This is a genomic window from Streptomyces sp. NBC_01410 (genome assembly GCF_045040195.1).
In the GTDB taxonomy this organism is placed as follows: Bacteria; Actinomycetota; Actinomycetes; order Streptomycetales; family Streptomycetaceae; genus Streptomyces.
The window spans coordinates 512,522-570,192 of the sequence record NZ_CP109530.1 but is presented as its reverse complement, the minus strand read 5'-3'; the positions used below and the strand labels follow the sequence as shown (position 1 = coordinate 570,192).

Genomic DNA, 57,671 nt, shown 5'->3' with positions numbered 1-57,671 from the left:
GTTCGCGCTGGCCGACATCATCTGGAGCAGTTCCCGGAACGGGAAGCCCTGCAGCCGGGCGTTGAACGTCGGAGCCAGGGCCCGCAGGACGTCCTCGCCCCGCTCCGTGATTCCGCCGACCCCGATCGCGTAGAAGCGGAAGTGCCGGGCGTCCTGCTCGGCTCTCAGTACGGGGACCAGCCGCCGCCACGCCTCGGTCTGGTGGCCCGTCGCATCCGTCGGCAGCCCGTCCGTCACCATGCAGATCTGGGGGCGGTAGTACTGCAGGCCGCTCTGCCGCAGCTCGGTCTTGCGCGACGCCACGATCCGCATGGTCAGCTCAAGCGCCTCGGTCATCAGCGTGACCCCGGAGGCCACGAACTGCGGCGAACTGAACATGTGCGCCGGTACGAACGGGCTGGTCGGCGTCCGGGGGTCCAGCAGGTGCGGTCCCTTCCAGGCGCCCACCCCCTGCCCGCCGAAGGTGACCACGGCGACCTCGACGCTGTAGCTGAGGCTGACGTCGTCGTGCAGCTCCTGCGTCCACCCCCGCAGCGCGTCGTTGAGCATCTGTATGGGCGGGCCGGCCATCGAGCTGGAGATGTCGAGACACAGCACCAGGGGAAGGCGCTGCGCGTTGTTCTCGAATTCGATGTCGGCGTACTCCATCGGAAGCGTCTTGGGCGGCTGGTCACTTCGCATGGCTTCTCCTGGTCTCACGGCTTGCGGACGGGAAGGCCAGCAGCACTCCCGACTCCTGCTCGGCCACGTCGACGAGGCAGCCGAGGGCCGACGGCGCCCGGTCGTCGTCGGCCCATGTCGCCCGGTGCAGGCAGTGGTCGAGCTCGACGTACCCCTGGGGATGGAGTTCCGTGCGTACGACGGCCGATCGCAGCGGACCGGCCGGTACGACGACGGGGCGGCGGGCACGCCGCGGGGGATGCGGGAGCGGTGCCGGGGCGGCGGCGCGGCCACCGGTGGCGCGGACGGGCGGGTGAGAGTGGTACGCCGCTGCCTTCGGCCCCTTGGAGCGCCGGACGGCCCAGGCGAAGACGAGTACCAGCGCGGCCAGCGCCGCGGTGAGGGCGACCAGTACCCAGTCCGGACCCGAGCTCGCGGTCTCCGGTGTGATGACGGCGTAGCGGTCGGCGGCCAGCTTCCCCTTGATGAGTTCGCTGCCCCTGACCGGGCCGGAAGCTGCCTTGTTGCACAGGGCGTCGCACGCGTCCGCCTTCTTCAGCGCCGCGACGGTCCCGCTGTCCAGCTGCGTGATGAGGCTGTCCCCGCCCACGATCCGATGGCCGGCCAGCACGAGGAGCACGGTCCCGCCCGCGCCGCTCTCGCTCTTCGGCGGGAGGGTGACGACCAACTCCCCCCTCTTGAAAGCCTTTTTGTGGCTGACCAGTTCCAAGTCCTTTGCCGCGACGTCGAGACGAAGCGGCTGATGCAGCGTCACGACGAGCGTGCGGCCGCCGCCGGCCTTCGCGGCGTCGGACCAGCAGCGCAGCAGGTCCACCCCGAGGCCGGGGCGGCCGGCCTTGCACGGAGCGGTCGAGTCCGCCCAGGAAGAAGCGCCGGGAATCGCTGTCGCGATCAGCAGCGCAAGGAATGCGGTGAACAGCGATGCGCCCACCCTTTTCCGGCCCATCTTGCCCCCTACGGCCCGGGAATTCACCGTGATTCTACGGTGAACCGGCCGCTCTTAAACCGGTATTGGCGTAAATAACTCCCCGCTCTCAGAGCCGGAACACCTGATGGCAGCGGGTGAACATCTGGCGGGCCCGTCCAGCCCAGTCGGCGGCCAGCGTGTTGAAGTCCGACTGCGTCATCCTGCAGGTCAGCGGCAAGGAGCAGACGCCCGCAAGACAGGGCTGCGGCCCTCGGACGTCCCAGACGGACAGCATGGGGAGCAACTGTTCGGTATTCCAGGCGTTCGCCGCGGCGGCGGCCAGCGCCAGCTGTTCGGGCTTGAGGAAACGGCCGTCCGTCATGAAGGCGACGAGCAGTCTGGTCGTCGTCATAAACCTCACGGTCACCACCCGTCCCACCTCTGGAAGATTGAATTCCATGGAGACGGATGTGGTGTCCGCGACGGAACGGATATTGCTCGCGGTCGTCCAGCCGTCGACCAGTCGCCGCCAGTTGGTGGCCAGTTCGAGTCCGCCGCCCGCTGCCGTCTCAGCCTCCCGCACGGCTCACCGCCTCGACCACCAGGCGGTCGGTCAGCCCGGCGTCCAGCAGCGCCTGGGCATGCAGCAGCAGACAGGACGGAATCGAGGTGCCTGCCGAACCGGCCCGCTGTCCTGCCAGTTCGCCCGTACGCACACGAATGGAATCGGCGACGGACGGGGGCGGCCAACTGGACTGCGTGGGACTCGGCAGCAGAAGCTCGTCCAGCAGCGCGGCGAGCGCGGGCCGGGACTCCGGTCTCTTCGCCAGACACCGCCCGATCAGGTCGCGCAGCCCGTCCGGGACCGCGTCCAGCGCGGGCTCCTCGTGGACGACCCGGTACAGCAGCCCCTGACCGCCTCCGAAGAGGCCGTTGCCGGTGGCGGCGAAGGCCAGCACCCCGCCCAGTGAGAACACATCGCTCGCCGGACCGGCCGGCACCCCGGTCATCTGCTCGGGCGACATGAACGCGGGCGTACCGATCAACATTCCGGGACGGGTGATCGCACTGGACCCGGCGAACCGCGATATCCCGAAGTCGATCACGCGCGGCCCGTCCTCGGCCAGCAGCACGTTCGACGGCTTCAGGTCGCGGTGAATCAGCCCGGCGGCATGAATCACCTGGAGCGCCTCCACCAGCCCCGCGCCCAGCCGCCGCACTTGCGACTCGTGGAACGGCCCGTGCCGGGTGACCGCCTCCGCCAGGGAAGGACCGGGCACATACACGGTGGCCAGCCACGGCAGCCGCCCGTCCGTATCGGCGTCGATCACCGCGGCGGTGAACGCGCCGCTCACCGCCCGCGCGGCGGCCACCTCGCGGGCGAAGCGTCTGCGGAACTCCTGATCGTCCGCGAGCTCCGGCCGTACGACCTTGACGGCCACCGCCCGCCCGCTCGGTGAACGCCCCAGATAGACCCAGCCCATCCCGCCTGAACCTAACCTGCCCACGATCCGATAGGGCCCGACGCACTGCGGATCGCTCACCGGTGTGCGCAACTCCGCCACCCCCGCTCCAAGGCTTCGGCGGCCTACGCAAACCGCCGTGGACAGGCAGATTGTTCCGCGAAAACCCCTTCGGCGTTCCCTCCACGCGGATATTCGCGGCAGCGTCAGCGATTCCCGCCCGGCGGCCCGTTGACGGCACGGCCGAACAGGCCGGCCCGGACCTGCTGTTCTGCCGGGTCGTCCGCTCGGGCCGGGACACCGCGGGGATGTCCCGTGGCCACCGTCACCGCGGTGCCGCGCCGTCAGGAGCCGCGCGACGGTCTGAGAGCGCCGGACCGCCGCCCTGGGGCGCAGTGTTGTTGCACGCCACGACGGGCAGAATGAGCGGGCCGCGCTCCGGCGCTCAACAGGCGGCTTTTCTTTGCCATTTCGGGCGCCGGGTTCCCTCCATTCATCTGGTTCAAGCGTCGGGGAAACGTTACTTTTCTCCGCGTCTTTGAGTACTTAGGTATTAGCATATGACCCGCGAATTGGGCTGATCGAGTGTCAGCCAAGCGGGCGATGTTCTCAACGAATGCAACCGGGTGGATAGTGAAATAACTCCACCGGGTTTCGGAGCCCTTGGTGGAAGTGGGAATGGAGGCCGCAGGTGACCATTGAAGACTGGCTCAAAACCAATGTAACCACCGACACGAGGGCGCTCGGCTGGTACAGCGGCCCGGAGTGCGAGGACCGCATCGTCCGGGCATATCGCGAGCTGCTGAGCGGCTACGAGATCGACACCTCAAAAATCCTCAAGACCACCTGCCTGGTGGACGGCGAGCACACCGGCGTGGTGCGTGTCCAGGAGAACAACTTCTTCTCGATCTGCGCCCACCACTTCCTGCCGTTCTTCGGGAAGGTCGACATCTCCTACGTCCCCGGCGACCGCATTCTCGGGCTCGGGAAATTCCCTCGCCTGGTCCAGGCGTTCAGCCGGCGCTTCCAGATCCAGGAGTACCTCGTCAAGGAGATCGCTGAAGAGATCATGGCCTCCGGCGGCGCAAAAGCCGTGCGAGTCACCTCCCGTAGCCGCCACCTCTGCATGTGCAGCCGTGGTCCCTCCGACCAGACCGTGACCACCGACACCTCATATGTGGCGGGCCATCAGGAGTTGCTGGCCAAGTTCGGCCTCGACGACTGATCCGGACTCGCGTGGCGGGAGGCGCGCAAGGCATCGGCCCTCCCGCCACGCGACACCGGTCACCCGGCCCTGGACGACCGCCGTGCGGGACAACACGCAAGCCAGCACAAGGAGAACCCGTGCGTCACAGGACGAGAGGCAGTCACCGCCGCGTGCCGGCGGCACCCTGGAAGTACGTTGTGACGACATGGCTCGCCGGCGTGGTGGCGGCAGTCGGCCTGGGGGCTGTCTCACCGGCGGGATCCGCCCTGCGTTCGTCACTGGGGTTGTCAGCCGGTGAACTCGCCTGGGCCACATCGAGCATTACGGCCGTGAGCGCCGTCCTCGGCATCCCGGCGGGATGGTGGATCCGCCGCTTCGGCGCTCACCGGGCTCTGTCCTGGGGCCTGTTCGTCATGGCGGTTGCAACGGCCACGAGCGCGACCGCCGGATCCTGGGGTCTGCTGCTGGTGTCGCGCGTCGCGGAAGGAGTCGGCTACCTGCTGGTCTTCGTGGCGGGTCCGGTCGTTCTCACCCGCATGACGCAGGGCGGCATCCGATCGGCAGCACTCGCGTTGTGGGGGACATGCGTTCCGATGGGTCTGGCCATCGCCGCGGCCACGGGCGGAGTCCTCGCATCCCAGTGGACGTGGAACCGATGGCTGGCCCTCACAGCGCTCGGTCCGTTGATCATGGCCGGAGTGCTCACCGCCGTCCTGCCTCGGCTGCCGAGGACGCCCGTACAGCACCCTCGTCGCGCAGCCGGCACCTGGAACGGGGCGCTGAGGCTCGGCGCGGCGTACGGAAGCCTGTCCCTGGTCGGCGTCGGTGCGGTGATGGTCCTCCCGCTCTTCCTCACCGAGCGCCGAGACGTATCGCCGACGGTGGCCGGCACCGTGGTGGCACTCGTCTGCCTGGGGAGTGCGGTCGGAGGGCTTGCCGCCAGCTGGCTGCTGCGGCGCGGCTGGGCCCTCTCCTCGCTCGTCCCGCTGGGCGTACTGATGCCGGTGGCCTGCCTCCCCGCCTTCTCGGCCGAGTTCCCACTCGCGGTCAGCGGCGCCGCCGCCACGCTCGTTCTCCTCGTCGACGGACTGCTGATCTCCGCAGTCTTCGCTGCCGTCCCCGCCGCGGTGAGCCGTGCTGAACATCTCGATGTCGCCAATGGCATTCTCAACCAACTCGGCAGTGTGGGAATGCTGTTGGGACCACCGGTCTTCGGCCTGGCCATCGCTGTGGCGGGATGGGGCGCCGTCGCTGCCGCGACCTTCGTCTTCGGCGGACTCGGCACAGTCCTTCTGCTGACGGGCGCCCGCACGTCCGCGACCGGCACGGCAAACGGCCTGCGGAAGGCGCCGGACGTCAGGAAGCCCAACCGCAACAGAATCTGACCGAGCCACGGCTGTGGGGATTCCCGAATGCCGTACGGCTGACGGCGGCCTTCTCCTTGAAAGGGGCGGGGATGAAAATCGACTTCCTCCCGCTGCGGGACGACACCCATGGCGAGTACTGCCTGTACTGCCACGCCGAGACCGTCGAATGGATCGTCGTGGACGGAAGGAAACGGTGCACCTGCGGCTCGTGCGGCCGCGAGGCGGAAAGAGCCGTCGTCGTCGATCCCCGCATCTGCTGGTGGACAGATTCAGACGGCGAGTACTGGCATGAGAGTGCCGGCGTATTCGTAAGGGACCCGCGAGGGAGATTTCTCTTCTTCCAGAGAACTGCCTTTCCCTACCGTCTGACCGTACCCGCAGGCCATGTCGAACGCGGAGAGGACCCCAAGCGCGCGGCAGCGCGGGAGCTCTGGGAGGAAGTAGGAATCCGCGACGCGCACGGTGATCTCCGGCTCGTTGCGGACGAGCATCTCAACGGAGACGTGTGCAGGAGGGGTTCCGACGCCCATCGTTGGCACGCCTATCTGCTGGACGTCGAGAACCGCCGGGCAGCCGGAGCTCAGGGGGAATTGACCGTGAACGAGGAAGGTGAGGCGCCCCTCTGGCTCACGCTTGACCAAGCACTCGCCTCCCGGCCGACGTTCGCCGTGGAACACATCATCGATCGCTATTCCGACAGACTCCTGCACGCCGCCGGGCGCCCTCCCGGGGAGGGGCTGTGAGGCGATGCCGAACTGCGGGAACGGCAGCGGGGGCCGTCCGTGGCTTGGTTGCGGACAGCCCCCGCGTCGTGCCGGAGGTGATCACTCAGTGGCAGCTGGTGGTGCCGCTGTCGCTGTAGGTCTTGCCGGCCTGGGGCACGAACTGCCAGTCGTAACTGTTGGAGTGCAGGGTGAACTTGAGCAGACCGTAGGTGTCGCTGTTGCGGGCTTGGCTGTTGGGCAGGATGGTGCCGAAGCCGTAGTGGCTGGCGCCGCCCATGCCGGCGACGAAGTGCCGGGCGCCGCGGGCGGTGTCGAGCTGACCGCTCGGGTTCATTTGAGCGAAACGCTCGTACTGGTGGTTGTGGCCTGTGACGATCACGTCGGCGTTGTTGTCGTAGAGCGCCTGAACGAGAGGGCCCGTGGAGGTCTCAGGAGCATGGTTGGCGCCCGACGTGAACCGCGGCTTGTGCCAGTAGGCGAGTGTGCACGGCTTGGTGCTGCCGGCCAGGTCCGACCGCAGCCACTGCTCCTGCGCCGAGCCGACGGACATGCTGACCTCAGAGTTCAGTGAGACCACGTGCCAGCTGCCCAGGTCGTAGGAGTAGTAGCCCCGCCCGGAGGGTCCGGCGACGGCGCCGTAGTAGCCGTAGTAGCCGGTGGCGCCTGAGGTGTTGTAGTCGTGGTTGCCCGGCGCCGGCTTGGTGCGCGCCTTGTGACGGCCCCACGTCGGGTCGTAGTACGTGGCGAACTCCGAGGCTGTGCCGCTGTCGTAGACGTTGTCACCGGCGGTGAACACCGTGCCGGGGATGCCGTCCAGCAGATTGGCGGTCGCGGTGTCGCCGGAGCCGGAGTTGGAGATGTCGCCTGCGCCGACCAGCACCGGGTCGCCCGAGGGCGGAGGGGTGGAGGTGGGGCTCGGCGACGGGCCGGTGCCGGTGGTGATCACCAACTGCGGGGCGTCGGCGCCGCTCTCCCGCGAGTCGTAGTAGGCGCCGTCGGAGCTGGACGAGGTCGCGCCGATGCTGAACGTGCCGTTTCCGGTGACCAGCGAGGTCACATCGATCTCGTACCACGTGTCCTTGGTGACCGAGCCGACGCTGCCCAGGGTCGCGCCGTCGATGGCAGGCTTGTTGTTCCAGGTCGTGCCGGTCTCCGACCACGTGGTGTTGGTCATCGCCCGATACGTGCCGCCGGTGTTGCTGCCGCTGTTGCTGCTGACCGTGCGGATCCGCAGCTTGGCATTGGTCACCGCCCCGGTCAGACCGCTGACGGTGAACTTCAGGAACGACTGGCGCACCGGAGAGTTGTCGACCACGAACTGGGTCGACGTGCCGTAGTTGGTGGACGGGGTGCTGCCCTGCACGTAGGTGTCGGCAACGGGGTTGAAGGTGGACGAGGCTGCGGTGGCCACGGGGGCGGTGGTGAGCAAGGCGGCGCTGGCGGCGGTCGTCAGCGCGACTGCTCCGCCTGCCATCGCTGCTCTCCGGAAGTGGCGGTTGCCCATCAGGTGATCCCATCTGAAGTGAGGGCTGTGGAGCGCGTCAGGGAACCTAGGGGCTCTCCGCAGCCATCACCCGCCGATTGGATGAACGTAGTGCGTGCTGTCAGCGAGGTCTTGTCGCGCCCGCTCACATGTTCTGACGGGCTGTGAGTAAGCCACTGCTGTACATGTCCTGCTGTTCATGTCCTGCATGCCTGTTCGCCGACTGCCGTGGGTGGTTCACGCGTTGCGGACACCGGACGATGGGCCGTCGTCATCGCGATCGAGTGCCGCCGCAGACGGACGCTCCGTGGGCGGTCGCCCTCGCCGCGGCGCACCCACCCGCTCGCCCAGTGCATGCCGCAGGAGGTGCGCAACCGCGTGTACCTGTCGACAATCGGCTGGTTCAAGGGGGCCGTCGGCACAGAGGGGTCCGGCCTCCGACGGCCCGCCCTCAGCGCCAACGTCTTCGCTCTCGGAGCGGTCAGCCTGGTCACCGACATCTCCGCCGAGATGGTCACCGCAGTCCTTCCCCTCTACCTGGTACTCGGCCTTCAGCTGAGCCCGATGGCCTACGGAGTCATCGACGGGACCTATACGGGCGCCACGGCGCTGCTGCGGATCGTCGGCGGCTACGTCGCCGACCGGACACGCAGCCGCAAGGCAGTGGCAGGGGTGGGTTACGCGCTCTCGGCCGTGGCCAAGCTCGGCTTGCTCGTGGCAGGCCGGTCGGTCGCCGCGGTCGGCCTGGTGATCGCGGTCGACCGGACCGGAAAGGGACTGCGCACGGCACCTCGGGACGCACTGATCACGCTGTCGACGCCGCCGGACGCCCTGGGCCGGGCCTTCGGTGTGCACCGGGCGATGGACAGCCTCGGTGCCTTCCTCGGCCCGCTGGTGGCCTTGGCGGTCCTCGCCGCCGCCGGCCAGTCCTTCGACGCCGTCTTCGTCACCAGCTTCTGCATTGCTGTCCTCGGGGTCGTGGTGCTGGTGCTGTTCGTCCGCGACCGGCGCGACCTGCAACCCGCGGCCAGGCCCCTCTCACCGCGCGGCGCCGCATCGCTGCTGCGGTCCGCGCCGGTCCGCCGCCTCATCCTCGCCGCCTGCCTGCTCGGACTGGCCACCGTCGGCGACGGCTTCGTGTACCTGCTCCTGCAGCGACGCGAGGAGCTGAGCACAGGCTGGTTTCCGCTGCTCGCAGTCGGCACCAACCTCGCCTATCTGCTGCTCGCCGCTCCCGTCGGCGTCCTGGCCGACCGGGTGGGCCGACTGCCGGTGATGCTGTGCGGCTATACCGCGCTGGTCGCCGTCTATCTGCTGCTCTTCGGACCACTGGACGGATGGCCGCTGATCGTCCTGACGCTCGGCCTCTACGGCGTCTTTTACGCCGCCACTGACGGCGTGCTCATGGCGCTGGCAGGCCCGATCTTGCCCGAGCGGCTGCGCACCACCGGCATCGCCGTCGTCCAGACCGGTCAGGCACTGGCCTACCTCGTCTCCTCGGTCCTGTTCGGGATGGCCTGGCAGGCGTGGGGCCCGGCCACCGCCAGCCGGATGGCCGCCATAGGCGCAGTCGTGGCGATCGCCGCCACCGCGCTGCTGCTTGCTCGCCCACCCACCACCGTCGCTCAGGAGGTATCCAGTTGAGCGCCATGACCCAGCGGACTCGGATCACCATCCTCGTGGCCGCCACGGCGGTGCTCGCCGCCGTCGCCATCGGCTACATCCACCTGGCCGCCCACCGGACCAGCGCCACCGGCAACACCGCTGATCCCCTCACCGCCACCGCGGACCGCGCGACGCTGGCTCCCGGCCCTCGACTGCTGGTGGTCAGCAACCGCCATCTCGCCACCGTCTCCCGGGTGGACCCGGGCGGACCGCGGACGGTCGCTCCGCTGGAGTGCGTCCGCGTCTACGCCGCGGCAGGCACCGGTGTCTGCATCCGTCCCGACTCCCCGTGGTCCTACCACCTGGTCGTCCTCGACCGGGAGCTCCATGAGAAGCGCGCGGTCCCGGTCCCCGGTCTGCCCAACCGGGCCCGGGTCTCGGCCAGCGGCCGCATGGTGGCGTGGACCACGTTCGTCGGCGGCGACTCGTACAGCGGCGGCGGCTTCTCCACCCGTACCGGCATCCTCGACACCCGCACCGGCGCGCTCGTCACCACACTGGAGAAGTTCGCGGTGACCAGAGGATCGCGGCCCTACCAGGCCGCCGACGTCAACTTCTGGGGCGTCACCTTCACCGCCGACGACAACCGGTTCTACGCCACCATGTCCACGGCCGGCCGCCGGTACCTCGTCGAGGGTGACTTCGCCGCCAGAACCGTGCGCACACTCAAGGAGAACGTCGAGTGCCCGTCGTTGTCACCCGACGGCACGCGCATCGCGTTCAAGCAGGCCATCGGCGCCGACCCCACCCGCGGCTGGCGGCTGTCCGTGCTCGAACTGGCCTCGATGCGGGTGACGACGCCGGCCGAGACCCGCAGCATCGACGATCAAACAGCCTGGCTCGACAACGCCACGCTCGCCTACACGGTGCGTAACAGCAGCGGCGATCCCGACGTCTGGTCCGCGCCGGCCGACGGCTCCGGCGCACCTCGCCTACTGGTCCCCGGCGCGGAGTCCCCGGCCGCACTCGGCTGACCGGGCACCACCGGGCAGTGGGTGGGTGTGGTGTATCCGGCAGACAAGCGCAGCCGATGCAGGGTGGTGCGCAGAAACCAGGAGAATACGTATTCACGTTTTTCGTGTCATAGCGTGCTTATCGATGGGATATACGTTTTCCTCCTTACCTATCCCCTTGATTGTGAAAGCACGACGGAAGGCATGGTGGTTGGTCATGGGAAGGATTGCGGTCGCACCACTGGTCCTGGCAGCGATGAGCCTGGGCCTGGCGTGCGAGCTGTCGGAACCCGCAGCGGCAACCCAGATGCCAACGAGCGCCGCGCCGTCATGGGCTGCTGCCGCGCAGATGCCGAACGTGCCCCGGACGGCCGTCCGAGGGGATGTCACGGCCAGGAGGGGCCTCAGCGTCCGTGCCCTGCCCACTGCCAACTCCACCAAACTGGGCGGGTACTCCGCAGGCGCCGAGATCAGCATCTCGTGCGAGGCGCACGGCCAGGACGTAGGCGGAGACACCACCTGGTACAGACTCGCCAACCGCTCCGGCTGGGTCGCCGCCCGCTACGTCCATGCCACACGCCCCGTCCCGCCATGCGACAAGCCGGGGCCCACGGGGCACGGGCCGACCGGACCCACGGGACCCGCCGGGCACGGGCCGACCGGACCCACGGGACCTACCGGACCTACGGGACCCATTGGCCGCACCGGACCTACGGGACCCACCGGCCCCACGGGCCCCTCCAACACCGCCAACATCACGCCGGTATACACAGCCCCCGGCACGCTGGGACCTGGACAGACCACTGCTTTGGTCGCCGTCTGTCCGGCCGGTCAAAGAGCCATCTCCGGTGGCTGGATGGCAGGCGACGAGGTCATCCCCGTGAACAACTACCGCAGCACAAGCTCCAACCCTGACGACAGTTGGACCGTCAACTTCCACAACCTCTCCAGCACGCAGCAATACTCCATCACCGCCATCGCCTACTGCTCGCCGTGACCGCACAGGGGGACGAACCGCAGTGTTCACCTGGCGATCGTGTCGTTCGATCGCAACCGGCAACGGCCAGGCTCGCTGGACCAGCCGCTGGAAGACCGCGCTGAACGCCTTCGACAGCGGTCATGTCGAACGCCTTCAGGGTCCGTTTCCAGCGGCTGGTACGGGTGGGGGGCGGGTCAGATGGCGGGGCCGGCGATGCGGGTATAGGTCAGCCCGTTGCTGACGCCCGCGGCAGTGACGACCGTTACGGTGACGGCTCCTGCGGCGCCAGCAGGGGGGAGTGCAGTGACCTGGGTGGGGGAGAGCACGGTGAACGCTACGGGGGTGCCGTCGAACAGGACGCTGGTGGTCGTGGTGAGGTTGGTTCCGGTCAGTGCGATCACATTGCCGCCACTGGCGGGTCCCTGGCTGGGAGTCAGGCTGGTGAGGGTGGGGGCTGCGAGATACGTGTAAGCGAGGGCGTTGCTGGTGCCGCCGGGGGTGGTGACGGTGACGGCTGCGGTACCGGCCGCGTGGGCGGGGGTGACGGCGGTGATTTGCGTGGGGGAGTTGACGGTGAACGATGTGGCCGCCGTCGCGTCGAAGCGCACCGCTGTCGCGTTGATGAATCCGCTTCCGGTCAGGATCACCGTGGTACCGCCCGCCACCGTTCCGGAGGAGGGTGCGATGTCTGTCGCCGATGGCGGTGTGGCATAGAAGAAGTAGGCGGGGGGACTGTCGGGGTTGCTGGTGCCGCCGGGGGTGGTGACGGTGACGGCTGCGGCGCCGGCTGCGTGGGCGGGGGTGACGGCGGTGATTTGGGTGGGGGAGTTGACGGTGAATGATGTGGCGGCTGTTGCGTCGAAGCGGACCGCTGTTGCGCCGGTGAGGTTGGTGCCGGTGAGGGTGACTGTGGTGCCGCCGGCGGTGGGGCCTTGGGTGGGAGCCAGGCTGGTGATGGAGGGTACTGCCGCGTAGGTGAAGGTTTGGGCGTTGCTGGTGCCGCCGGGGGTGGTGACGGTGACGGTTGCGGCGCCGGCTGCGTGGGCGGGGGTGACGGCGGTGATTTGGGTGGGGGAGTTGACGGTGAATGATGTGGCGGCTGTTGCGTCGAAGCGGACCGCTGTTGCGCCGGTGAGGTTGGTGCCGGTGAGGGTGACTGTGGTGCCGCCGGCGGTGGGGCCTTGGGTGGGGGCCAGGCTTGAGAGCACGGGGGCGGTCACGTAGGTGAAGGTTTGGGCGTTGCTGGTGCCGCCTGGGGTGGTGACGGTGACGGCTGCGGCGCCGGCCGCGTGGGCGGGTGTGACGGCGGTGATTTGGGTGGGGGAGTTGACGGTGAATGATGTGGCCGCTGTCGCGTCGAAGCGCACTGCTGTTGCGCCTGTGAGGTTGGTGCCGGTGAGGGTGACTGTGGTGCCGCCGGCGGTGGGGCCTTGGGTGGGGGCCAGGCTGGTGATGGAGGGTACGGCCGCGTAGGTGTAGGTGACGGTCTGGGCGCTGGTGCCCTGGCTGGTGGTGACGGTGACATTGACTGCGCCGGTCCCGGGGGGAGTCACCGCGATGATCTGTGTGCTGCTGGTGACGGTGAAGGAGGCGGCGGCGGTGGTGCCGAACCGGACGGCTGTCGCGCCGGTGAAACCGGTACCGGTCAGTGTGACTGTGGCCCCCCCGGAAGAGGGTCCCTGGTTGGGACTGACAGAGGACAAGGTGGGGGCAGCCATGGTTGTACTCCTTCACGCATCACTGGGGGCAAAGCCGCACGAGGCATAGGTGTGCTGGGCGAATTGGACGGTGCTGTAGATGAGCTGGAGCTCGCGGCGGGCAAGCCCCCTACGACGCGGTTGGGCATTTCCGGCCGCTGCCATCAAGGGCGGAAGCGGATGGACACATGCCCGGCACGTCGTCCCTGCCGTGGCCGGCGATTGAGTCGGGCTGTCAGCGGAATCTGGGTCAGCGCCGAGCACGACCACCCGCTCAGCGAGCCCACCGCCAGGTAATGACAATTCAGATGCCGGTGAACGAGACTCGGGTGAAGACGGCTGCTGTGTGCCGGAGTTCACCGTGGGCGGGGAGCGCCCGGGCGCGAGTGGATGCCTACGCCCGGGCCTCTTTCACTGTCCGGCCCGGTGGTCAATCGGGTGCCGGAAGACGCCGACTCAGATGCCCGGACCGCCTACGTAGGTGAAGCCGCCGACCTCCGTGGCGCTGCCGCCGGTGGTGGTGACGACGACGTCGACTGCGCCTGCGGTGCCGGGCGGGGTGACTACGGACACGGTGGTGCTGTTGACCACGAAGAACGGCGTAGCTACGCCGTCGAAGGTGATCGACTGGGTGGTGGACAGGTTGGTGCCGGTGATTGTCACTGCGGTGCCGCCGGAGGTCGATCCGGAGTTGGGCGACAGCGTGGTGACCGTGGGCGTGTCCACGTAGGTGTAGGACAGGCCGTTGTTGCTGCCGCCGGCTGTGGTGACGCTCACGCTGACCGCTCCGGCCCCGGACCCGGCCGGGACGGTGACGCTGAGCTGGCTGTCGGAGATCACGGTCGGGGTCGCGGCGTTGGCCCCGAAGTTGACGGCAGACGCGGTGGACAGCCCGGTACCGTTGATGGTGATGGTGTTCCCGCCCCCGGTGGGCCCGGAGGTGATGTTCAGAGCGCTCTTGAACGGGGCGCCGATGTAGAAGAACGACAGCGGGTTGCTGGTGCCGCCCGATGTCGTCACGGTCACGTCGACCACGCCGGCCCCGGACGGGGAGGTGACCGTGACCGACGTGGGGGTGTTGGCAGTGATGGTGGCCAGCTTGCTGCCGAACTTCACGGCAGTGGCGTTGGCGAGGTTGACGCCGGTGATGGTGACGGTGGTGCCGCCACCGGTGGATCCCTGGTTAGGGCTGATGGGCATGGGTGTACCTCCAGAAGATGGCAACGCGTGCGATGGTTGGAGGAGCGTCCTGTCCCAGCGGCCGGGCATCGCCACTCCTCAGCAAGCGATGCACCCGCCCTGGACCTGGCACAGCACGGGGTGGGAAGCACTGTGGGGCGCATACGCCCGGATCCTCCGCAGCCGATCGACCACATCGACTCGGTCAGGACGTGCGCCCGGGCTTGGTCGCCCGCGACTGGGGCGCCCCTGGCTCAGGCCATCGGGATAGGGGTGGGGGGCAGGGAGACCGCTCGAGCGACGGACAACTCCTGACCACGCTCGAGCGCGCCGCACCGGTGGCAGGTCCTGTCCTGTGTGATTGCCGCTGGCTCAATCGCACTACGCAGCTTGGGCGAACGACGGACTGGCCATCGTCTGGCCTCGAAGAGGAAGGATGAACCTGCGGTTCCGGTACGCCCATTACCCCAGGTGAGCGAGCCCGTCCACAACCCCCCTGACGCCGCATCACCCGAAGGGCGGAGTCCCTGCACATTCTTTCTTCCCGCCCAGAGGGTTTCACGGCTGGATGACGCAGTTCTGCGACGAATGGCGGGTCGCCCGCGCCGCTGACCTGCGCCGGGCGCGCGCGGCTGGTACTTCCAGCGCGGCATCGGCGCACTGCCCGCGGCGTTGCGGGACCTCTCGCCGCTGGTTGACACATCGTCGTCCGAGACGAGTCGGCGCAGAGGCCCCCGACAGGCCTCCGAAGAGATCCGTGACGGAGTCCTACGGGGCGTCGGCCTGCTGGTCGGCCGAGCGCAGGCGCTTGGCCCGCTGGCCCGTCACCGTCTTGATTGGGATCAGCACCGCCCACCACAGCTTCGCAGCGGTCGGGGAGACGAAGGCGAGGGGCACGGCGACGGCGAATACCAGCACCGTCGACGCCAGATCGACCACATCGTTGCGTGCGACGGGATCAGGCAGCGCCTTACCCAGCGACGGGCGCTTCCACAGAGCGACCGCAAGCGCGAGTTGTGTGGCGCCCATGGCCGCGACGGCGCCGGAGTAGACGGCCACCGACTGCGGCTCGTCCCCGTACTCGGCCAGCAGGGTGGTGGGGAAGGGCATCAGGGCGATCAGCGCCAGGCTCAGCAACCCGAGCCTGATGACCACCGCATCCACCTTCTGCGTGTACCGGAAGATCTGGTGGTGGCCCCGCCAGAACGCGGCGATGACCAGAAAACTGAGGGCGTACGCCCAGACGTTGGGCATCACATCCCCCAGCGCATCCTCGAAACCGGCGGGGTCCAGCCCGGCGGGCAGCGTGATGTCCAGCGCCAGCAGCGTCATCGCGATGGCGAACACGCCGTCCGACAGCGCGAGGAGTCGGTCCGCGTTCCCCTCGTCGTCCCGCACTCGCTGGTGGCCACTCACAGCCCCTCACCTTAGGGTTGAATGCCCCAGAATGCTCGGATTGATCAACCCGAGGATGGCGCCCCCTTTGACGAAGCCCCGCCGGTGTCGCGCAGGTGGCACCATCCCGCGCCGGTCGCGACCTCGTTCGTACGCACAGCGATAGGCGGCCGCGATGCGCACGGTATCCCTCGCCGCGTGTCACCCTCATGCGCGTTCGGGGTGGCGCAGACACGAGTAGTGGGTTCTTTCTGGTTGCAGTGGTCCGTCCCGGTATCGGGTGTCCCACGGACGCGGAGAGGAAGCGAGCCGGCCGCCCATGGTGAGAAGACATCAGGCGCTGCGTACTCCGCTTGCCGCGGGCCTGGTGGGCATCATCTTCGCTCTGTTGCTCAGCGCCGCCATCATTCTGGTCCGCCTGACGCTGCCCGACCCGGGTGAGGCGAGCGGCGACTGGTTCTCCGATGCCTCGCGGCGGCGCACGGTGCAGACGGCGCTCGGCCTCATCCCGTTCGCGGGCATCTTCTTCCTGTGGTTCATGGGCGCGGTACGCGCGCGAATCGGGGATGCGGAGGACAAGTTCGTCGCCACTGTGTTCCTGGGCAGCGGTCTGCTCTTCGTGGCGACTCTCTTCGGCGCCGCGGCGGCAGCGGGAAGCCTGCTGGCCGCGGCAGGTGCCTCCGGGGCCGGCTCCGGGCAGCAACTGCAGTCGTTCGGCCAGCACTTCACCTACGGCCTTCTGACGACGTATTCGATGCGCATGGCAGCGGTGTTCACGCTGTCGACCTCCTCCATCGGGCACCAGCTCGGAGTCCTTCCCCGATGGCTTTCCATCCTGGGCTATCTCGTCGCCCTGACGCTGCTCTTCGTGACGGACAGCATCGCCTGGTCGGAGCTGGTCTTCCCCCTGTGGGCCCTCGTTGTCAGCCTGCACATCCTCGTGGCCGGACTGCGTCGGCGGTCCGCATCGGCCTCCCCGTCATGACGCGCTGTTCCCGGGCGATGCGGACCCATGACGCTTCTGGCCCGTCTGTGCTCGCGACAACACGACAACACCCGCAAGCTGAGGAACGGAACCACTGGAAGGGCGCACCCTGATGAGGCTTGTCGTCGATCTGAACCGCTGCCAGGGATATGCGCAATGCGCGTTCCTCGCGCCCGATGTCTTCGCCATGCACGGCGACGAGGCACTGCTGTACACCCCGCAGGCCGACGCCGAGCAGCGGGAGCACATGGCGCGTGCCGTTGCCGCGTGCCCCGTCCAGGCCATCCTCGTGGAGGGCCTGGACGAAACGGCCGGTGCTCCCCCCGCGCACGCCGAGGAGGCATCCCGTGGACGGTGACCGCCAGCTGGAATGGCTGAGGCGCGAGGGACGGATCGTGATCGTCGGCGCCTCACTGGCCGGCTTGAGAGCCGCGGAGACGCTGCGGGACGAGGGCTTCGCCGGGTCCCTCACGCTGATCGGGGACGAGCCGTACGAGCCGTACGACCGGCCGCCCCTGTCCAAGCAGGTCCTGCTGGGGAAGGCGGCCGCCGACCGCACCGCGCTTCCCCGGCGACGGGACCCGGACGCGCAGTGGCGCCTCGGGGTCGCGGCCACCGGTCTCGACATGGCGGCGAGGCGTGTGCAACTCGCCGACGGCGACGAGGTCCCGTACGACCGGCTGCTGATCGCGACCGGTGTGCGGTCCCGTCCGTGGCCGAACGAGAGTGAGGCGGAACTCGACGGGGTCTTCGTCCTGCGCACCCGCGACGACGCGGCCCGGCTGCACAGCCGGCTCACGCAGGGTCCAAGCCGGGTGGTCGTGATCGGCGCGGGATTCACCGGCTCGGAGATCGCCTCCGCCTGCCGGGAGCGGGGAGTTGCGGTCACCGTCGCGGAACGCGGCGCCGCGCCCCTGGTCGGTGCCCTCGGCGGCGTGATCGGCGATGTGGCCGCACAGATGCAGCGCGAACACGGCGTGGACCTGCGCTGCGGTGTCATGGTCACCTCGCTGGAGGGTGACTCCGCGGGGCGCGTGCGCTCCGTCCACTTTTCCGATGGCGCCGCGGTCGAGGCGGACATCGTGGTCGTCTCGCTCGGCGCGACCCGCAATACGGAATGGCTGGCCGGATCCGGACTGGGTGCGGGCCCCCGTGGCATCGCGTGCGACGCGGGCTGCCGGGCCTTCGACATCCGGGGCATCGTGACCGACGACGTCTTCGTCGCCGGCGACGTGGCGAGGTCCCCGCACCCGCTGTTCGGGTACCAGTTCCTGTCCCTGGAGCACTGGGGCAACGCCGTCTCGCAGGCCGAGATCGCCGCGCACAACATGGTCAGTGCCGGCGCGGAACGCCGCCCGCACATGTGGGTACCGGCCTTCTGGTCCTCCCAGTTCGGGGTGAACATCAAGTCGGTCGGGGTGCCGTCCATGGGCGAGGAGATCCTTATCAGCCAGGGTGCACTGGCGGAGCGCAAGTTCACGGGAGTGTACGGACACCAGGGACGCGTCATCGGCGCCGTCGCCTTCGACAACTCGCGCTGGCTGCCGTTCTACCAGCGGCTGATCGAGTCGACTGCGCCGTTCCCGCCGCCGTTCCCGACCCTGGACAGGCGTTCCGACGGACAGCGCCCGCTCCCGGCCGACTTCCCCGACCCCTCCGTGCCCACCCACGGTCCGACCGTCACCCTCAGCGGCTACTCGCCCGCCGACCGGCGACTGGTCTTCACCCCCGGCCGATGACGACCGCGAGCCGTCCGGCGACCGCGGGACACCTGACGGCGGCCCCTCCTGTCCGGGTCCGTCCGGGGCCGGACCGCGCCACCACCCGAACCGTCTCCGGCAACGTCTCCACGGCCGACGCCCTCGCCCCCAAGGACCTGTCATGACGTCTCTCCTGCGACAGATCACCGACTATGCCAACCGCGCCAACCCCTACCCCCTCTACGCGGAGCTCCGAAAGACGCCCGTGGCCCACGACGAGGACGGCCCGTACGTCATCAGCACCTACCACGACATCCACAGCCTGCTGCACGATCCGCGGATCAGCTCCGAGGCCCGCAATCTCTCCGCGCCGGTGGCCGACGAGCTTGAGCAGCCGCAGGAGGAGACGAGCCTGCCGCCCGGCTTCCTGCGGCTCGACCCCCCTGAGCACGACCGGCTGCGCCGTATGACCAACCGCCCCTTCGGGCCGCCGCACAGCCCCCGGCGCGTCGAGGGCATGCGCCCGGAACTCGGTGAGATCGTCTCCGGTCTCATCGACGGTCTCGGGAACGGAGGCCGCATCGACCTCGTCGACCAGTTCTCCTACCCCTTCCCCGTGACGGTGATCTGCCGACTGCTCGGGGTGCCCCGTGAGGACGAGCCACGCTTTCACACCTGGGCCGACACCCTCGCCGCCAGCCTGGATCCCGCCCCGAGCGACGACTCCGCCGAGCGGGACCGCATCGCGAAGGAGGCCAGGACGCAACTGGGCATGTACTTGGCCGGGCTGATCGAGGAGCGGCGCAAGGCGCCACGTGACGACATGCTCTCCGCGCTGGTCAACGGCGGTGGTACGGACGGAGCCATGACGACGATGGAGGTGCTCAGCACAGCGGCCCTGCTGCTGATCGCAGGCCATGAGACGACGGTCAACCTGATCACAAACGGGATGCTCACCCTGCTGCGCCACCCCGATGTCCTTCAGCGCCTGCGGGACGAGCCCCGCCTGGCCGTGCCGATCGTGGAGGAGCTGCTGCGTTACGAACCGCCGGTGCAGTTGCTGCCGCAGCGCACACCGATCGCCGACATCGAGGTCCGCGGTGTCACCATCCCCAAGGGATCGTCGTTGTGGCTGGTTCTGGCGTCGGGCAACCGTGACCCGCAACGCTTCGAGGACCCCGATCGCTTCGACCCCGACCGGAAGGACATCCAGCACCTGGGACTCGGCAGCGGTATCCACAGCTGCTTCGGCGCCCCGCTGGCTCGCCTCGAGACCCAGATCGCCCTGTCCGAGCTCGCCCGCAGGCTCGACAGTCCCCGCCTGGTGGAAGATCCTCCGCCCTACCGCCAGAACGCCGTCCTGAGGGGACCCCGCCATCTGACCATCGAGTTCGACGGCCTGCGCGCCTAGTCAACGGGAGTACCGGTCTTGCCGGGGCCGACGGTGAACGGCATCCGCAGCGTGCCCGGGCCCCGGAAGGGCCCGGGCAGGGGTCAGCGGGCGTTGGCCGGCACCTGCGCCTGCTGCGCAGCGGGCGCCTTGCCCGCCTCGACGACCCGGTGGCCCTGCTGTCCGCGCAGGCCGAGCCAGCCGATCAGCGCCACCAGCGCGAAGGCGACGGCCCCGATGCCGAAGGTGAGGGTGAACGCGGATTCGGCGGGCAGCGGCGGCACACCTGCCGGCAGGTGCTCGATGGTCTTGGAGGCCAGGATCGTGGTGACGATGGCGCTGCCGATCGCGCTGCCGGTGGAGCGGGAGATCGAGTTGATGCCGTTGGCGATGCCGCTCTGGTGGTGCGGAACGCTCGCCATGATGACGGCCGGCATGGCGGCGTAGCCGAAGCTGACGGCCGCGCCGACGATGAGGCCGGCGCCGATCACCGAGGCGGTGTGGGCGTGGTCGAGGGCAAGCCAGCCGAAGCCGACGGCTCCGAATGCCGCGGCCATGCCGAGCACGTACCGGGGGCCGCGTTGGCGGACCAGCCGGCCGCCGACGGGCGACGCGAGCAGCGAGACGATCGCGCCGGGCAGCAGGAACTGGACGGACGCGCGCAGGATCGAGGCGTCGAAGCCGAAGCCGGTGAGCGCCTTGGGCAACTGCACGAGGTAGGAGACGCCGAGGAAGTTCGCGAACATGCCGAAGCCGACGAGGATGCCGGCCAGGTTGGCCATGAGGACCGGGCGGTGGACGAACATTCCCATGTCGACGAGCGGCTCGCGCACCTTGCGCTCGACCAGCACCCAGACGGCGGCCATGACGGCCGCGCCGGCGAAGCTGCCCAGCGTACGGCCGGAGGTCCAGCCCCACTCGTGGCCCTGGGAGATCGGCAGCAGGAGCAGCAGCAGGGCGATGCCGAGGGTCAGCGCGCCGAGGAAGTCGGTGCGGCCGCCGGTCTTGTGCCGGGTCGCCGGGACAAGGAAGACGACGGCGAGCAGGGCGAGGACCGCGAAGCCGGTCGCCATCCAGAAGGCGTTGCGGTAGTCGGCGTCGTCGCCGGAGGTGAGCAGACCGGTGGCGACGAGTGCGAGCCCGCTGCCGAACGCCAGCGTGCCGCTGACCAGTGCCATGGCGCCGGGCAGCTTCTGCGGCCGGACCTCTTCGCGCAGGACGGAAAGGGCCAGCGGGAAGATCGCGGTGGCGGCACCCTGGAGCACCCGGCCCAGGATCAGCAGCGGCAGCGAGCTCGCGACCGCGGCGATGACGGAACCCGCGACCATGACGCCCAGGACGGCCACCAGGGTGGGCTTCTTGCCGTGCTGGTCACCGAAGCGGCCGAGCAGCGGGGTGAAGACGGCGGCGGACAGCAGGGTGGCGGTGGTCACCCAGCTGACGCCGGCGGTCGAGGTGCCGAGGTCGTTGCGGATCAGGCCCAGGATCGGGACCGGCAGGGTCTGCATCATCGACACGACCATGGCGGCAAGGCTCAGGGCGAAGACGATGACCGTCTCGTTCCTGGGCCGGGTGTCAGCGACGGGTGTGGGTGCGGCGGTGCTCATGGGGGTCGGGACCTTCTCAATGCTTCAGATCGCAGATGTTTGATGACATCAAGTACTTCGCAAGACGGTAGACCTTGATAGTTAAGGTAGTCAAGTAAATAATTGAGAATATGAAGCATCTTGAGTACGCTTCAACCATGAGCACCACTGCCCCGCAGGCCCCCACCAAGCTCCAGCTCCTGGAGCTGCTCGCCGCCATCGGCACCGCCCAGTGGCGTGATTTCGCGGCCGCCGCCGCCCACCACGGCCTCACCTCCACTCAGGCCAAGGTCCTCGCCCAGCTCCACGGCCCGCTGCCGATGCGCGGCCTCGCCGCCCTGCTCGTGTGCGACGCGTCGAACGTCACGGGGATCGTGGACCGCCTGGAGGCCCGCGAGCTGGTCCGCCGTGAAGCCGACCCCGCGGACCGCCGCGTGAAGAATGTCGTCGCAACCGACGCGGGCCGCGAGATCATCCGCCGCGTACGCGAGGAGATGCAGGAGACGCACGGCGCCCTCGACGCCCTGGACGAAGCCGAGAGCGCGACGCTCTACGCCCTGCTGGAACGCCTGCGACCGCTGATGGAGCAGAACGCCTGACGGCCCGGCCGCCTGGGCGATGTGCTCTTCAACCTGCGACCGCTACCTGGGAGATGTGAGCCAGGGTTCCGAGAGGTCGTAGTAACTGACGTTCTGCATGAGGGACATCATCTGATCGAATTCTTCCCTCATCTCGGCCGGTGGTTCCTTCTGCTCCCCCTCGCGAGCGGCCTTCTCCGAGGTGAAGTAGACCGCCTCGGTGAATCCACCGTCGCCGTGCAGCCCTACGGTGCCGCCGATCAGGTCCGGCCGGAATGCGGCAAGACGTTCGTCGTCGGTCGCGTCGTACATCTCACGGAAGCGGGCGGGATCGGAGACCCGCCCCTGGATGATCTGGACGAAGCCCGCGTCGTCCGAGCCGCCCCGCAGGTACGACAGGACTTCACGGCAGTTGTGGAACGTAACCTCGCCGGTGAAGAGCTTCGAGGTCTCCGACCACCACGCGCTTTGCTCCGGCCGGTCGCTGTTGCGCTGCGCCGCTTCCGCCGACTCGAAGCGGACCACTCCCACGAATGTGCCGTCACCGGTCACACCCCCTGTGGAGCCGAGCCAGCCGGTGGCGCCCGCAGCAATGTCCGCCTGCCACCGGTCGAGCCGGGCCCGTAGTGCCGCGGCGTCGCTGACGTTGCCCTGGATGACCTGGATGAACATGAGCACCCCTCGTACAGATCGCCAAGCCGATGGAGCCACTGGCTCCTGTATACGACGCTAGGGTGATCCGCCCGGTCCGGCGAGCCGTGAGGTGAGCACCGGGCCGATCAGCTGTTGCGTCCGCGGTCGGCCCTCGCTCTGTTCTTCCCGTACTGACTCTCGGGGCCCCGTAGCCCGACCGTGTGACATGCCCCGCCGAAATACGGCCGCGTGGCGCGCCGGTCCCTCCCGCTCACGACGCAGGGTGTTTTCGTCTGTGCGCAGGCCGGCGACTGCTCCTGCGGGCCCCTCCTGGCGGACAGTCCGAGGCCCAACCCCCTCATGCATCGCCCGTCGGCGTTCTTCACGTGGGCGGGCGGGCCGTTCGAAAACGCCTAAGGAGAGCTCGTGGCAACTGGAGTCGACGAGAGCCGCGGAACCACATCCGCGCAGCTGCTCAGGGGCCAGAAGGCGCTGGTGACCGGCGCCAACTCGGGTATCGGCCTGGCGACTGCCGTTGCCCTGGGCCGGGCCGGAGCGGACGTCGTGGTGAACTACGTCGTCGGCGCGGACGAGGCCGAGAAGGTCGTGGCGCAGATCAAGGACTTCGGCGTGCGGGCCTACGCCCATGAGGCCGATGTGTCCGACGAGGGCCAAGTGGTTGACATGGTCGCCCGGATGGTCGAGGAGTTCGGAACCATCGACATCATGGTGGCCAACGCGGGCCTCCAGCGGGACTCGGCCCTGACGGAGATGACACTCGCCCAGTGGCAGAAGGTCATCGATGTCAACCTGACCGGCCAGTTCCTCTGTGCCCGGGAAGCCGCCAAGGAGTTCATGCGGCGCGGCGTGGTGAAGGAGGTGTCCCGGTCGGCCGGGAAGATCATCTGCATGAGCTCGGTCCACCAGATCGTCCCGTGGGCTGGGCATGTGAACTACGCCTCCTCCAAGGGCGGTGTGGGCATGCTGATGCAGACTCTCGCCCAGGAGCTGGCCCCCCACCGGATCAGGGTCAACGCGGTTGCACCTGGCGCGATCCGCACGCCGATCAATCGCGACGCCTGGTCGACCCCCGAGGCTGAGGCAGACCTCCTGCGGCTGATTCCGTACCGCCGCGTCGGTGACCCGGACGACATCGCCAACGCCGTCGTCGCCGTTTCCTCGGACCTGCTCGACTACGTCGTCGGCGCCACGCTCTACGTCGACGGTGGGATGACGCTCTTCCCCGGCTTCGCCACCGGAGGCTGATCCCCTGTGCAAGACCATGTGACGCCCCGCCGGGTGGTGATCCTCGGCGGGGGGTTCGCCGGGTTGTTCGCCGCTCGCGCGCTGCGGCGGTCACCGGTCGCGGTGACCGTGGTCGACCGCCGCGCCCACCACCTCTTCCAGCCGCTGCTGTACCAGTGTGCCGCCGGGATTCTGTCCGAAGGCCAGATCGCTCAACCGCTGCGTGCGGTCCTTCGGCGCCACCACAACGTGAGCTGCCTTCTCGCCGAGGCCACGGATGTGGATGCCAAGGCCCGGCTGGTCCACGCGAGTCGGCCCGACGGCGGGGCCGTTACCCTCCCGTACGACGATCTGATTGTCGCGGTCGGCATGCGCCAGTCCTACTTCGGGCACGACGAGTTCGCCGAGTACGCGCCCGGCATGAAGACCCTGGACGACGCACTGGGCATCCGCCGACGGCTCTATCAGGCGTTCGAGATGGCCGAAACGGCCGCGGACGCCAAGGAGCGGCAGCAGTGGCTCACCTTCGCGCTCGTCGGTGGCGGGCCGACCGGTGTCGAGCTCGCCGGACAGATCCGGGAGATCGCGGGCCATACGCTCGACCGGGAGTTCCATGCGATCGACTCGGCCCAGGCCCGGGTGATGGTCTTCGAGGGGGCCGACGAGGTGCTGGGCGCGTTCGGTCATCCTCTGGCCCGACGTGCCGCCCGAACCCTGCAGGGCCTCGGTGTCGAGCTTCACCTGGGCACGAAGGTGACCGACGTCGACGCGCACGGCCTGACGGTACAAGATCGTGACGGTGCGACGACCCGGTTCGACGCACGCACCGTGCTGTGGACGGCGGGGGTCGAGGCGCCGCCCATCGCCGCCGCGCTGGCCCGGGCAACCGGCGCCCAACAGGACCGGGCTGGACGCATTGCCGTCGAAGCCGACCTCACCATCGCCGGTCATCCGGAGATCCGTGTGACAGGCGACGTGATGAGCCTGAACCGGCTGCCGGGGCTGGCCGAGGTCGCCATGCAGTCGGGCGCATACGCGGGCCGGATGGTGCGTCACGCAGTTGAGGGCAGGACGAAGGAGCCGAAGCCCTTCAAGTACTGGGACTTCGGCAGTGCCGCCTACATCGCCCGTGGCCGGGCCGTCGTCAAGGCGGGGCCCTTGCACCTGTCGGGCTTCACCGGCTGGCTGGTCTGGCTCTTCATCCATCTGGCCTTCCTCACCGGATTCCGCAGCAGGCTGGGAGCGGTGCTCAGCTGGTCCGTCGCCTTCCTCACCAGCTCGCGACGCGAGCGCGCCTTCACCATGCCCGACGCCGATGCGCCGGCCGGCCAGGCGCCCGCGCCGAAGGCGCCTTCGCCGCCGCTCTGACGACGGCCCGGCGCCATTCGCGGCCGCCACCCCTCTGCATCCTGTCCCTCCTCAGCCCCCGCCGTCCGCGGGGCCGACCCTTGAGGCACACATGCTCAGCACAGCGATCGATCTGGCGGCCACGCCGCCCCAACTGCTGCCGGCTCGTGAGCTGATGGCCTTCACTCTGGCTTCGCACATCCTGCTGGTCCCGTTCGGAGTGGCGCTGCCGCTCATCACGCTGCTGATGCATCACCGGGCGCTTCGCCGCAACGATCCCGTCGCCCTCAAGCTCGCCCGGCGCTGGTCGGCGGTGATGGCCGTCCAGTTCGCCATCGGCGTCGTCACCGGCACGGTGCTGTCGTTCGAGCTCGGCCTGTTGTGGCCCGGCATGATGGGGCGCTGGGGCGACGTGTTCGGGCTCGGCTTCGGCATCGAGGCCTGGGCGTTCTTCCTGGAAGCCGTCCTGATCGCGATCTACCTCTACGGCTGGCGCCGGCTGAAGCCCTGGACCCACTTCTGGCTGGGCGTACCGCTGCCGCTGGCCGCCCTGATGGGGGCGTTCGGCATCATCGCCGCCAACGCGTGGATGAACACCCCGCAGGGGTTCAGCCTCGATGCCCAGGGCAAGCCCGTCGATGTCGACGTGCAGCAGGCGATCTTCACACCGATGTTCGGTCCGGAGTACTGGCACTTCGTCGTCGCGATGCTCATGACCGCCGGATATGTGGTCGCCGGGGTGTACGCGGTGGGCTGGCTGCGTGGGCGCCGAGACCGCTACCACCGCCTCGGGTTCACGGTGCCGTTCACGGTGGCCGCGATCCTGACACCGATCCAGTTCATGATCGGCGACTCCGCCGCGCGCGCCGTCTTCCACAAGCAGCCGGTCAAGTTCGCCGCCATGGAGATCGTCTGGAAGACCGACACCCACGTGCCGGAGTACATGTTCGGACGGCTGAACAGCGACGGGACAATCTCCGGAGGGCTCAAGATCCCCCAACTGGACTCGATCCTCGCCGGCTTCAAGCCCAGCACCCAGGTGACCGGGCTGACCTCGGTGCCTGCCGCCGACCGCCCCACCGCGGTCCAGGCCACCATCGCGCACTGGGCCTTCGACATCATGGTCACTGTCGGCAGTCTGCTGATCCTGCTGGCGCTCTGGTACGCCTGGTGCTGGCTGCGGCACCGGGACCTTCCTCGCAGCCGCTGGTTCTTCCGCTGCGCCGCCATCGCGGGAGCCGCGTGCCTGGTCACCGTGGAATGCGGCTGGATCACCACGGAAGTCGGCCGCCAGCCCTGGATCGTGTACAACCAGATGCGGGTCTCAGAGGCAGTGACCGACACCCGCGCCGAATCGCTGTGGGCGATGCTCGGCATCGTCATCGTCGTGTACGGGGTCGTGCTGGGCGCGTTCCTCGCGGTCATCCTGAAGTTGCGCACCCGCTGGCGAATCGCCGACGAGGGCTTGGCAGCCGAGCGCGCCGTCCTGCCTCCGGAGGCCGACACCCCGTACGGGCCCAGAAGCGAGCCGGAGCCCGCAGCTGCCGGGACCGCGCCCCGTGACGGCTCCGACCGAACCCCTGGTGGTGCATCATGATGGCGGATTTCATTGCGTGGGTGATGGTGCTCGCCATCGCCGCGTATGCCTGCGGCGGGGGCACCGACTACGGGGCAGGGTTCTGGGACCTCATGGCCGGGGGCGCGGAGCGCGGCAAGCGGCCCCGCTGGCTTGTCGATCACGCGATGGCGCCGGTCTGGGAGGTCAACAACGTCTGGTTGATCTTCGTCTTCATCGTCATGTGGACCGGCTTCCCGACGATGTTCCAGGCCGTCTTCGAGGCAATGTGGCTGCCGCTCGCGCTCGCGGCGGTGGGCCTGGTGCTCCGCGGCGCCGGGTTCGCCCTGCGCAAGCCGTCCCGCCGACTGGCTCAACGGCGGATCTACGGCGCGGCGTTCGCCATTTCTTCGCTGCTCACGCCCTTCTTCCTGGGGGCGGTGCTCGGCGGCATCGCTGCCGGTCAAGTCGCGGTCGGGACCCCCGCATCCGCGGACGCCTGGAGCAACCCGACCTCGGTCCTCACCGGTCTGCTGACCATCGCCGCCACCGCGTTCCTCGGGGCGGTGTTCCTGTGCGCCGATGCCCGACGGTTCGGTGCGGAAGACCTCGTGGGCTACTTCCGTCTGCGGGCGCTGCTCGCTTTCGCCGTGATCGTGGTCCTGGCGCTCATCGCGCTGCCCGTCACCCATGACGATGCCCGGCACGTCTGGGAGGGTCTCACCGGCGGTCTGGGGCTGCTGATGGTTGTCCTGGCGGCGGTGTGCGGTCTGGCCACGGTGCTGCTTCTGGTACGCGGGTCCTACGGCTGGACGCGCTACACCTCGGTGGCGAGCGTGGCCCTCACTGTCGGCGCTTGGGGCTTCGCGCAGCGGCCCTACCTTCTGCCCACCTCGCTGACGGTGGCGGATGCGGCCGGCGCCCCTCATACCCTGCGTTGGCTGGCGATCGTCACCGGCATCGCGATCGTGCTGGTCGGCCCGGCTCTGGTGCTGCTCTACCGGCTCGACACGCAGGGTGAGTTGGAGCCGCTGACCGACGCCGACACCGCGGCTGCAAGAGCGCCGGGGGACAACCTCTAGCGGAGCTGGGCAGGTTCCCTCAGCGGCGGAGCCGACGGCCGGTGGCGTGTCCACCTGCCGCCGGCTCCGTCGCTGCGTACGACACCCGTCAGCGCAGCCGGGCGGCGATGTGGTCGCCGACTCGCAGGGCGTTGGCGATCGCGGTCAGCGACGGGTTCACCGCGCCGATGCTCGGGAAGAAGCTCGTGTCCACGACGTAGAGGTTGTCGAGGTCGTGGGCCTTGCAGTCGACATCCAGGGCCGAGCTGCGGGGGTCGGTGCCGAACCGGACGGTGCCTGCCTGGTGGGCGGTGGCCCCGATCGGCATGCCCTTGTGGAGGTAGATGCTGTGCGACAGCAGGTGGTGCTCGTGCATGCCCAGGTGCCCGAGCATCCCCTGGAGCTTGTGCTGGAGGCGCTTGAGCCCGGCGACGTTGTTCTTCTCGTCGAGGGCCAGGTGGATGTCGCCGTTCTTGTCGAGGGTGACGCGGCTCTCGGGCAGCGGGAGGTCCTCTCCGCAGAGCCAGAAGTCGACGGCGTGGTGCGCGAGCATCTCGAACGGCATGTCCGGTGAGACCGCGCCGGCCCAGCGCGGCGCCTCGCCGTGGATCTGATCGGCGTCCGACTTGCCCAGCATCTGGATGCCGCCGAGCGGGAAGTCCCAGTCGTCGGCTCCCAGGTACCAGTCGTGCAGTGCCAGTGTCTTCTGGAACTTGGTGGGGTTCGGTTCCTTCGACACCGCCATCAGCGCCAGGTTGTTGTGCCGCATGTAGTGGCGTCCCACCACGTCCGAGCTGTTGGCCAGGCCGTCCGGGTGTTTGTCGTTCGCCGAACGGAGCAACAGAGCAGCGGAGTTGACCGCGCCGCAGGCGACCACGACGATGTCGGCGCTGAATTCCCGCGTCGATTCGTCCTCGAACTCGGCAACGACACCGGTGACGGTCCGTCCGGTCGGGTCGGTCTGAAGCCGCCGGACATGGGCGCCCGTCACCATCGTGACGTTGTCGTGCTTCAGCGCCGGGTCGACGCAGATCACCTGGGCGTCGGACTTGGCGCCCATCAGGCAGGGGAAGCCGTCCACCCGGTCGCAGCGGATGCAGACGCTGCTGTGGGTTGCTCTGCCGTGTTCGTCCTGGGTCAGGTTCACGCCGATGGGCAGATGGAAGGGGTGGAGTCCCTTCTTCTCCATGTCGTCGCTGAGCTGCTGGATACGCGGCTCGTGTTCGACAGGGGGGTGGGGGTACTCGCCGCTGGCCGGGCCCTCCGTCGGATCCTCGCCGTGCCGCCCGTGTACGAGGTAGAGCTGCTCCGCCTGCGTGTAGTACGGCTCCAGGTCCTCGTAGCGAATCGGCCAGGCCGGAGAGATGCCGTCGTGGTGGCGCAGCTCGCCGAAGTCCTCGGGCCGGAGCCGGAAGAGCGCCGCGCCGTAGAACTTGGTGTTGCCCCCGACGTAGTAGTTGACCTCCGGGGGGAACTGGTTGCCGTGCTTGTCGTACCAGAACTCGGGGGCACGGTATTTCCCCTTGACGAACACGGCCGTGGAGTCCCAGTTGTCCCGCTCGCGGGGCAGGTAGTCGCCGCGCTCCAGGATGAGGATCCGCTTGCCAGTGGGGGCCAGCCGGTGGGCGAGTGTGCCGCCGCCCGCTCCCGTACCGATGATGATGACGTCGTAGTGCTGATCGTCGGTCATGTCGGGTCCCGTTCTAGGAGTCGATGGCTGTCCTCGCCGTGGTGCTCGCCCGCAGGGCAGGTGGTGTGCGGGTCAAAATGCACCTGCATACGTGGGACATTCAGTGCCGAATCCGAAGCTATCGGGCGGCCTTGGTGGGGGCGACCGGATGAGTGCTGAAGAGGTGCCTGTTCACCCGATCGCCCGTACCGCGCTCGACGCCTGGTCGACGATGCTCTGCGGGTCGGCTGCCGCGTCGACGGTCACGCCACGCTCGTCGGGCCGCAGCGGTTCGAGTGCGGCGTACTGGGAGTCCACCAGCCGGGCGGGCATGAAATGGCCTCTGCGTCCGGCGACCCGCCGTTCGGCGGAGGCCCGGTCGAGCGCAAGGTGCAGGAACAGGACGCCTGCGCCCGCCCGGCGGAACAGGTCCCGGTATTCGTACCTGAGAGCCGAGCAGGCCATCACCCCGCCCCGGCCGGAGGCGGTCGCCTCCCGGATCCAGTCGGTGAGGGACAGCAGCCACGGCTTGCGGTCCTCGTCGTCGAGCGGTCGGCCGGCGGCCATCTTGGCGCGGTTCGCGGCCGGGTGGAAGTCGTCAGCCTCTACGAAGGGCACCGCGAGCCGGTCCGCGAGCAGCCGGCCCACCGTGGACTTCCCCGAACCCGACACACCCATGACCACCACGACCGGTGGCACCCGAGACGCTGCTCCCACGGAGGTTCTCCCAGCCTCGTCCGTCCGACTCGGGCCGACGGTAGGACAGGGCCCCGCCCGCTGAGCTGCCCGACCGGCCGACAGACTCTACATTCAGCCCATGAGCCCCATGGACCGTCTGACCGGTCGGAGCGACGCGAGGTTTCTGCTCCCGTACCCGCCGTCGCAGATCGGGGGCCTGCCCGAGGGCCTGCGAGATCCTGCGAGTGGCCCGGACCGCCCGAGCTGCCCCGGCGGTCCTGTGCACCCCATCACCGAACTGCCCGAACTGCTGCCCCGCGCCGACGTAGTGATCCTGACCGTCCCGCTCACCCCGCACACCCGCGGCATGGTCGACGCGGACTTCCTCGCACGGATGCCGGACCGGAAGCTGCTGGTGAATGTGTCCCGGGGCCCCGTGGTGGACACCGGCGCGCTGCTCGCCGAGCTCGGCGCCGGACGGCTGGGCGCGGCCCTCGATGTCACCGACCCCGAGCTGCTCCCCGCCGGGCATCCGCCCTGGTACGCCCCAACACCCTGATCACCCCCCACGTCGCTGGCACCACCTCGGCCTTCCTGCCCCGCGCTTTGCGCCTGGTCCGGGCCCAGTTGCTGCGCTACCTGGAGGGCGAGCCGCTGGAGAACATCGTGCTGCCGCCCACCCCCTGACGGAGGACCGGCGCCGAGCTCTGCGGGTCGGCCTGCCCAGTCGGGGACGGGCTCAGAACACTGCGATCGGGTTGACCGGTGAGCCGGTGGCGTCCGGCAGCCTCAGCGGGGCGATGACGCACAGGAACGACCAGCGCCCTTCCGCCTCGCAGACAGCCGCAAGGTCCTCGAACTGCAGGTAGTCCAGCAGGTGGAGGCCCATGGCGTGGACTGCGAGCACATGCACGGGGAAATCGACGCCCTCGGTGGAGCTCGGGGCAGTGTCGTTGTTCCCGTCGCCGCCGAGCACCGCGACCCGCCGGTCCGCCAGAAACTCCAGCGCGGAGGGATGGAGCCCGGCGCGCATGTCTGCCGAGTGCCACGCTCCCAGCTCGTTGCGGCGGCGGCGGTGCCCGACCCGGACGAAGAGGAGATCGCCGTCGGACACCCGGACGTGCTGGGCGCTCTCGGCCGCGGTGAGGTCGTCGAGCATCACGTGATCGCCTGGTTCGAGCCACGGCACACCGCGCAGCCGCGGAATGTCCAGCAGCACGCCGCGTCCGACGATTCCGTCGCGAGCCGCCTCGACGGACAGGGCTGTCGCCCCGGCCGGCGTGACGGTGCTCGCGTCCACGCCACCGTGCAGTGTGCCGTCGTAGATCACGTGACACAGGGCGTCGAGATGGCTGTCGGCGTCCCCGTGAACGTTCATCGTGAAGCGGTCCCTGGCGAACTGGAGCCCGCTCGAGTCAATCCCGCCCCGTACCGCGCCCGTCATGACGTGCCCGGTCGGCTCGGGATTGTCGGGCCCCGGCTCCGTCTCGATCTGCGCCGCCATCGTCACCGTGCGGCCCGACCTCACCTCGGCTGCGGCCACCACCACATGACGCGGCGTGATGTCGTCCAGGGCACCGCGGTGGGAGGCACGGGCCTTGCGGCTGACGCGTGCGTAGAGCTCGGCGAATTCGCCGGCGCTGAGCCGCGGCAATCCCGCCGGGGTGGCCATGACCCGCGCTCACTTGCCTTCCCGGTCGAGCGCTTCGTCCAGGGTGACGGCAGCCATGATCAGCGACAGATGGGTGAACGCCTGGGGGAAGTTGCCCAGTTGCTCCCCGCTCGGACCCACCTCTTCGGCGAAGAGACCGACGTGGTTGGCGTAGGTCTGCATCTTCTCGAAGGTGTACCGGGCCAGGGGCAGCCGTCCGGCTCGGGACAGCGCGTCCACGTAGAGGAACGTGCACAGGCTGAAGGTGCCCTCAGAGCCGCGCAGGCCGTCCGGTGATGCCGACGGGTCGTAGCGGTAGACGAGACTGTCGGAGACGAGCTTGCGGTCCATCGCGTCGAGCGTGGACAGCCAGGCGGGGTCCTTGGGCGCGAGGAACTTGACCCTCGGCATGACCAGGAGGGAGGCGTCGAGGACGTCTCCGTCGTAGTGCTGGACGAAGGCGCGCTCCCGCTCGCTCCATCCGCGTTGCATCACCTGCTCAAAGACGGCGTCCCTCGCCTTGCGCCATTTTTCCAGATCGGCGGGTCTGCGGAAGCGGTCCGCCAGCCGCAGCCCCTGGTCGAAGGCCACCCAGGACATGACCCGGCTGTAGGTGAAGTCCTTCCTGCCCCCGCGGGTCTCCCAGATGCCCTCGTCCGGCCGGTCCCACGCGTCGGCGAACCAGTCCAGCGTCCTGGCCAGCGTCTTCCATCCCTCGTACGTGGCCTGCTGGGCGAGCTCAAGGCCCTGGGACACCGCGTAAAGAGCCTCACCGTAGATGTCGAGCTGGAGCTGGTCCGCGGCACCGTTGCCGATCCGGACCGGGGACGAGCCGCGGTAGCCCTCGAAGTGATCGAGGGTCTCCTCCGGCAGGTCGGGGTTGCCGTCGACCCGGTACATCGTCTGGAGCGGCTCACCGTCCTTGCCCTCGCGTTCACGCAGACGGGCCACCAGCCAGTGGACGAAAGCGGTGGCTTCCTCGGCGAAACCGAGGTCCAGCAGGGTCCGCACGGACAGAGCGCCGTCGCGTACCCAGGTGAACCGGTAGTCCCAGTTGCGCTCCCCGCCGACCTGCTCGGGCAGCCCCGTGGTGGCCGCGGCAACCATGGCGCCGGTGGGGGCGTAGGTGAGAAGTTTCAGGGTGATCACCGAGCGGTGCACCAGCTCGGGCCAGCGGCCCCGGTAGCGGGACTTGCTCAGCCAGGTGTGCCAGAAGTCGACGACCTCCCAGAACTGCTTGGTCACCCGTTCGACCGTCGGGGGTTCCGGTGTGGCGCCCGGGGCGCACACCGTGAAGACAGCGCCGCCGAACTCTCCCGCGCTCAGTCTCAACCTGCCGCGTACGTCTTGGCCGTTCCTCTCCAGCGGGAAGGTGCCCTGAAGGTGTGCCTCTATTCCCGGAGCCCGGAAAACGGCGGCGTTGTTGTCGAGTTCGAGCTCGTGCTCGGCGCGGCCGTAGTCGAAGCGCGGCCGGCAGTCGAGCGCGAAGTCCACGGTCCCCCGCACGACGCGCACCCCCCGGATCAGGGTGTGCCGGTCGCTGGCGATGCCGGTCCGGTCCGGGGGCATGAAGTCGATCACCTCGCCCACACCGTCGGGCGACATGAAGCGGGTCACCAGGACGGCCGTGTCGGGGTAGTAGAGCTGCTTGCAGGTCCCGTCCGGATGCTCGGGGGCCAGCTGGAAGTATCCGCCGCGGTCGTGGTCGAGCAGTGCGGCGAAGATGCTGGGGGAGTCGAACCGGGGAGCGGCGAACCAGTCGACGACGCCCTGCGACGAGACGAGGGCAGCGGTCTGCAGGTCGCCCACCAGGCCGTGCTCGGCGATGGGAGGGTAGCGGTCCATGGCCACTCCGGGGGCTCGGAGATGCTCCTGAGATCCACCATCGCCCACGCCGGTGGTCCTCGCCATGCCGAGGCGGGCCGACCGCTCGCCCTCGCGGGGCGGCACCCTTACGGCGTAGGGCCCTGGCTGAGGGCCATCGACGGTGGTGCCACAGCAGGGCCGTCCGGGCGACCCAAGGGGGACCAAGCCGTTCACCGCTCTCGGTTTGCCGACCGCCCGCCCGGCGGGCATTACTGGCTAGGGCCTGCCCAGGGCACGCGGGGTCCGAACTCGGCGCGCGGGCCGTTGCCCCGGTGCGGCCGAGTGGCCCGGCGATGGAGGTTGTGCATGGAGATGATCCACGTCCGACTGGTGAGCCCTCCTGACCTGACGTCCCGTGCGGTTGGGCTGCTGGCCGACGACCGCTATGTGTTCAACCTGGTCGTACTGCGCGAACTGGCGCGCAACCCCGACGGCGACGCGGTCGAGTGCGACATCCTGGCGGGTGCGGCCAACGACGTGTTGCGCGGTCTGCGCGAACTGGAACTCGACCGCCGCGGATCCATCGTCATCGAGCCGGTCGAGATGGCCTTCTCCGCCACCGCGGCCAAGGCGGAGCAAAAGCAACTGGGGGCGCTCGCGCATGCGCCGGTCTGGGAGGAGGTCGAGGCGCGCATTCGCGCCGAGGGTACGTACCTGCCGAGCTTCTACCTCTATCTGGTCATCGCAGGCGTCATCGGGTCGGTGGGGATCCTCACCAACTCCCAGATCCTTATCGTCGCCGCCATGGTCGTCGGACCGGAGTACGGCGCCATCACCAGCGTCGCGCTGGGCATCGACCGCGGCAACGGCACCAGGATCCGTCAGGGCCTCTTCGCCCTCGCTGTGGGATTCTCACTGGCCATCGTCGTGACATACCTGTTCTCGTGGGTGATCCGGGGTCTCGCACTGCAACCCAGGGCATTCGACCTGGGCATCAGACCGGTCTCGAGCCTGATCGACGCCCCCAACGTCTTCTCCGTCGTCGTCGCGGTGCTGGCCGGAATCGTCGGGATCGTGTCGCTGACCCAGGCCAGAACCAGCGCGCTGCTCGGCGTCTTCATCTCGGTCACCACCATCCCGGCTGCCGCCGACGTCGGCGTCTCCTGCGCGTTCTCCAGCTGGAGCGAGGCGCGCGGGTCCATGCTCCAGCTGCTGCTCAACATCGTGCTCCTGATCGCGGTGGGTGTGCTGACGCTCCGATTCCAGCGGGCTGTCTGGCGGCGCATCGGCCGAGGCAGCGTGCACTCGCGCAGCAGGCGCCCGCGCGGCGGGTGACGCCGCTGTTCCGACCGGGGGACAGCGGAGCGCCCGTGCGTCGACCGGACGAATGCGACGGCCGTCGGTGGCAGCCGCGGGGCCGGCCCACCGTGGCTCCAGTGGGCGAAAGCGCCCAGCGATTCCGCCCGTGGTACGTGTCGCGCTTGACCGGCTCCGCACGCAGCCCCATGCTCCCGACGGAGTCCACTACCGCAGGTCACCCCATCGACCGCGGTCGACAGCGCCCGCCGGGCGGACCAAGGGGGCCACGCGTGCAGGAGAGCCGCACCGGACAGCAACTGACGCTCCGCCACGGCCCCCACACCGCCGTCGTGGTCGAGCTGGGCGCGGCGCTCAGGTCGTACACGGTCGGTGCACGCGCCGTGATCGACGGATTCGCCGCACAGGACCGGATCACCGGCGGCCGTGGCCAGATCCTGGTGCCGTGGCCCAACCGGATCAGGGACGGCCGGTACAGCTGGGACGGGCAGGAGCTTCAACTCCCGCTCACCGAGCCGGCCGGCCGCAACGCCCTCCACGGGCTGCTTCGGTGGGTCTCGTGGCGGGTCGTGGAGTCGAGCAACAGCCGGGCCGCACTGGCCGTGCACCTGTGGCCGCAGCCGGGCTACCCCTTCCACCTCCACGTCCTCGCCGAGTACACCCTCGGAGAGGGAGGACTGGAGGTGGCCGTCACGGCGAGGAACCTCGGCGAGAGCGTCGCACCGTACGGCTTCGGCCAGCATCCCTACGTCATGGCGGGCACCGCGGCCGTCGACGAGGCGGTGCTGACTGTCCCCGCGCGGACGAGGCTGCGCACCGACGAGCGTGGCCTGCCCGTGGCCGCCGAGCCGGTCGCCGGGACGGCGTACGACCTGCGTGCACCGCAGGCCGTAGGAGCACGCCGACTGGACACCCCCTTCGGTGACCTCGACCGGGACGAGGACGGGCGGGCGGTGGTCCGCCTGGCCCACCCGTCGGGAGCCTTCGGCACGGACGTGTGGCTCGGCGAGGGCGCCGACTACGTGCAGCTGTACACGGGCGACACTCTGCCGCCGGGGGAGCGGCGTCGCGCGGTCGCCGTCGAGCCGATGACCTGCCCGCCGGACGCCTTCCGCAGCGGCACCGCGCTCATCGGCCTCGGCCCCGGCGAGCGGCACACGGTCCGGTGGGGGATCACGCCGTGGGGAGAGTGACCTGGCCGGCGCGCGTCCGGGCCTGGTGATCACTGCGGCAGTCGGAACGGCGAGGACATAGCCAAGGTCGAGTTCCTCGATCAGCTGACGGAAGTTCGTCGGTTCGACGGCCGTCTGTCGGGCGCTCCGAGCGCCCCAGGGCCGATGGGCCGGGCCTGGGGCGCACGACCCGGGCTCGGCCGGGTGCTGAGAGGAACTGAAGGTCTCTGCATCCGTTCACTGGCTGCTGTCGCTTTCCACCGCGGCGGCGACATCGTCGAGGTCTTTCGCGATCGCCCTGCTCACTGCCCTGACGCCGAGGCCGCCGAGCAGCTTGGCGAGCAGGCCCCTGAAGCCGCCGGGCGGGACGGCCGAGAATGTCATCCGCACGGTCGTCGCTTCCGGGCCGGCGGTCAGCAGCGCGAACTCCGACACATAGTGGGTGCCTTGGGAGTCGGCCTCCACCACAAAACGCTGAGGGGGCTCGCTTGCGGTCACATACATTTCCTCGGTGGCCTCCTTGCCCAGCATCCGCCGGGTCTCGCGCCACCGTGTGCCCACTGCGAAGCCGCCCTCGGTGAGGACCTCGATCCGCTCCACACCGTTGAGCACACGCACTGTGCCCTGAAGGTCGGTAAGGGCCTCCCACACCCGCTCGGGAGACGCACGGATCACGCGCTCGACGACGACAGTCCGCGTTGCCATAAGGTCAATGGAACCACCGGGCTGCGTCAGCCGCCCCGCTCTGCCGCCCATTTGGCCGCAGCCCGGGAGAGCCGGTCGGATTGAGAGGCCGCCGATCAGCAGCCGGGGGTTCGGGCGCAGGGCGAGCACGGAGCCTTGGCCCGCAAGACCGGGCCATTGCATCTGGTTGGAGTGGAGCCCCGCGAGCCTGGGCCCGCAGACCGTCTGCCGACCTGCCGGTGTGTCCATCGGCCCGACGGGTCCGGGCGGGGTGTTGTGCGGTGGCACGACGCACGCGTCCGCGCGTGGCGCCCGTATGACGCGTACCCGTACGGCGTTGCTGTGCGCCGCCACCCTGATCGCCGCGAAGCTCCACAACACGGCAGTGACCGCCGCCGAACGTGGACCCTAGATCTTTGAGTCGGTGCGAGTGAGCCGAAGCACGATAGGCGCCACATAGGCAGTTGTGTTGTCACCAAAGTCCTGTGCGGGTGGTGGCTGTGCAGGCAGATGGTGTCCTGTCGCACTTGAGTTGGCAGATTCCCAGTCGGTCGTCGAGCTGTGGAATCATCGGCGAAGCCGGACATTTGCGGATCTCTGTGAAGGTGGTGGGCGGACGTGGCGGCCGGCTGGGAGTGGGACGACACGCTGTTCTCGGGTACTGCCACGTACTACCAGCGCGGGAGGCTTCCCTATGCCCCCGGGCTGGTGGACGTGCTCGCCGAGGTTCTCAAGCTCGATGGGCAAGGGCGCCTCATCGACGTGGGATGCGGACCGGGAACCCTCGCCCTGAGTCTGGCCCACTTGTTCGGCGAGATCGTCGGCGTGGACCCGGACAGGGAGATGATCGCCGAAGCCAGGCGTGAGGCCGTCGAGCGAGGAGTGACAGAGAAGGCGCAGTGGTTTCAGGCTCGGGCCGAAGATCTTCCCGCAGGACTTGGAACGTTCACCGTGGCCACCTTCGGCCAGTCCTTCCACTGGATGGACCGCGAGCTGGTGGCGGCAACCACCAGGGACATGCTTCAGCTCAGCGGGCCCTGGTGCACATCTCGGACTTGAAGACGGAGACCCGAACAGTCGACGCTCTGCCGTATCCAGCGGTGCCCTATGCGGCGATCGAGGAGCTGGTCAGGCACTACCTCGGACCGGTCCGACGAGCCGGCCGGGGCGTGCTGCCGCAGGGAACACCCGGCGGTGAGGCCGCGGTGCTCGCCCGGGCTGGATTCTCCGGTCCGGAGTGCCATGTCGTTCCCGGCGGACAGCCGTTGGAACGCACGGTTGACGACATCGTCGCGGGGGTGTTCTCGATGTCGTTCTCGGCTCCGCACCTGTTCGGCCCGCGCCGCGACGAATTCGAGGCAGACCTGCGCCGGCTGCTGCTGGAGGTCTCCGCGTCGGGCCGGTTCTCCGAACTCCAGCCGAGCACCGAGGCCTTCGTCTGGGGGAAGGACTCCGCCCAACCGGTACCTCTGCCGGTCGCGTGACTCTTCCTCTTTTCCGAGTAGGCGTTTGAAATGACACCGGACCGCGCTTTCACACCATCCTGCAGCGTGCAGGTCAGAGCCTTGCCAGCCGCCGCGTGCAATGTGACGGGGCAGTTGGCCTGCTTCTGCCGCTGTGGAGCAGGCGCGGTAGCAAGCGCGAGCGGCCCATGCTCAGTTGACGGCCGACACCGGCCGACCCGACGCCGGGTGCGCGCTGCCGGTGAGGTTCATCTCCCAGGTGGACCGAGGCGGACCGCTCGAGCTGGTGTTCACCCAGATGCTGCTCGGCGTGGAACTGACCCGGCGCGATTCCCGGTTCGTCTCGCTGAACCTCGTGGGGCCCGAGGATGATCCGGTGGCGGTCGCCGACTACCGCCTCCACATGCTGAACTACCTGCGCGGTGTGTATCCCGGCGTTCCCCTCATCCTGCACGCGGGAGAGCCGGTCCCCGGCCTGGTCAAGCCCGGAGGACCTGCGCTTCCACGTCCGCGACGCCGTGCTCACCGCCCGCACCGACCGCATCGGCCACGGCGTCGACATCCGCCACGAGGACGACTACCGGGAACTGCTGCGCCTGATGGCCCGGCGGCATGTGCTGGTGGAAGTCCCGCTCACTAGCAACGCGCAGGTCCTGGGCGTCACTGGCCCGGCTCACCCCCGAGGCGACGGAACGATCACCCTCGACTGATGCCGATCTCGAATTTTGGTTCTGTCCGCCGTTCCGTAAATGCCGAAGTCACCTCGTGGGCTGTCTGGTTCGCTACTGGCGGCTGATTGCACGTGAGATGCCGGCGGCGACGGTCGTGGCCAGGATCCACCCGGCAGCGGTCAGCGCGTAGGCGAGCCATTGCCCAGTGCCTCGTGGTGCGAAGGCAGCTTCCTGTCCGAAGGCGGTAATCGGGACGAGCAGGTCGAGGGTGTAGAAGACGGCGTTGAAGGGCGGTGCCTTCTCCGCTTCGAGGGGTGCGGGGGGATGCGCTCCGAAGAAGAGTGCGCCGCAGGCGAGCAGAGCCATGAGCCAGAGGCCGGCACGGAGTGGCCGGTAGCCGTAGCCGACGGTTGCGTCCTGGATGTAACCCCAGACGCGCGTAGGAAGAGGGAGCATGGCACGGCGATGGCGTTGCTTGGCGAGGAGCACCGTGCGTGCTTCGTCCTCGTGTCCGAGCCGTCGGTAGGCGGCTGCGAGCTGTTCGTACGGCTGCGGGAGGTAGCCGTCGGTGCTGCGCCGGAGCCAGTCGACCCGTTCGGTGGCTGTCAGGGGGGAGGCGAGGGCGTCGTAGGTGGTCTCGGCCAGCCGGAGGTCGCCGGGCCAGGTGTCCGGGGTGTCGTACAGGGTGCCCAGCTGCGCGTTGCTTGCGTCGACGATGCCGTCGATCGGCTGCTGGGTGCGCAGGTCGGTCTCCCGGGCCTGGGTCAGCCGTAGGGACAGGGCGATGCCGCCGGGGTTCCTCAGCGTGGCGTCGCGGAAGCTGAGCTGCGTACCGATGCGGCTGCCGTCGAGCTTGATGCCGCCGTCGACGGTGAGGCCCTTGCCGAGGTCGAAGTTGCGGGCCACGCTGACGTCGACGGCCTCCAGCGCGACGTCGTCGGCGTTGTTCAGCCGGGCGCCGCAGAAGCCGATGGCCGCCGCGACCGTAGCACCGGAGAGGATGATCCGTCCCTCGGCGCTGAAGCCCGGGTGGAAGGTGAAGTCCTCGGTGATCTGGGCGTGGTAGGCGTCCAGGGCGTGGCCACCCGGGTTGCTCAGGGAGGCTCCCTCCAGGTCGAACTCGCCGGAGACGGCGGCGCCGGAGAGGCGGAAGGCTCCCTCGACGGCCATGTTGGTGCACAGCACGTCGCCGCCTGCGATGAGGCGGGCTGCGGATATCGCCTCGGCGCCGGGCGCGGTGATCACGGTGTCGCGGAGGTCCAGGTCGCTGTGGATTTGGGCGCGGGTCAGTACGAGGGGTCCGGTCAGGTGGCAGCGGGTCAGGACGAGCCGGCCGTCGATCTCGGCGGTGTCGGCGGCGAGACCTGGCAGGGCGCAACCGGTGAGGGTCAGCTCGCGGATCCTGGCGCCCTGGAGCGAGGGCACTTCGTCGAAGCGGCACTCGTCCAGGACGATCGGCACGGGAATCTCGGCGAATCGCAGATTCAGCCTGCCCGTGATGCAGGCACCGGTCAGGCGCATTGCCGGGCGGTCACCCGGGGCGGGATCGGTGCTGGCACCCAGCAGCAGCGCCGTAATGACCTCGGCCCGTACTCCGGGTTCCGCCGCTGACGAGCCGTCGCGGACGTCGACGGCGCCGCCCTGGGCGAAGACGTTCCACAACTGACGTTCACCAGCGTTGAGTTCGTCGATACGCATGATCGACGATCTTCCCGGGCGGGCCGACTCAGGACAAGACCCGGTGAAGCCCTGCCCACTCGGACGAGGCAGCCAGGGGCTTGCCGGTGCGAGGCAGGACCCTTCAACCTCAAAGGTGCTCTTGATCCCCAGTTGGTTCACGGAGCGAACCAACTGGGGATGGTCAGTGAGCGTCAGGGGCTGGTCCTGGTGTCATGAGTGCCTGTCCTCGATCCCCGAGGCGGGGGTCATCTGGTCAGGAGTGACTGCTGAAATACATGAAGAACGGCGCCCCGCCGGCATGCCGTTGACTGATCGATGTGAAGTTCGGCAACGGCGTCGTCAGAGGACGTCGTAGGTCAGGTGCGTCGCGGTCGATGTCGAGGTCACGCTCCGCTGCACCAGCGTGCGCGGCGCTCCGCCGGTGAACAGTGGCGTCCCGGCGCCCAGCACGACGGGCGCCAGGTGCAGCGTCAGCGCGTCGACCAGACCGGCGTCGAGCGCCGACCCGATCGTGGCGCCGCCACCCATGAGGACGACGTCGAGGTCCTTGCCACTGTCCGACGACGCCGCCTCGGCGCGCTCGCGCGCGGCGGTGACGGCGTCGGGCAGACCGGTGGTGACGAACGTCCAGTCGAGGTCGGTGAGCCGCAGCGACTCCGGCGGCGAGCTCGTCACGACGACGAACGCGGGCTTGCCGACCTCGCCGGCGCCGTAGCCGGACTCGTCGCCCCAGCCGTTCGGTCCGTCGACCACGTCGAAGAGATGGCGGCCGAGGACCACGGCGCCCGAGCGGGCGGTCGCCTCGCGCAGGACCCTGCGGTCGTCGGGGTCGTCGGAAAACGCCCAGATGTGCAGGGCCTCGCCGCCGGTGCCCAGACCGTTGTCCGGGCCGGGGTCGGGCCCGGTGACGAAGCCGTCGAGGGAGACCGAGATGTCAGCGATGATTCGAGTCATGCTGGAGTCCACTTCTTCTTGACCAGCCCGGATGAACACCATATGTGCCTCCCTTGGTAGGGGAGTGTGCCCGGCGGTCTCGTGTTGCAGGAGGCAGTGGAGGAATCCGTCCCGAAGCCGACAGCTCTGCAGTACGCCACCAATTGGGACGCTGCCCGCAGCAAGGGGGAGTGTTGCGCAACCGCGCCGGTCCGTTGAGGCAGAGCACGTGTAACTCACGACAGAGGTCGAGCCGCTCATATGTAGGCGTTGACGCCACCAACGCGCCGTGCACAGGCGGGGGTTGGGACGCGAGCGCTTGTGATCTAAACGATTGCACGAAGATCGAATGTTTGGTTGGGTCAGGTGTCGGGCGTGACCACGCCCAACGATGAGGGGGAACTCTACGTGCGTATCCGCATAGGTGCGGCTTCCGCTGTCCTGGCCGGCCTGCTGGCCGTTGGCGCAGCTGTCCCGGCACAGGCCGACGACCACAGCACACCGCAGGACCGCAGCACCTACAGTCAGGAATCCGCCCGCGCCGGCTCCGGCATCGGAGCTTTCGAAACCAAGGGCGACAACGTTCACTTTTCGCACACGGTGCGGGGGGCTATCAACGCCCACGGCTGGTGGAAGCGTCTGAGCGGTCCGGCGACCAAGGCCAAGGTCACAATAGAGCTGCAAGTCAAGAGCGGGACAGGTTGGAGGACACTGAATACAGGGTCCAAGACCGTCTACTCCGGTGGCGGAAGCGCCAAGCGGGCGTCGGCTGCCTGGAAGTGCACGAACCTGATCCAGAAGCACACCTTCCGCAGCGTCATCGACGTTGATCTCATCGGTTACCCGGACCAGGCCAACAAGAAGATCACCGCGGCGCAGACGCTGTACTGCGGCACGTGATCAAGAGCTGAACAGCGGCGCTGGAAGGGTACTCTTCCAGCGCCGCCTGCCTCCCTGGAGTGCCTGTGTTTCCCCCCACCGTGATCATTGGTTTGCATGGAATCCTCAAGCGGTACCCGTGGTTTGACCGGGTTGTAGAGCAGGATCCCGATGGCACTGTTGAGGAAGATCTTCTCGGTTTTGCGATCGACCGGGCCGGTTCCTACGGCTGGCAAACCCTGAGCAGCTGGCTGAACGAGGACGGAAAGGACACCGCTCACCATGAGCCCACTTCGTGGGCTCATGAGGAGGTCGGCGGTGACTGGACACAGGACGGAAGGGTTCACCAGCTGGCCTGGCTGCAGGCTGGGGTTCTCACCGACCCCCCGCGTCCCGGTCTTCCCGCCCGGCCGATCGTCCTGGTGTTGTCCGAGACATTGGCCCGCGTGGGTGCGGTGACGTTCACCGGCCTGCACGCCCTGTTGCCGTTGCAGGCGGCCGAGCGCAACACGGCCTTTCACCAGATCGAGTTGGCGCCCTGGTTCGACCTTGCGGATCCGGATGCCCGGTACGAGGTGGTGCTGACTGTCTCCTGCCGTCCTGGGCGGGGCGCAGTGGTCGAGGATGATGCCGTGGCCGTGTCCGAGGCGGTGCGGGAGATGGCGCAGAGTGCCGTGGAGGTCTCCACGTCCGTGGCGGAAAGCGGACTCCCGGGATTGGACCTCGACCTCGGCCGCGTGGTGCATGCCGAGGGGATGCGTGAGGTAATGCGGTTGGGCTGCCGTACGCGGGAGTGGTCGCCGGATATTGCGGTGTGGCTGCTGGAAATGGTCGCAGATGGTTTGCGTGGGGCGGGGCGGTTGGCGCCGGTGGTGGTGACGGCCTCGCTGGCATCCTCGCCGGCGTAGCCTCCGTCGGCACCGGTGGCAGAAGCCGCAGGCGACGACCCTGCTCCCTCGGTATCAGCGACGGGCGTGGGCGGTGAAGACGGGCACCTTGCCCTCGTCCTGGCGCTGGCTCAGTCCTGGTTTTCCGCGCCGGGTGGCCCTGCCACCGACGCGGATGGCTCCGCATGACAGGACGAGCGCACGGCCCGGCACCGCGCCTCCGTGGTGGAAGCGGCGGCCCGGTTCATCGCACCGACCGCCGACACGGCACCAGGCTCCTGGCCATCCGGGGTGGGCGGCCGGCGTGAGCCGCTGCGTGCCCATCTTCTCGCCGCCCACCCGCCGCCGTCCCTCGTCGGGAGACAGCGCCGGGGCGGCGGCGTCATTGCCCGTGCCCCTGGGCCGTCCAGATCAGCGTCCGACGCACCGGTGGCCGCCGCGCCGAGCGACGGCCACCGATCGGCCAAGCGTTACTGAATGCCGGGGATCTCGCGGCCCTTGAACGCACTGCGGACGGTGTCCGCCGCGCTCGAGCCGTACATGCGCTGGGCGGTCGCGATTGTCGTCAGTGCCGCGTCCTTGAAGCTGGTGTCGGGCGCGAAACCGAACTGGGCGTTGATGATGATGCGGTCAGCGGTCCTCGCACCGAGCGCGTTGCGGATGTCGAAGAGCGCGCGGGACCAGATCTCGCCGTCCGCGTGGACCTCCCCCACCCGGTCCCCGTAGACCTTGCTTCCGTCGATGCGGCGCAGGCAGTGCGGGGCGCTGCTGTACGTGATCGAGTCCCAGTCGGCGACCCGACGGTGGTGAGCATCGCACCATTGTTTCAGGGGCGTCATTGTCCTCAGTGCCTTCGGGCCCGCTTCAGCATGACACATTGCGGACCTGCGGCATGAGCCGGATGGCGCCGCCGGCGATCGTTCTCCACCGTCTCCAGGTAGTCGTCGCCTGTCAGGCCAGGCGGCGGCTGCGGGACCTCCGGCAGCGCAAGTACATGTCGCGCACCTGGAAGCGGATTCGCTGCCGCCCGGTTCATGTCAGCCCCTCACCCGGGTGAGCTCCGGCATCTGGACGCGCGACGAAGGACGGCTAGACATCACGGCCCCGAGGAAGGCAGTTTGGGGTCGCGGACGCCCGCCACCATCACGGGTCGAACATCAGCCCACGGCTTCCTCACTTCCATCCGGGGCAATGCCCTGCAGGATCGGGGCACCGGGCCCCTGGCCTGCCACCCGTAGTGGTCACTCGGAGGTTCGGCGAAGTACAAGGGTGATGAAGCCGAAGCTCTCGCGATAGCTGTGCAGCCATTGAGAGCGGTGGGTGGAGGCAACGGCGAGAACCTCGGCGCTGTCGGGGTCCTCGGGGTGGTCCAGCGCCCACGTCGCCAGGGATCCGGTCCAGCACCACTCGAAGTCGTCGAGTTCCTGGCGTGTGCTGATGTGTCCGAAGACAGGGGTCCAGCCGTGGGCGACGACGCGGTCCATGGTGGTCGCCAGGTCCTCGTACTCGCCCAGCATCTCGCGGGCTTCGGTGGTGGGCTCGCACTCCCAATAGGCATCGCCGACCAGGACGCGGCCGCCGGGGACGAGGTATCTGTGGGCAGCGTCGAGGGTGGGCAGGAGACCGCCGAAGGGATGGGTGGCACCGACGCTGAGCACTGCGTCGAAGGTGTGGGGAGACGCGAACTCTGTGGCGTCCTGGTGGTGAAGTACGAGTCGTTGTCGACTCCCAGATCGACCGCTTCCTTCCGGGCCTTGGCCAGGGCCTGAGCTGAGTTGTCGACGCCCTCGGCGGTCACATCCGGATGAGCGGCCAGGGTCCGCAGGAGCCATGCCGCCTCACCGCAGCCGAGGTCGAGGACGCGTTCATCGCCCCGGACCACGGTCCGATGGAGCAGTCGGCGAACTGACGCATCGTCAAGAGGGCTGTTGATGGGGTGTTCAGTGCGTGACAGCCGAGAGATCATTTCGCGGTCCATGGCGCGCAGCCTGGCAGGGTCGGACGCTAGTCGCATCTGCTTTACCCTGCCGGTGCCAACGGCTGACGGCTCCCGGCCCCGTCGTCCGCATCCTGCCCACGCAGCCCAGCCGCCCGCCGGATGACGCTCAGGCGGCGACGCCGAACTCGGTACGGATCCGAACCGGGTCGCCGACCAAGCCGCCAACCGCAAACATCTGGGCAGCTACGGCGTCCGCCAGCCTTCGAGCGCGAGGCATACACGCGACGCAACACCGTCGAACGCTGCATCAACAAGCTCAAACAGTGGGGCGGCCTGGCCACCCGCTACGGCAAGACCGCCACCATCTGCCTCGCCGGAATCCACATCGCAGCCATCTTCATCCGGTCAGCGAGGTGATCCGAAAGCGGCCTAGAGCTTTGCGATGTCCTTGTGGACCAGTTCGGAGCCGTGATACGCAGCCAGGCGCACCTTGAGCTGATGGCCCTTCGGCGCCTTGATGATCCGGTTGGGCGTCTCCAGCAGGTTGCCGCCGTAACAGGGAGGCTCGGAGTTGAGGGCGGTCCAACCGTCCCCCACGTCCTTCGGGTCGTTCCACTCCACCCAGACGCAGTCGCGCTCGCCGGAGAAGGCCTCCACCGAGATGATCTTGACCGAGTTCACCGCGCCGTCGACGTGCTCATAGATCACAGCCGCGGAACTGTGGTGGAGGCCGGCACCGGCCTCCAGGTTGACCGTGCTGGCCATGGTGTCGGCAGCGGCCGGAGCCGCTCCTCCCGCTACCGTCGCGGCCACGACCGCGACGGTGACAGACAGGGCAGGTAAGCGCATGATCCGTCTCCACGAAGCTAGTTGAGGAAGTCTCACCTTGTGAGATTGACTTCTGTGGGAAACGCGAAGCCTTCGGCTCGGCCGTCACACGACGAGAGCCTCGGAATTATCCGCCTCCCAGAACGACCTCACCCTTTCGCAGAGCAACGGCCGAGGGCATCGGTGAAACCACTGAGTTCGACTACGTAAGCGCGCGTTAACCTCGGTGTTTCATGACGGTCCGTCGGGTGTTCGGCGGGCCGTTTCGGCTGTTCAGGCTGAATGTGGGCAGGCTTGGGAGCCGGCTTTGGCCCCGCCCAGGCCGCGCGGCATGCTCATCCGAGGTGCCACGGCCGTCAGGCGGGCATGGCAACGGGGCGGGGAGGATCGCATTGATCGTCTGGGTGAACGGTGCGTTCGGCAGCGGGAAGAGCACGCTGGTGGACGAGTTGGGTCCTCGTTGGCCCGAGGCTCTGGTCTTCGACCCGGAGATCGTCGGCTTTGTGCTGCGGGAGATGGTGATGCTCGCCGACGGTGGCGAAGCCATCGTTCGTAGGCTCGCAGCTGCGCGACGGGGGATGCCGATCTCGTCGACGCGGCGGTGTACGTGACGGAGATACCGGCGAACGTCCATTGCCATGTGGAGACGCCCGAGGGCGAGCTGGGACTGCATAGGCTGCCGGAAACGCGGTGTTCGGTTGTACGTCGGCGACCGTTCGCCTGCAGTCCCGGTCTGGTACACCGAGCCCGACTGGGATACGGAGGCGAGCGGGGCATCTTCCTGATCGCGTTTGTGGCGGACCTGTGGGACGTCACGTCCAGGAACGGCGGCAAGCAGGTGTGGGCGCAGTTCACTGCCGCGAACTCTTGACCCGTCCGGTGATCCCGGGCTTAGGGTGGCCGCCCCGAGCAGGAGCACCCAACCCATGACCAGCCTGTACGTGCGGGAGATCCCGCGCGAGGAACATCTGGCCCACCTGCGGCTGTCTCCCGACACGAGCCATCTCCAGATCCCCGAGTGGGGCGACGTGAAGCCCGACTGGCTGCCGGAGAGCATCGGTTGGTTCGAGGGCGAGGCGATGGTTGCGGCGGCGCTCGTCCTGTACCGGCCGCTGCCCGGGACGCGGCGCTTCCTCGCGTATCTTCCCGACGGGCCGGCGATCGACTGGCGGACCCCTCGTCTGGAGCGGTGGCTGGACCCGCTCGTCGCCCATCTGGAGCGGATCGGGGCGTTCTCGGTGCGGATCGGGCCGCCCCTGGTCGTACGTCACTGGGACGCGGCCACCGTGGCGGAGGGCATCGCCGCCCCCGACGTACGTCATCTGCGCGATCTGCCTGCGGCCGGCATCGACGGATTCGCGCTCGACGCCGCAGAGCGGCTGCGGCGGCTCGGGTGGCAGCCGTGCAAGGAGGACGACGGCAGCGGTTTCGGCCTCGGTCAGCCGCGCTACGGCTGCTGTATCCCGTTGGCGGGGCGCTCGGTGGACGACCTCCGCGGCGCCCTCGCACCGCATTGGGAGCAGTCCTTGCGTACGGCCGAGACGGCAGGCGTCCGTGTCTCGTGGGGCTCGGCCGCCGACCTGCCCGAGTTCTACCGCCTGTACACCGCGACGGCTGCCCGCGACGGCTTCAAGGCCCGCCCGTTGGACTACTTCCGGCGTATGTGGAAGGCCCTGAACGCCGAGGACGAGGACCGGCTCCGTCTCTACCTCGCCCAGTACGACGGTGAGGTGCTCTCCGCGGCCCTCATGATTAACGTCGGCTCCCGAGTCTGGCACTCGTACGCCGCATCCGGCCGCCGAGGACGCCAACTGCGGCCCAGCAGTGCGCTGTTGTGGCGCATGCTGTGTGACGCGCGGGCGGCGGGCGCCGAGACGTACGACCTGCGCTCCATCACCCCCGCCCTCACCGAGGACCGCCTGCTCGGCCGGCTGCTCTTCAAGACGGGTACCGGCGGCCGGGCAGTGGAGTACCTGGGGGAGTGGGAACTGCCGGTGGGCAGCCAGGGCAAGGTGCTGCAGCGGGCGTTGGGGGTCTACCTCGGGCGCAGGTGACCCTGGCCGCAGCGGTCGTCGTCCACACCGATCCCTGTCACGGACTTGGTGATGAGCCCTCCGTATCGAAGGCCGACGCAGAGCGGCCCCCGCTGCTGGCCTGCACGTTGCTCTTGCCGCACTGTCCGGATCTTGAGCTGAGCGACGAGCCTCGGTTCACGGATCAGCAACCAACGTCTCTCTGTCTCTTGGCCCGGGGCCGGTCCAGAATGCTGACGGCCCGGGCGGGCCCCGGCCAGTGGCCCGCGCGGCCCGGCCAGGTGCGGGCCATCCGGGCGAGGCGCCGGGCACGTACGGCATGGTGCCCAGGGCCGCGGCGAGCCGCGGCGGATGCTGATGGCTCCCCGTGCAGGAGAGTCCCGTGAGTGATTCCAGTCCCCGAGTGATCCCGAGGCCGGCATCTGTTGTAGCGGGCGATGACGTTCCCGCTCCCGGGGTCATCGGCATCGGCCTCGCCGCGGTGCTGACGTTCGCCTTCGCCCAAGGCTCGTGGCAGTGGTTCGCCACGTTCATCGGCGTGACGCTCCTTGCGGTGATGGTCGCCTTCCAGCGACGGGCGCAGTGGACGCCGGACATCCGCTCGGCGTACGTGCGCGGCCTGGTCGCGTACGCGCTGGTCGTGGGCCTGTGCGTTGCGATCGCACTTGCGCCCCTGCTACAGCGCCGGGCCTGGTTGTTCCCCATGCCGGGCACGCGCAGCGAGTGCGGGCTGATGGGCAGGTACGAGGCACTCCAGGTGAGGTCCGCGCTGGGGAACCTGGCCGGCAGTGACGGTGCTGCCCTGGCGTTCGCGCAGGAGGTCCAGGCCCGCAAGGCCGTTGCCGAGTGCCTGGCGGCGACGACGACTCTGTGGCTGCCCCTGTACGGGCTGGGGGCGGCGCTGCTGGTGGGGGCGGCTGCGTATTTCCGCGACCGGGCCCGGGCCCAGGCCGGCCCCGTCGGCTACTGAGGTTTTCGGTCTGGGGTGATGTCATGGCGGCATCGCGATAAGTCCGGGGTCCATGTGGTGGACGCTGAGCGCGGCCAGGTCCACGGTGACAACGGCCGCGCTCCGCACCGAGGTCGTGAACATGGAATTCCTCGTGATCCCAGACGAGAGTGCCTGGTCGGCTTGCAGGGTGGCATGCCATGATCACGCCCTGAGGGGGACGAGCCGTGGGTGTCTACAGCGACCTGTTGGTCGGCCTGACTGCGCTGCTGATCGCTCTCTGTGGGGTGGCTGCACTCGGTTGGGGCTGGCTGCCGTCCTGGCGGCGTCGGCGCACCGTCCGCCCGCGCCTGTTCGGCTGGGCGCAGCTGACGAATGCTGCCGCGCTTGTCGTCCACCTGGTCGGTGGCTTGCTGATCCAGGACCCTTACGTTCGCTCCACAGTCAGCATGTCCGGCGCGTGGGTACTGGTGCTCGGCTGTCTGTTGAACGTGCAGGCAGAGCGCCCGGCGCGAAACTGCTAGAGCCACACGACATCCCGGGCAGTCATCCACCTGGGCGCCGCCGCTGCCCTGTTGATATGGCTCCGAACCTGACCTCGGACGGTAGATCGCGGCTGGCGCCTGCGCCGGGTCCCTACCTGCTGTGCACGATCTGGATCAGGTTGCCGCAGGTGTCGTCCAGAACCGCAGTGGTGACCGGGCCCATCTCCAGCGGCTCCTGGGTGAAGTGCACCCCGAGCTCGCGCAGCCGGTTGAACTCCGCCTGTACGTCGTCCACGGCGAAGGAGGTGGCCGGGATGCCGTCCTGGACCAGTGCCGTCTTGTACGGCTGCACCGCGGGATGGCCGGAGGGCTCAAGCAGCAGTTCCGTCCCGTCGGGATCTTCCGGCGAGACCACGGTCAGCCATCGGTCCTCGCCCAGCGGGACGTCGTGCTTCTTCACGAAGCCCAGCACGTCGGTATAGAAGCGCAGGGCTTTGTCCTGGTCATCGACGAAGACGCTGGACAGGTGGATCTTCATGGGGTGCTCTCCGGTGCTTCGGGCCTGAGCCACCGGGTCACGATGCGCTCAAGGGGTTCGGTGTTCAGATCGTGGAACTTGTAGCGGCCCTGGCGCCGGGAAAGGACCAGACCCGCGGATTCCAGTACGGCCAGATGCTGGCTGATCGCCTGGCGGGACAGCCCCAGACCGTGTTTGGTCACCAGCCGTGTGCAAATCTCGAACAGGGTCTGGCCGTCCCGTTCCACCAGCTCATCAAGGATGCGCCGACGGGTGGGGTCGGCCAGTGCCTTGAAGACATCTTCCGCCATGACCAACACCATAGGCAAGTGGTGACTTGCCTATCAAGTGAGGCGCCCTGTCGGCACCTGGTCCAGATGAAACTGCCTGGATGTTGGGCTGGTCCCGCTGGCCATTGCGGGGTGTTGTCACTTCCGGTCAGGTCGGAGTGGGCGGAGCAGTGCACGGGTGGACTATCGGGGTCTGCCCAAAGACGGGTGGTCGGTCTGGTGTGTCAGCCCAGGTTGAGGATCGTGGCTTTGCTGGGTACGCCTTGGGCGTTGAGTGCGAAGAGGAAGTAGGTGCCTGGCAGGGCGATGCCCGGATCGGCCGGCACGGTGACTTCGTACGTCCCGGTGTTTGTCTGGCGGGTGGTGAGCGGGACGCGGCGCTGGTCATTGTCGGTGGAGTGGGTCGCGGCGCCGGAGCGGACCAGGGTGAAGGAGGTGACGGCGGTGTCCGTGGTGATCGTGAGTTTCGTCCCGTTGGCTGCGTGAGCCGGGACGCCGCCGGTTATCTGGGGCCGGGTCCTCTCGGTGCCGTCACTGTTGAGGAGGTAGGGCGGGGTGAAGATCGCCCCGTCGGGGTGGTTGGTGGCGCAGGCTCCGCACAGGCCGCCGCCACCGCTGAATATGCGGCCGTCGGGCAGCAGGTTGGCGACGCTGTGGTAGTTGCGCGGCACGGCCATTGCTGCCATGCGGGTGAACCTGCCGGTCGCCGGGTCCCAGATCTCCGGGGTCATGGCCGAGGTCGCGTCGCTGAAGGGGACCGGGTAGGACTGGCCGCCGAAGACGGCGACCTTGCCGTCCGGCATCACGACGCTGTTGGCGAACGCACGGGCGTGAGCCAGGTCGCCGGTGCGGGCGCTGACCGGCTTACCGCCCCCGTTGAGGTCGACTGTGTAGGCGCGCCGGGTTGCTTTGACGTTCTCGTACGCGGTGGCGCCGCCCAGGGTGAGCAGCTTGCCGATGTCGTACGCGACGGCGTTGCCGTTCATCGCGTCCGGGCTGTCGGCGCGGGTGCCGGCCGCGGTGATGCTGCCGTTGCCGCTGGTGGAGATCCAGTTGATCTGCTTGCTGGGACCGAGCTGCAGCACGCGCCCGTTCGAGGTGGCGTGCAGCCACTGGTGGTTGTCGGCGCGGTAGGGGCCGCGCGGGTCGGCCGTCATGGTCGTGGTGACGGGGACGCCGTCGAGCTTGCGCCACGTGCCGCTGGCGGGGGACCAGACTTCACCGCCCTTGCCGCCGTTGCCGCCGCTCCAGGATCCGCCGAGGACGAAGGCGTCACCGGTGGACAGCAGCGTCATCGCCTGATAGCCGCGTGCGATGTTCATGTCCGCGGCCGAGGTCCACTCGCCGGTCGCCGGGTCGTACACGCTGGCGCGCTGTGCGTTGGAGCCGCCGGTGACCAGGACCCGGCCATCCTTGAGGATTGCTGTGCCGGGGCAGAACATGTCGTGCCCGGTGTTGTCCACCCGGCGCTGCGTGATGCGGCCGGTGGCCAGGTCCATGATCGCGGTTTGCGTATAGCCGTTGCTGCCGCCGAAGCGGTCGGCGCCGTACGCGGACCACGCGAGCATCTTGTTGCCCGGCAGGACCGCGGTGGCGACAGGGACCAGCGGGAAGCCCGTCACCTTGCCCCACAGGCCGTGGGCGGCCGGGTCGGCGGGAGCGCTGAGGCGGATCTCGGCCGCCGAGGACCACGGACCGCGGCTCCCCGCCTCGGTGGTCGCGGTCAGCCGGACGTAGCGGGCGGTGACGGTGCGCGTGAACGTGGCCCCTTTCGGGGTGTCGTCGTCCTTCCAGGTTCCGCTCGCCACCGGGGTGCTGAAGGAGGTGCCATTGGTGCTGGTGGTGACGGTGTAGGCGCCGATCCGGCCGTTGACGCCGGTGCGGCGCGGTTCGTAGGACAGGGCGGAGACGCGGCGGGCAGCTTTCATGTCGATGGTGATGCTGTGCGGCAACGGCGTGGCCGTGGGCGTCCACTTGCTGTGCCACAGGGTGTTGGGGTCGCCGTCCAGGGCGCGGGCGGGGCTGTGGTCGCCCTTCGCCGTCTCATGGTCGCTTGCGGTCGCGGTCCAGCCGTCGCGGGGCAGGTCGACCACGGCTGCGGTGGTGCCCGGATCGCCGAGCAGGTTGATCTCGGCGGCGCTGGTCCATGGGCCGCGGTTGCCGGCCTCGGTGGTCGCGGTCAGCCGGATGTAGCGGGCGCCTTTGGGTGCGAAGCTCAGGGTTTTGACGGTGTTGTCGTCGGCCAGGGTGCCGGTGGCCACCGCCTCCCCCCACGCGGTTCCCTCCGCGCTGAGGTGGATCGCGTACTCGCCGATCCGGCCGTTGATGCCGGTGGCTCGGGGCTGGTAGACGAGCGCGGAGACGACCACCGTCCTGTGCAGGTCGATGGTGATGGTGTGCGGCAACGGCGTGGCCGTGGGCGTCCACTGGCTGTGCCACAGGGTGTTGGGGTCGCCGTCCAGGGCGCGGGCGGGGCTGTGGTCGCCCTTCGCCGTCTCATGGTCGCTTGCGGTCGCCGTCCAGCCGTCGCGGGACAGGGTGGGCGCGGCGGGCTCCATCGCAACGGCGGGAGCAGCGTGGTGATGCGGCGCCGGCGGCGGGACCGTCGGATCAGCCGCCGGCAGCGCCTGCCCCGGCCCGGCGCTCGCACGGCCGCCGAAGACGAGGAGGGGGACGAGAGCCGCGAGGACAGCGGCCAGGGGCAGCAGAATCAGACCCCGGGATCTGAACCGGGACCACCGGCTCAGACACCACAGCGCGAAGCCACGGATCATGTCGTCGTCCCCCCACGGACAGGGCGTCGCCTTCCGCAGCCACGCCACGCGGGACCTGACCATGGCACTGGGCCGCACGCTTGTAAAGACTCCGGACATAGCTGACAGCCACGACGTAGTGGGCGGCAAACGGTGTGCGATGCGGGCAGGTTCAGCCCGTTCCGGGCCGCGATCCGAACCACCACTTTGAGGCGTTGCCGCTGGTGTGGAACGTGGACATGCGGGAGCCAGCCGGAAGCAGGGCCGCAGCTGCTGATGAGTCGGCCGGGCGTTGAGGGCGCCTGACATTGCGATGGAGAGCGCGGCCCACCTTTTCGCCCGGCCTAGACGGATCGGCGACCGTCACCGCCCGGGCGTCCTGCGTATGGGAGAGTGCCGGCTCCCATCCCGCTGCATGCGCAATGGGCCATCGGCCCTGCCGCTCCGTGCGGAGTGCGGCCCGCGGCGCACGCCAACGAATCCAGAGGACGGGGGCTGCGGCTGTGCCCCTCACCTCGTACTGGGCCGACACTTCGCCCTTGCCGTATTCGCGGCGGACCTCCGTCAGGTTCTTGCCTGAGGATTCCGACTCTGACTTCTCCCAGATGCCGGTGCCCGTCTTGACCGAGGCTGCACCGAATAGGCTGCCGGTTCCGGTGACGGAGTCCCGGTAGTTGCCGCAGACGGAGGACGAACGGAACGTTCCGTCCTCGGAGAGCACGAGGCTGTCACCCTGCGCGTCCTGCCAAGTGCCCACTACTTGGCCCTTTCGCGAGCACGAGCGGCGTGCCGTCCGGTATGGGTGGTGGGTTCACGTAGGGCCGAGGACCAGCAACATGAGCAGCGCCACAGGGGCAGCGACGATGAGCAGTACAGCACCCAGGCCAACGAGGATGCCGATGGCGACCGTCCGGCGGCGATTCGGTTTCTGGGACGCGGGGGACCGCGCCTTGTTGGGCGATCCGGTCGGTGTCTCGGTACCTGGCACGCGCTACCCCCGCTGGGTCGATCCGGGCTGCTGTCACCGGACAATGCCATCACGTACCCCTCAGCTTCGGCTGGCGCTGGGTAGCGGCTGCGCTTGACGGCAAGTCTGTCGTGGCGAGGTGTGGGTGGGTTGTTCGGCTCGTTGCTTTCTACGCGTCATGCCGTCGCTTCACTGGGGCCCGCTAGTCAGCCTTCGACTACTGTCATGGGGATACCTCATGCTCCCGGCACTGGCCAGCGCAGCACCAGTCGTCAGCAGGCTCGCAACTCCTGCCAGTCAATGATCTCTCGTGTCGGGGCTCCCGACGCTCGGCGAGCCACCGTCTGCACATCGGCCGGCCCGTATGCGCATGCCGAAGTTGTCTCGGTCGAGAGGGTTTTGAGTCCACAAGTTCACGTGTTGCCGAGCGGTGAGTAGAGTCCGGAATCATCACCCCCGCTTTGAGGAGCCATCGTGCCCGAATCGGACACCACCACCCTGAAGACCCAGTACGCGGCCAGGGTTGCCGCCGACCTGAATCAGAACGCGGACGAACAACAACGCATCCAGGCAGAGATCGAGGCTCTGCAAGCCCAACTGGCCTTGCTTGAGCAGGACCACGAACTCCTGGTCGGCATGCGCTCCGCCTTGGGCGGTGAGACGGCCGAGCCCAAGACGGTCCCTGCAGCTCGTCGGACCGTCAAGAAGCCGGGCTCGGCCACGGCGAACACCACGCGCACACCCTCCGCCAGGAAGGCATCAGTGAGTAAGACGGCCGCCAACAAGACCCCCGCCACGGGCCCGGCACAGAAGGGACCCACCCTCACGGACCTCGTGCATCAGCACCTGAGCGGTCAGACCGAGCCGCGCACCGCTGCCGAGATCGCAAAGGCTCTCGCCGAGGCGCAGCCTGAGCGCAACATCAACGACAACCTCGTGCGCACCACCACCGAAAGGCTCGTCGCCCGCAGTAAGGTCGTCCGGGCCAAGCAGGGCGCCACCGTGTTCTACACGACTGCCAAGAGCGCCGAGGACACCGCAGCACTCAAGCCCGCCGAGGCTACGGCCTGACCCGCACAGCGGTTCGCAACAGGCCCCGCCGCGCAGCTCCCCGCCGCCGACCTCAGATCCTTTGGCGACAGCCTGCCGTCCTACCTCTCCAGCATCAGCCCCGAGCTCCACGGCCTCCTGCACCAGGCCCTCGAGCCGGTGGCTGCCGATGAGGTGCTCGGCCGCGAACAGCCGCCACTGGCCTCCCCCCCCACCGGTCCGTCCAAGAGGTGCGGTTCGTCCTCTTCGACGAGCGGGTGCACACGTTGGGTGGACTCCGCAGAGCCGGGTTATCGGCCCCGTGTCCGCTGCGGAGACTCGGTCCAGGTCGTGGAGCCGTCGGTGAACTCGTAGCGGAGAAGGGGCAGGGCGCGGTCGAGGAGATCGACCATGGCTGGATGGTCAGGCGTGTCGCCGGTGAGGAGGTCCATGAAGACGCTGCCCACACCGCCAGGGAGGTTGTCGCCAGGGCGGAAGTAGGACCGGTAGCCGGTAATGCCCTTCAAGCGCCGGATCTCGTCGCCGCCGGACAGAGCGCGCAGTCGCCCGGAGCGGACCGGGGCCAGACCGTTGAACTGGAAGTACACCCGGCCGGGTGGTGGCGGGACGGGTGACGGGAGAGCGCCGAGGGCCAGAAGCGCGGCCGACCGGACGAGATCCACTCCGCAGGCACGGCGGGACAATTCGTTGAGGTGACCGCCGAGACGACCGTTGACCTCGATGATCCGGGGGCCGCCGGGAGTGAGCTTGACCTCCGTGTGGCAGATGCCAGTGGTCACGCCGAGAGCGGTGACCGCCCGTACCGCCAAGTCCGACACCGTCGCCTGATCCTCGTGGGGCAACGCGGCGGGCCAGAATTGTCCGGTCTCCCGGAAGGGCGGGGTCAGCGGGTGCTTGCCGGTCACCGCGAGCACCTTCGTCCCGTCCGGGCCGGTCGCGGTCTCGACAGACACGTAGTCGCCGAAGGGCCCGCTCGGCCGTCCCTGAAGGAGTTCCTCCACCACCCACGGGCCACCGTGGTCATCGAAGAGCCGTGACCGCACGCTTTCCGTCTCCGCCTGGTCGCGGACGGGGAAGGTCCCCCGGCTGCCCTGGCCGCGTGCCGGTTTCACCACCGCGGGCAGCCCGACGGTCTCCAGCGCCCGCTCCCAGGCAGCGGCGTCCGGTACCGGGTGGCACCGCACCGCGTCGACTCCGGCGGTGCGCAGCCGCTCCCGCTGCTGATATTTGTCCGTGAGGATCTCGGCCGCCTCGGGCGTGTGACAGGGCAGGCCGAGGGCGTGGGCGAGACCGGCCGTGACGCGCAGCAGGTTCTCGGAGAAAGTGAGCACCCCTGCCGGGGCGATCCGCCGTACGAGTACGGCATCACGTGCCGGGCTTCCCGTCAGCTGGACCACCCGGCCCAGCCGGGACAGGACCGGCCGCAGCTTGCGCACATGCGGTGAGTCGGGCAGCAGGAAAGCCACCGGGGCCAGTCCCCCCACGCCCACCGCGATCTCGGCCGGGGACACGGAGCCCACGTCGTACGCCACCGCGAGCGGTGCCGGTTCACCCATCGCTGGGCTCCGACCCGGCTGTGTGCACGTCCCGGGCCGCGGCGTGCAGGCCTTTGACGGCCAGAGCAACGTATGCCTCCACCTGCTCCTGGGTAACCAGGTCCGGGTCGAAGGAGATGAGCAGCCCGCTGCCGAAGCCGGGATAGTCCAGGGTGAAGTCGCAGGACAGCGGGTGGCTTGCCTTGTCTCGGTCCCACCACCCGTCGGCGGAGAGCGCCCCGAGCGCGGACAGTCGGCGGTAGACGTGGAAGTTGGTGAAGTTGAAGGCCGCGTCGAACGAGCGCCGCCCCAGGTTCTCCTCGATCAGCGCCAGCGGATGACGGTGGTGTGGTGCGGCGGCCGACTCCGCCTCCCACAGGGTCCGGGCCAGAACGGCCCAGGTTCCGGAGGCTGACGGCAGGCGCAGCGGAACGGTGTTGAGGAACAGTCCGACGACCCGGTCGGCGTCCGGTATCTCGGGGCGTCCGTTGACCACCACCCCGGTGACCACATCGGTAGTGCGTCCCCCCATCTGGCCCAGAGCCCAGCAGTGCACCGCCAGCAGCAGGCTCTTCAGCGGGACCCGGGCCTCGGCTGCTCGTGAGCGCAGCTCCGCGAACAGGCCGGGAGGCAGCACCGCGGCGCGCCGCCTGGATGCGTCGACCGGCCGGCCGTACCGCTCCCGGTCCAGCAGCGGCGGTACATCGCACTGGGCGCGCCAGAACGCGGCGGCCTCGGAGGAGTCGACGGCGGCCCGCTCCAGCCGGACGAACTCGGCGGCCGCGGCCGCGGGCGGCTCCGGCAGCCCGTGGCCGGTGCCCGTCAGCAGGGCGTCGTACAGCGTGAGCAGGTCTACGAGGACGGTAGCGAAGCTCCAGCCGTCCATGATCGCGTGATGGATCGCGACAGTCAGCCGGAACGTGTCGCCCGGCCCTGCGGCCACATGGCAGCGAAACAGTGGCGGGTGCTCCCAGTCCAGGGCGGTGGAGAGCTGCTTGTCCCGCCAGGCGGACACGGCCGCGTCGGCCGCCGCGACCGTATCCACCCGCTCGGT

Annotated in this window: 48 protein-coding genes and 5 pseudogenes (2 of these 53 running past the window's edge); 28 read left to right on the top strand and 25 right to left on the bottom strand. The window is 68.9% G+C overall.

Annotation, left to right across the window (positions count from 1 at the left end; genetic code table 11):
- From OG741_RS02640 to OG741_RS02625, 4 genes are all read right to left on the bottom strand, one after another.
- Positions 1-681, bottom strand: the 5' portion of a protein-coding gene (locus tag OG741_RS02640) for a hypothetical protein (RefSeq protein WP_266485792.1). Its footprint begins 84 nt before the window's first position; only the first 681 of its 765 coding nucleotides appear in the window; it begins with the start codon at positions 679-681; the stop codon falls past the left edge of the window.
- Positions 671-1,627 carry a hypothetical protein gene (locus tag OG741_RS02635; protein WP_405594679.1) on the bottom strand — a complete coding sequence of 319 codons (957 nt, stop codon included), beginning with the start codon at positions 1,625-1,627 and terminating at the stop codon, positions 671-673. Before OG741_RS02635 ends, OG741_RS02640 begins: the two co-directional genes overlap by 11 nt.
- 88 nt (positions 1,628-1,715) lie before the next feature.
- Positions 1,716-2,171 (bottom strand): hypothetical protein, encoded by a 456-nt coding sequence (locus tag OG741_RS02630; RefSeq protein ID WP_405594677.1) that lies wholly within the window; start codon positions 2,169-2,171, stop codon positions 1,716-1,718.
- A complete protein-coding gene (locus OG741_RS02625; protein ID WP_405594675.1) occupies positions 2,158-3,096 on the bottom strand; it encodes a serine/threonine-protein kinase in 939 nt (312 codons plus the stop codon). Before OG741_RS02625 ends, OG741_RS02630 begins: the two co-directional genes overlap by 14 nt.
- Before the next feature lie 646 nt (positions 3,097-3,742).
- Between OG741_RS02625 and folE the strand changes: the two genes are divergently transcribed.
- The 3 genes from folE (at position 3,743) to OG741_RS02610 (ending at position 6,368) form a co-directional block, all read left to right on the top strand.
- Positions 3,743-4,276 (top strand): GTP cyclohydrolase I, encoded by a 534-nt coding sequence (gene folE / locus OG741_RS02620; RefSeq protein WP_405594673.1) that lies wholly within the window; start codon positions 3,743-3,745, stop codon positions 4,274-4,276.
- A 119-nt stretch (positions 4,277-4,395) separates the two neighbouring features.
- Complete coding sequence (locus OG741_RS02615) at positions 4,396-5,643, top strand: CynX/NimT family MFS transporter (protein ID WP_405594671.1); 1,248 nt, start codon at positions 4,396-4,398, stop codon at positions 5,641-5,643.
- A 71-nt stretch (positions 5,644-5,714) separates the two neighbouring features.
- Positions 5,715-6,368 carry an NUDIX hydrolase gene (locus OG741_RS02610; protein ID WP_405594669.1) on the top strand — a complete coding sequence of 218 codons (654 nt, stop codon included), beginning with the start codon at positions 5,715-5,717 and terminating at the stop codon, positions 6,366-6,368.
- An 85-nt stretch (positions 6,369-6,453) separates the two neighbouring features.
- Here OG741_RS02610 and OG741_RS02605 read toward each other — a convergent pair whose 3' ends face one another.
- Complete coding sequence (locus OG741_RS02605; protein ID WP_405594667.1) at positions 6,454-7,824, bottom strand: DNRLRE domain-containing protein; 1,371 nt, start codon at positions 7,822-7,824, stop codon at positions 6,454-6,456.
- A gap of 387 nt (positions 7,825-8,211) precedes the next feature.
- On the opposite strand from OG741_RS02605, the gene OG741_RS02600 reads away from it, so the two are divergent.
- The 3 genes from OG741_RS02600 to OG741_RS02590 all read left to right on the top strand — a co-directional run bounded on the left by OG741_RS02600 (position 8,212) and on the right by OG741_RS02590 (position 11,448).
- Positions 8,212-9,477, top strand: a complete 1,266-nt coding sequence (locus OG741_RS02600) for an MFS transporter (protein ID WP_405594665.1) — start codon at positions 8,212-8,214, stop codon at positions 9,475-9,477.
- Between the two features lie 5 nt (positions 9,478-9,482).
- Complete coding sequence (locus OG741_RS02595) at positions 9,483-10,472, top strand: hypothetical protein (protein WP_405594663.1); 990 nt, start codon at positions 9,483-9,485, stop codon at positions 10,470-10,472.
- A gap of 196 nt (positions 10,473-10,668) precedes the next feature.
- The gene (locus OG741_RS02590; protein WP_405594661.1) at positions 10,669-11,448 is read left to right on the top strand and encodes a hypothetical protein; all 780 of its coding nucleotides are present in this window, start codon (positions 10,669-10,671) and stop codon (positions 11,446-11,448) included.
- A 176-nt stretch (positions 11,449-11,624) separates the two neighbouring features.
- Here OG741_RS02590 and OG741_RS02585 read toward each other — a convergent pair whose 3' ends face one another.
- From OG741_RS02585 to OG741_RS02575, 3 genes are all read right to left on the bottom strand, one after another.
- The gene (locus OG741_RS02585; RefSeq protein WP_405594659.1) at positions 11,625-13,148 is read right to left on the bottom strand and encodes an IPT/TIG domain-containing protein; all 1,524 of its coding nucleotides are present in this window, start codon (positions 13,146-13,148) and stop codon (positions 11,625-11,627) included.
- Between the two features lie 435 nt (positions 13,149-13,583).
- Positions 13,584-14,327, bottom strand: coding sequence for an IPT/TIG domain-containing protein (locus OG741_RS02580; protein ID WP_405594657.1), 744 nt, complete (start codon positions 14,325-14,327; stop codon positions 13,584-13,586).
- A 747-nt stretch (positions 14,328-15,074) separates the two neighbouring features.
- Positions 15,075-15,722, bottom strand: a complete 648-nt coding sequence (locus tag OG741_RS02575; protein WP_405594655.1) for a TMEM175 family protein — start codon at positions 15,720-15,722, stop codon at positions 15,075-15,077.
- Positions 15,723-16,020: 298 nt separating this feature from the next.
- On the opposite strand from OG741_RS02575, the gene OG741_RS02570 reads away from it, so the two are divergent.
- From OG741_RS02570 to OG741_RS02550, 5 genes are all read left to right on the top strand, one after another.
- Positions 16,021-16,686 (top strand): hypothetical protein, encoded by a 666-nt coding sequence (locus OG741_RS02570; RefSeq protein WP_405594653.1) that lies wholly within the window; start codon positions 16,021-16,023, stop codon positions 16,684-16,686.
- Positions 16,687-16,798: 112 nt separating this feature from the next.
- Positions 16,799-17,044 (top strand): ferredoxin, encoded by a 246-nt coding sequence (locus tag OG741_RS02565; RefSeq protein WP_266485841.1) that lies wholly within the window; start codon positions 16,799-16,801, stop codon positions 17,042-17,044.
- Positions 17,034-18,425 (top strand): NAD(P)/FAD-dependent oxidoreductase, encoded by a 1,392-nt coding sequence (locus OG741_RS02560; protein WP_405594651.1) that lies wholly within the window; start codon positions 17,034-17,036, stop codon positions 18,423-18,425. Before OG741_RS02565 ends, OG741_RS02560 begins: the two co-directional genes overlap by 11 nt.
- Positions 18,422-18,571 (top strand): hypothetical protein, encoded by a 150-nt coding sequence (locus OG741_RS02555; protein ID WP_405594649.1) that lies wholly within the window; start codon positions 18,422-18,424, stop codon positions 18,569-18,571. Before OG741_RS02560 ends, OG741_RS02555 begins: the two co-directional genes overlap by 4 nt.
- A complete protein-coding gene (locus OG741_RS02550; protein WP_405594646.1) occupies positions 18,568-19,797 on the top strand; it encodes a cytochrome P450 in 1,230 nt (409 codons plus the stop codon). The genes OG741_RS02555 and OG741_RS02550 overlap by 4 nt, the downstream gene beginning before the upstream one ends.
- Positions 19,798-19,880: 83 nt before the next feature.
- Here OG741_RS02550 and OG741_RS02545 read toward each other — a convergent pair whose 3' ends face one another.
- The gene (locus OG741_RS02545; protein WP_405594644.1) at positions 19,881-21,383 is read right to left on the bottom strand and encodes an MFS transporter; all 1,503 of its coding nucleotides are present in this window, start codon (positions 21,381-21,383) and stop codon (positions 19,881-19,883) included.
- Between the two features lie 137 nt (positions 21,384-21,520).
- Here OG741_RS02545 and OG741_RS02540 point away from each other — a divergent pair, with 137 nt between their 5' ends.
- Positions 21,521-21,961: a MarR family winged helix-turn-helix transcriptional regulator gene (locus tag OG741_RS02540; protein ID WP_405594642.1), complete on the top strand. Its 441-nt coding sequence runs from the start codon at positions 21,521-21,523 to the stop codon at positions 21,959-21,961.
- Between the two features lie 42 nt (positions 21,962-22,003).
- On the opposite strand, the gene OG741_RS02535 is transcribed toward OG741_RS02540, so the two are convergent.
- Entirely contained in the window at positions 22,004-22,612 is a 609-nt protein-coding gene (locus tag OG741_RS02535; protein WP_405594640.1) for a hypothetical protein, read from the bottom strand.
- Positions 22,613-22,999: 387 nt separating this feature from the next.
- Here OG741_RS02535 and OG741_RS02530 point away from each other — a divergent pair, with 387 nt between their 5' ends.
- The 4 genes from OG741_RS02530 to OG741_RS02515 all read left to right on the top strand — a co-directional run bounded on the left by OG741_RS02530 (position 23,000) and on the right by OG741_RS02515 (position 27,802).
- Positions 23,000-23,839 carry an SDR family oxidoreductase gene (locus OG741_RS02530; protein ID WP_405594638.1) on the top strand — a complete coding sequence of 280 codons (840 nt, stop codon included), beginning with the start codon at positions 23,000-23,002 and terminating at the stop codon, positions 23,837-23,839.
- A 6-nt stretch (positions 23,840-23,845) separates the two neighbouring features.
- Complete coding sequence (locus OG741_RS02525) at positions 23,846-25,186, top strand: NAD(P)/FAD-dependent oxidoreductase (protein WP_405594636.1); 1,341 nt, start codon at positions 23,846-23,848, stop codon at positions 25,184-25,186.
- A 91-nt stretch (positions 25,187-25,277) separates the two neighbouring features.
- A complete protein-coding gene (locus OG741_RS02520; RefSeq protein WP_405594634.1) occupies positions 25,278-26,762 on the top strand; it encodes a cytochrome ubiquinol oxidase subunit I in 1,485 nt (494 codons plus the stop codon).
- Positions 26,759-27,802 carry a cytochrome d ubiquinol oxidase subunit II gene (locus tag OG741_RS02515; RefSeq protein ID WP_405594632.1) on the top strand — a complete coding sequence of 348 codons (1,044 nt, stop codon included), beginning with the start codon at positions 26,759-26,761 and terminating at the stop codon, positions 27,800-27,802. The genes OG741_RS02520 and OG741_RS02515 overlap by 4 nt, the downstream gene beginning before the upstream one ends.
- Before the next feature lie 88 nt (positions 27,803-27,890).
- Here OG741_RS02515 and OG741_RS02510 read toward each other — a convergent pair whose 3' ends face one another.
- Positions 27,891-29,471 (bottom strand): GMC oxidoreductase, encoded by a 1,581-nt coding sequence (locus tag OG741_RS02510; RefSeq protein ID WP_405594629.1) that lies wholly within the window; start codon positions 29,469-29,471, stop codon positions 27,891-27,893.
- 171 nt (positions 29,472-29,642) lie between these two features.
- Complete coding sequence (locus OG741_RS02505) at positions 29,643-30,128, bottom strand: gluconokinase (RefSeq protein ID WP_405605357.1); 486 nt, start codon at positions 30,126-30,128, stop codon at positions 29,643-29,645.
- A 236-nt stretch (positions 30,129-30,364) separates the two neighbouring features.
- Between OG741_RS02505 and OG741_RS02500 the strand changes: the two are divergent.
- A pseudogene (locus OG741_RS02500) lies at positions 30,365-30,815 on the top strand (NAD(P)-dependent oxidoreductase); the annotation flags it as partial.
- Between the two features lie 52 nt (positions 30,816-30,867).
- On the opposite strand, the gene OG741_RS02495 reads toward OG741_RS02500, so the two are convergent.
- Together OG741_RS02495 and OG741_RS02490 are read right to left on the bottom strand one after the other, a co-directional pair.
- Entirely contained in the window at positions 30,868-31,800 is a 933-nt protein-coding gene (locus OG741_RS02495) for a cyclase family protein (RefSeq protein ID WP_405594627.1), read from the bottom strand.
- A gap of 9 nt (positions 31,801-31,809) precedes the next feature.
- A complete protein-coding gene (locus tag OG741_RS02490; protein ID WP_405594625.1) occupies positions 31,810-33,624 on the bottom strand; it encodes a glycoside hydrolase family 15 protein in 1,815 nt (604 codons plus the stop codon).
- A 327-nt stretch (positions 33,625-33,951) separates the two neighbouring features.
- On the opposite strand from OG741_RS02490, the gene OG741_RS02485 reads away from it, so the two are divergent.
- Both OG741_RS02485 and OG741_RS02480 read left to right on the top strand, forming a co-directional pair.
- A complete protein-coding gene (locus OG741_RS02485) occupies positions 33,952-34,920 on the top strand; it encodes a DUF389 domain-containing protein (protein WP_405594623.1) in 969 nt (322 codons plus the stop codon).
- A 254-nt stretch (positions 34,921-35,174) separates the two neighbouring features.
- A complete protein-coding gene (locus OG741_RS02480) occupies positions 35,175-36,095 on the top strand; it encodes an aldose 1-epimerase family protein (protein WP_405594621.1) in 921 nt (306 codons plus the stop codon).
- Between the two features lie 216 nt (positions 36,096-36,311).
- Here the strand turns inward: OG741_RS02480 and OG741_RS02475 are convergent, their stop codons facing one another.
- Positions 36,312-36,779, bottom strand: a complete 468-nt coding sequence (locus OG741_RS02475) for an SRPBCC family protein (RefSeq protein WP_405594619.1) — start codon at positions 36,777-36,779, stop codon at positions 36,312-36,314.
- Positions 36,780-37,376: 597 nt separating this feature from the next.
- Here OG741_RS02475 and OG741_RS02470 point away from each other — a divergent pair.
- Positions 37,377-38,242 (top strand): annotated as a pseudogene (locus tag OG741_RS02470) (class I SAM-dependent methyltransferase).
- A gap of 160 nt (positions 38,243-38,402) precedes the next feature.
- Positions 38,403-38,901 (top strand): annotated as a pseudogene (locus OG741_RS02465) (adenosine deaminase); the annotation flags it as partial.
- 102 nt (positions 38,902-39,003) lie between these two features.
- Here the strand turns inward: OG741_RS02465 and OG741_RS02460 are convergent.
- Positions 39,004-40,590, bottom strand: a complete 1,587-nt coding sequence (locus OG741_RS02460; RefSeq protein WP_405594617.1) for an oxidoreductase — start codon at positions 40,588-40,590, stop codon at positions 39,004-39,006.
- Between the two features lie 321 nt (positions 40,591-40,911).
- On the bottom strand, positions 40,912-41,526 hold the full coding sequence (locus OG741_RS02455; RefSeq protein WP_405594615.1) for a dihydrofolate reductase family protein: 615 nt from the start codon (positions 41,524-41,526) through the stop codon (positions 40,912-40,914).
- 354 nt (positions 41,527-41,880) lie between these two features.
- Here OG741_RS02455 and OG741_RS02450 point away from each other — a divergent pair, with 354 nt between their 5' ends.
- Both OG741_RS02450 and OG741_RS02445 read left to right on the top strand, forming a co-directional pair.
- Positions 41,881-42,405 (top strand): hypothetical protein, encoded by a 525-nt coding sequence (locus OG741_RS02450; protein ID WP_405594613.1) that lies wholly within the window; start codon positions 41,881-41,883, stop codon positions 42,403-42,405.
- 65 nt (positions 42,406-42,470) lie between these two features.
- Positions 42,471-43,292 (top strand): hypothetical protein, encoded by an 822-nt coding sequence (locus OG741_RS02445; RefSeq protein ID WP_405594611.1) that lies wholly within the window; start codon positions 42,471-42,473, stop codon positions 43,290-43,292.
- Positions 43,293-43,741: 449 nt separating this feature from the next.
- On the opposite strand, the gene OG741_RS02440 is transcribed toward OG741_RS02445, so the two are convergent.
- From OG741_RS02440 to OG741_RS02430, 3 genes and pseudogenes are all read right to left on the bottom strand, one after another.
- Entirely contained in the window at positions 43,742-44,110 is a 369-nt protein-coding gene (locus tag OG741_RS02440; protein ID WP_405594608.1) for a M4 family metallopeptidase, read from the bottom strand.
- 402 nt (positions 44,111-44,512) lie between these two features.
- Positions 44,513-45,249 (bottom strand): annotated as a pseudogene (locus OG741_RS02435) (SAM-dependent methyltransferase).
- A 390-nt stretch (positions 45,250-45,639) separates the two neighbouring features.
- Positions 45,640-46,023 (bottom strand): hypothetical protein, encoded by a 384-nt coding sequence (locus tag OG741_RS02430; protein WP_405594606.1) that lies wholly within the window; start codon positions 46,021-46,023, stop codon positions 45,640-45,642.
- Positions 46,024-46,430: 407 nt separating this feature from the next.
- On the opposite strand from OG741_RS02430, the pseudogene OG741_RS02425 reads away from it, so the two are divergent.
- From OG741_RS02425 to OG741_RS02410, 4 genes and pseudogenes are all read left to right on the top strand, one after another.
- Positions 46,431-46,574 (top strand): annotated as a pseudogene (locus tag OG741_RS02425) (TmrB-like protein); the annotation flags it as partial.
- A 390-nt stretch (positions 46,575-46,964) separates the two neighbouring features.
- Positions 46,965-48,092 (top strand): lipid II:glycine glycyltransferase FemX, encoded by a 1,128-nt coding sequence (locus tag OG741_RS02420; protein WP_405594604.1) that lies wholly within the window; start codon positions 46,965-46,967, stop codon positions 48,090-48,092.
- 361 nt (positions 48,093-48,453) lie between these two features.
- Positions 48,454-49,041: a hypothetical protein gene (locus tag OG741_RS02415; protein ID WP_405594602.1), complete on the top strand. Its 588-nt coding sequence runs from the start codon at positions 48,454-48,456 to the stop codon at positions 49,039-49,041.
- A gap of 206 nt (positions 49,042-49,247) precedes the next feature.
- Positions 49,248-49,544 (top strand): hypothetical protein, encoded by a 297-nt coding sequence (locus tag OG741_RS02410; RefSeq protein WP_405594599.1) that lies wholly within the window; start codon positions 49,248-49,250, stop codon positions 49,542-49,544.
- A gap of 112 nt (positions 49,545-49,656) precedes the next feature.
- Here OG741_RS02410 and OG741_RS02405 read toward each other — a convergent pair whose 3' ends face one another.
- From OG741_RS02405 to OG741_RS02395, 3 genes are all read right to left on the bottom strand, one after another.
- A complete protein-coding gene (locus OG741_RS02405) occupies positions 49,657-50,043 on the bottom strand; it encodes a VOC family protein (RefSeq protein WP_405594596.1) in 387 nt (128 codons plus the stop codon).
- Complete coding sequence (locus tag OG741_RS02400; RefSeq protein WP_266485955.1) at positions 50,040-50,333, bottom strand: helix-turn-helix transcriptional regulator; 294 nt, start codon at positions 50,331-50,333, stop codon at positions 50,040-50,042. Before OG741_RS02400 ends, OG741_RS02405 begins: the two co-directional genes overlap by 4 nt.
- 203 nt (positions 50,334-50,536) lie before the next feature.
- A complete protein-coding gene (locus OG741_RS02395) occupies positions 50,537-53,086 on the bottom strand; it encodes a discoidin domain-containing protein (protein WP_405594593.1) in 2,550 nt (849 codons plus the stop codon).
- Between the two features lie 1,420 nt (positions 53,087-54,506).
- Between OG741_RS02395 and OG741_RS02390 the strand changes: the two genes are divergently transcribed.
- On the top strand, positions 54,507-55,103 hold the full coding sequence (locus OG741_RS02390; protein ID WP_405594590.1) for a hypothetical protein: 597 nt from the start codon (positions 54,507-54,509) through the stop codon (positions 55,101-55,103).
- Between the two features lie 269 nt (positions 55,104-55,372).
- Here the strand turns inward: OG741_RS02390 and OG741_RS02385 are convergent, their stop codons facing one another.
- Both OG741_RS02385 and OG741_RS02380 read right to left on the bottom strand, forming a co-directional pair.
- Positions 55,373-56,638 carry an ATP-grasp domain-containing protein gene (locus OG741_RS02385; RefSeq protein ID WP_405594588.1) on the bottom strand — a complete coding sequence of 422 codons (1,266 nt, stop codon included), beginning with the start codon at positions 56,636-56,638 and terminating at the stop codon, positions 55,373-55,375.
- Positions 56,631-57,671, bottom strand: the 3' portion of a protein-coding gene (locus OG741_RS02380) for a condensation domain-containing protein (RefSeq protein ID WP_405594586.1). The gene runs 570 nt beyond the window's last position; 1,041 of the gene's 1,611 nt are visible here — the last part of the coding sequence; its start codon lies beyond the right edge, outside the window; the stop codon is at positions 56,631-56,633. Before OG741_RS02380 ends, OG741_RS02385 begins: the two co-directional genes overlap by 8 nt.

Coding starts and splice junctions, on each gene's coding strand:
- OG741_RS02635 (WP_405594679.1), bottom strand. CDS start 1,627: ATGGGCCGGAAAAGGGTGGGCGCATCGCTGTTCACCGCATTCCTTGCG.
- OG741_RS02610 (WP_405594669.1), top strand. CDS start 5,715: ATGAAAATCGACTTCCTCCCGCTGCGGGACGACACCCATGGCGAGTAC.
- OG741_RS02605 (WP_405594667.1), bottom strand. CDS start 7,824: ATGGCAGGCGGAGCAGTCGCGCTGACGACCGCCGCCAGCGCCGCCTTG.
- OG741_RS02595 (WP_405594663.1), top strand. CDS start 9,483: ATGACCCAGCGGACTCGGATCACCATCCTCGTGGCCGCCACGGCGGTG.
- OG741_RS02590 (WP_405594661.1), top strand. CDS start 10,669: ATGGGAAGGATTGCGGTCGCACCACTGGTCCTGGCAGCGATGAGCCTG.
- OG741_RS02585 (WP_405594659.1), bottom strand. CDS start 13,148: ATGGCTGCCCCCACCTTGTCCTCTGTCAGTCCCAACCAGGGACCCTCT.
- OG741_RS02580 (WP_405594657.1), bottom strand. CDS start 14,327: ATGCCCATCAGCCCTAACCAGGGATCCACCGGTGGCGGCACCACCGTC.
- OG741_RS02570 (WP_405594653.1), top strand. CDS start 16,021: ATGGTGAGAAGACATCAGGCGCTGCGTACTCCGCTTGCCGCGGGCCTG.
- OG741_RS02565 (WP_266485841.1), top strand. CDS start 16,799: ATGAGGCTTGTCGTCGATCTGAACCGCTGCCAGGGATATGCGCAATGC.
- OG741_RS02555 (WP_405594649.1), top strand. CDS start 18,422: ATGACGACCGCGAGCCGTCCGGCGACCGCGGGACACCTGACGGCGGCC.
- OG741_RS02550 (WP_405594646.1), top strand. CDS start 18,568: ATGACGTCTCTCCTGCGACAGATCACCGACTATGCCAACCGCGCCAAC.
- OG741_RS02545 (WP_405594644.1), bottom strand. CDS start 21,383: ATGAGCACCGCCGCACCCACACCCGTCGCTGACACCCGGCCCAGGAAC.
- OG741_RS02540 (WP_405594642.1), top strand. CDS start 21,521: ATGAGCACCACTGCCCCGCAGGCCCCCACCAAGCTCCAGCTCCTGGAG.
- OG741_RS02535 (WP_405594640.1), bottom strand. CDS start 22,612: ATGTTCATCCAGGTCATCCAGGGCAACGTCAGCGACGCCGCGGCACTA.
- OG741_RS02520 (WP_405594634.1), top strand. CDS start 25,278: ATGCTCAGCACAGCGATCGATCTGGCGGCCACGCCGCCCCAACTGCTG.
- OG741_RS02515 (WP_405594632.1), top strand. CDS start 26,759: ATGATGGCGGATTTCATTGCGTGGGTGATGGTGCTCGCCATCGCCGCG.
- OG741_RS02510 (WP_405594629.1), bottom strand. CDS start 29,471: ATGACCGACGATCAGCACTACGACGTCATCATCATCGGTACGGGAGCG.
- OG741_RS02505 (WP_405605357.1), bottom strand. CDS start 30,128: ATGGGTGTGTCGGGTTCGGGGAAGTCCACGGTGGGCCGGCTGCTCGCG.
- OG741_RS02495 (WP_405594627.1), bottom strand. CDS start 31,800: ATGGCCACCCCGGCGGGATTGCCGCGGCTCAGCGCCGGCGAATTCGCC.
- OG741_RS02490 (WP_405594625.1), bottom strand. CDS start 33,624: ATGGACCGCTACCCTCCCATCGCCGAGCACGGCCTGGTGGGCGACCTG.
- OG741_RS02485 (WP_405594623.1), top strand. CDS start 33,952: ATGGAGATGATCCACGTCCGACTGGTGAGCCCTCCTGACCTGACGTCC.
- OG741_RS02475 (WP_405594619.1), bottom strand. CDS start 36,779: ATGGCAACGCGGACTGTCGTCGTCGAGCGCGTGATCCGTGCGTCTCCC.
- OG741_RS02460 (WP_405594617.1), bottom strand. CDS start 40,590: ATGCGTATCGACGAACTCAACGCTGGTGAACGTCAGTTGTGGAACGTC.
- OG741_RS02455 (WP_405594615.1), bottom strand. CDS start 41,526: ATGACTCGAATCATCGCTGACATCTCGGTCTCCCTCGACGGCTTCGTC.
- OG741_RS02440 (WP_405594608.1), bottom strand. CDS start 44,110: ATGACGCCCCTGAAACAATGGTGCGATGCTCACCACCGTCGGGTCGCC.
- OG741_RS02420 (WP_405594604.1), top strand. CDS start 46,965: ATGACCAGCCTGTACGTGCGGGAGATCCCGCGCGAGGAACATCTGGCC.
- OG741_RS02405 (WP_405594596.1), bottom strand. CDS start 50,043: ATGAAGATCCACCTGTCCAGCGTCTTCGTCGATGACCAGGACAAAGCC.
- OG741_RS02400 (WP_266485955.1), bottom strand. CDS start 50,333: ATGGCGGAAGATGTCTTCAAGGCACTGGCCGACCCCACCCGTCGGCGC.
- OG741_RS02395 (WP_405594593.1), bottom strand. CDS start 53,086: ATGATCCGTGGCTTCGCGCTGTGGTGTCTGAGCCGGTGGTCCCGGTTC.
- OG741_RS02385 (WP_405594588.1), bottom strand. CDS start 56,638: ATGGGTGAACCGGCACCGCTCGCGGTGGCGTACGACGTGGGCTCCGTG.